This window comes from Nocardia sichangensis (genome assembly GCF_047200615.1).
GTDB classification, from domain to species: domain Bacteria; phylum Actinomycetota; class Actinomycetes; order Mycobacteriales; family Mycobacteriaceae; genus Nocardia; species Nocardia sichangensis.
The window spans coordinates 115,344-172,890 of the sequence record NZ_JBJZOK010000018.1; the positions used below are offsets into that span (position 1 = coordinate 115,344).

53 protein-coding genes (2 of these 53 only partly in view) are annotated in these 57,547 nt (G+C 69.3%); 21 read left to right on the top strand and 32 right to left on the bottom strand.

The annotated features are described in order from the left end of the window. A protein-coding gene (locus ACL03I_RS24240; protein WP_412807016.1) for a class I SAM-dependent DNA methyltransferase crosses the window boundary here: on the top strand, positions 1-118 show its 3' portion. 581 nt of this gene lie to the left of the window's left edge; the window shows 118 of its 699 coding nt (coding positions 582-699); the start codon falls outside the window, past its left edge; its stop codon occupies positions 116-118. A 6-nt stretch (positions 119-124) separates the two neighbouring features. Here the strand turns inward: ACL03I_RS24240 and ACL03I_RS24245 are convergent, their stop codons facing one another. After that, on the bottom strand, positions 125-1,711 hold the full coding sequence (locus tag ACL03I_RS24245) for a DNA polymerase Y family protein (protein WP_412807017.1): 1,587 nt from the start codon (positions 1,709-1,711) through the stop codon (positions 125-127). 25 nt (positions 1,712-1,736) lie between these two features. Further along, positions 1,737-2,423: a hypothetical protein gene (locus ACL03I_RS24250; RefSeq protein WP_355078996.1), complete on the bottom strand. Its 687-nt coding sequence runs from the start codon at positions 2,421-2,423 to the stop codon at positions 1,737-1,739. A gap of 659 nt (positions 2,424-3,082) precedes the next feature. Here ACL03I_RS24250 and ACL03I_RS24255 point away from each other — a divergent pair. Continuing rightward, a complete protein-coding gene (locus ACL03I_RS24255; protein ID WP_355078994.1) occupies positions 3,083-4,204 on the top strand; it encodes a serine/threonine-protein kinase in 1,122 nt (373 codons plus the stop codon). Between the two features lie 28 nt (positions 4,205-4,232). Here ACL03I_RS24255 and ACL03I_RS24260 read toward each other — a convergent pair whose 3' ends face one another. Next, complete coding sequence (locus ACL03I_RS24260; RefSeq protein ID WP_157111826.1) at positions 4,233-4,868, bottom strand: response regulator; 636 nt, start codon at positions 4,866-4,868, stop codon at positions 4,233-4,235. 96 nt (positions 4,869-4,964) lie between these two features. Further along, positions 4,965-6,284: a PspC domain-containing protein gene (locus ACL03I_RS24265; RefSeq protein WP_355078992.1), complete on the bottom strand. Its 1,320-nt coding sequence runs from the start codon at positions 6,282-6,284 to the stop codon at positions 4,965-4,967. Between the two features lie 222 nt (positions 6,285-6,506). Here ACL03I_RS24265 and ACL03I_RS24270 point away from each other — a divergent pair, with 222 nt between their 5' ends. The 3 genes from ACL03I_RS24270 to ACL03I_RS24280 all read left to right on the top strand — a co-directional run bounded on the left by ACL03I_RS24270 (position 6,507) and on the right by ACL03I_RS24280 (position 8,653). Continuing rightward, positions 6,507-8,213, top strand: coding sequence for a PspC domain-containing protein (locus tag ACL03I_RS24270; protein ID WP_452492306.1), 1,707 nt, complete (start codon positions 6,507-6,509; stop codon positions 8,211-8,213). Further along, positions 8,206-8,424 carry a hypothetical protein gene (locus tag ACL03I_RS24275; protein ID WP_355078988.1) on the top strand — a complete coding sequence of 73 codons (219 nt, stop codon included), beginning with the start codon at positions 8,206-8,208 and terminating at the stop codon, positions 8,422-8,424. Before ACL03I_RS24270 ends, ACL03I_RS24275 begins: the two co-directional genes overlap by 8 nt. A 94-nt stretch (positions 8,425-8,518) precedes the next feature. Continuing rightward, the gene (locus ACL03I_RS24280; protein ID WP_355078986.1) at positions 8,519-8,653 is read left to right on the top strand and encodes a hypothetical protein; all 135 of its coding nucleotides are present in this window, start codon (positions 8,519-8,521) and stop codon (positions 8,651-8,653) included. Between the two features lie 54 nt (positions 8,654-8,707). On the opposite strand, the gene guaA is transcribed toward ACL03I_RS24280, so the two are convergent. Further along, entirely contained in the window at positions 8,708-10,282 is a 1,575-nt protein-coding gene (gene guaA / locus ACL03I_RS24285; RefSeq protein ID WP_355078984.1) for a glutamine-hydrolyzing GMP synthase, read from the bottom strand. Between the two features lie 119 nt (positions 10,283-10,401). Here guaA and ACL03I_RS24290 point away from each other — a divergent pair, with 119 nt between their 5' ends. Next, a complete protein-coding gene (locus tag ACL03I_RS24290) occupies positions 10,402-11,202 on the top strand; it encodes an alpha/beta fold hydrolase (RefSeq protein ID WP_355078982.1) in 801 nt (266 codons plus the stop codon). Between the two features lie 147 nt (positions 11,203-11,349). On the opposite strand, the gene ACL03I_RS24295 is transcribed toward ACL03I_RS24290, so the two are convergent. Continuing rightward, positions 11,350-12,513, bottom strand: coding sequence for a GuaB3 family IMP dehydrogenase-related protein (locus ACL03I_RS24295; RefSeq protein WP_355081654.1), 1,164 nt, complete (start codon positions 12,511-12,513; stop codon positions 11,350-11,352). A 291-nt stretch (positions 12,514-12,804) separates the two neighbouring features. Further along, positions 12,805-14,349, bottom strand: coding sequence for an IMP dehydrogenase (gene guaB, locus ACL03I_RS24300; protein WP_355076308.1), 1,545 nt, complete (start codon positions 14,347-14,349; stop codon positions 12,805-12,807). A 224-nt stretch (positions 14,350-14,573) separates the two neighbouring features. On the opposite strand from guaB, the gene ACL03I_RS24305 reads away from it, so the two are divergent. Further along, the gene (locus tag ACL03I_RS24305; RefSeq protein WP_039795739.1) at positions 14,574-14,987 is read left to right on the top strand and encodes a DUF5319 domain-containing protein; all 414 of its coding nucleotides are present in this window, start codon (positions 14,574-14,576) and stop codon (positions 14,985-14,987) included. Positions 14,988-15,225: 238 nt separating this feature from the next. On the opposite strand, the gene ACL03I_RS24310 is transcribed toward ACL03I_RS24305, so the two are convergent. From ACL03I_RS24310 to ACL03I_RS24320, 3 genes are all read right to left on the bottom strand, one after another. After that, positions 15,226-16,404, bottom strand: a complete 1,179-nt coding sequence (locus ACL03I_RS24310) for an anti-sigma-D factor RsdA (protein ID WP_412807019.1) — start codon at positions 16,402-16,404, stop codon at positions 15,226-15,228. Further along, positions 16,397-16,975, bottom strand: coding sequence for a sigma-70 family RNA polymerase sigma factor (locus tag ACL03I_RS24315; protein ID WP_039795737.1), 579 nt, complete (start codon positions 16,973-16,975; stop codon positions 16,397-16,399). Before ACL03I_RS24315 ends, ACL03I_RS24310 begins: the two co-directional genes overlap by 8 nt. Before the next feature lie 134 nt (positions 16,976-17,109). Continuing rightward, positions 17,110-17,982, bottom strand: a complete 873-nt coding sequence (locus ACL03I_RS24320) for a hypothetical protein (RefSeq protein ID WP_412807020.1) — start codon at positions 17,980-17,982, stop codon at positions 17,110-17,112. A gap of 627 nt (positions 17,983-18,609) precedes the next feature. Here ACL03I_RS24320 and ACL03I_RS24325 point away from each other — a divergent pair. The 3 genes from ACL03I_RS24325 (at position 18,610) to ACL03I_RS24335 (ending at position 20,161) form a co-directional block, all read left to right on the top strand. Beyond that, the gene (locus ACL03I_RS24325) at positions 18,610-18,903 is read left to right on the top strand and encodes a WhiB family transcriptional regulator (RefSeq protein WP_355076302.1); all 294 of its coding nucleotides are present in this window, start codon (positions 18,610-18,612) and stop codon (positions 18,901-18,903) included. A 429-nt stretch (positions 18,904-19,332) separates the two neighbouring features. Further along, entirely contained in the window at positions 19,333-19,908 is a 576-nt protein-coding gene (locus tag ACL03I_RS24330; RefSeq protein WP_355076300.1) for a sigma-70 family RNA polymerase sigma factor, read from the top strand. 1 nt (position 19,909) lies between these two features. Continuing rightward, positions 19,910-20,161, top strand: coding sequence for an RskA family anti-sigma factor (locus ACL03I_RS24335; RefSeq protein ID WP_355076299.1), 252 nt, complete (start codon positions 19,910-19,912; stop codon positions 20,159-20,161). A 209-nt stretch (positions 20,162-20,370) separates the two neighbouring features. Here the strand turns inward: ACL03I_RS24335 and groL are convergent, their stop codons facing one another. Further along, the gene (groL, locus tag ACL03I_RS24340) at positions 20,371-21,981 is read right to left on the bottom strand and encodes a chaperonin GroEL (RefSeq protein ID WP_356964710.1); all 1,611 of its coding nucleotides are present in this window, start codon (positions 21,979-21,981) and stop codon (positions 20,371-20,373) included. Between the two features lie 174 nt (positions 21,982-22,155). Further along, complete coding sequence (gene groES / locus ACL03I_RS24345) at positions 22,156-22,458, bottom strand: co-chaperone GroES (protein WP_028479292.1); 303 nt, start codon at positions 22,456-22,458, stop codon at positions 22,156-22,158. Positions 22,459-23,044: 586 nt separating this feature from the next. On the opposite strand from groES, the gene ACL03I_RS24350 reads away from it, so the two are divergent. Further along, complete coding sequence (locus tag ACL03I_RS24350; protein WP_379252036.1) at positions 23,045-24,580, top strand: Hsp70 family protein; 1,536 nt, start codon at positions 23,045-23,047, stop codon at positions 24,578-24,580. Between the two features lie 88 nt (positions 24,581-24,668). Here the strand turns inward: ACL03I_RS24350 and tsaD are convergent, their stop codons facing one another. The 7 genes from tsaD to ACL03I_RS24385 form a co-directional block, all read right to left on the bottom strand. Next, positions 24,669-25,712: a tRNA (adenosine(37)-N6)-threonylcarbamoyltransferase complex transferase subunit TsaD gene (gene tsaD, locus ACL03I_RS24355; protein WP_412807021.1), complete on the bottom strand. Its 1,044-nt coding sequence runs from the start codon at positions 25,710-25,712 to the stop codon at positions 24,669-24,671. Further along, the gene (rimI, locus tag ACL03I_RS24360) at positions 25,709-26,212 is read right to left on the bottom strand and encodes a ribosomal protein S18-alanine N-acetyltransferase (RefSeq protein WP_355076292.1); all 504 of its coding nucleotides are present in this window, start codon (positions 26,210-26,212) and stop codon (positions 25,709-25,711) included. The genes tsaD and rimI overlap by 4 nt, the downstream gene beginning before the upstream one ends. Positions 26,213-26,217: 5 nt before the next feature. Beyond that, a complete protein-coding gene (gene tsaB / locus ACL03I_RS24365; protein ID WP_412807022.1) occupies positions 26,218-26,934 on the bottom strand; it encodes a tRNA (adenosine(37)-N6)-threonylcarbamoyltransferase complex dimerization subunit type 1 TsaB in 717 nt (238 codons plus the stop codon). Between the two features lie 55 nt (positions 26,935-26,989). Next, positions 26,990-27,442, bottom strand: a complete 453-nt coding sequence (tsaE, locus tag ACL03I_RS24370) for a tRNA (adenosine(37)-N6)-threonylcarbamoyltransferase complex ATPase subunit type 1 TsaE (RefSeq protein WP_355076288.1) — start codon at positions 27,440-27,442, stop codon at positions 26,990-26,992. Then, positions 27,435-28,523: an alpha/beta fold hydrolase gene (locus ACL03I_RS24375; protein ID WP_412807023.1), complete on the bottom strand. Its 1,089-nt coding sequence runs from the start codon at positions 28,521-28,523 to the stop codon at positions 27,435-27,437. Before ACL03I_RS24375 ends, tsaE begins: the two co-directional genes overlap by 8 nt. Beyond that, the gene (gene alr, locus ACL03I_RS24380; protein WP_412807035.1) at positions 28,520-29,647 is read right to left on the bottom strand and encodes an alanine racemase; all 1,128 of its coding nucleotides are present in this window, start codon (positions 29,645-29,647) and stop codon (positions 28,520-28,522) included. The genes ACL03I_RS24375 and alr overlap by 4 nt, the downstream gene beginning before the upstream one ends. A gap of 105 nt (positions 29,648-29,752) precedes the next feature. Beyond that, positions 29,753-31,261 (bottom strand): NAD(P)H-hydrate dehydratase, encoded by a 1,509-nt coding sequence (locus ACL03I_RS24385; protein ID WP_412807024.1) that lies wholly within the window; start codon positions 31,259-31,261, stop codon positions 29,753-29,755. 42 nt (positions 31,262-31,303) lie between these two features. Between ACL03I_RS24385 and ACL03I_RS24390 the strand changes: the two genes are divergently transcribed. Beyond that, entirely contained in the window at positions 31,304-31,729 is a 426-nt protein-coding gene (locus ACL03I_RS24390; protein WP_355076281.1) for a cupredoxin domain-containing protein, read from the top strand. 171 nt (positions 31,730-31,900) lie between these two features. On the opposite strand, the gene ACL03I_RS24395 is transcribed toward ACL03I_RS24390, so the two are convergent. Beyond that, entirely contained in the window at positions 31,901-32,383 is a 483-nt protein-coding gene (locus tag ACL03I_RS24395) for a MarR family winged helix-turn-helix transcriptional regulator (protein WP_356964719.1), read from the bottom strand. Between the two features lie 140 nt (positions 32,384-32,523). On the opposite strand from ACL03I_RS24395, the gene ACL03I_RS24400 reads away from it, so the two are divergent. Then, a complete protein-coding gene (locus ACL03I_RS24400) occupies positions 32,524-33,711 on the top strand; it encodes an MFS transporter (protein WP_355076278.1) in 1,188 nt (395 codons plus the stop codon). 57 nt (positions 33,712-33,768) lie between these two features. On the opposite strand, the gene glmS is transcribed toward ACL03I_RS24400, so the two are convergent. Beyond that, complete coding sequence (glmS, locus tag ACL03I_RS24405; RefSeq protein ID WP_355076276.1) at positions 33,769-35,652, bottom strand: glutamine--fructose-6-phosphate transaminase (isomerizing); 1,884 nt, start codon at positions 35,650-35,652, stop codon at positions 33,769-33,771. Between the two features lie 36 nt (positions 35,653-35,688). Here glmS and ACL03I_RS24410 point away from each other — a divergent pair, with 36 nt between their 5' ends. Further along, the gene (locus tag ACL03I_RS24410) at positions 35,689-36,546 is read left to right on the top strand and encodes an alpha/beta hydrolase (RefSeq protein WP_412807025.1); all 858 of its coding nucleotides are present in this window, start codon (positions 35,689-35,691) and stop codon (positions 36,544-36,546) included. A 27-nt stretch (positions 36,547-36,573) separates the two neighbouring features. Here the strand turns inward: ACL03I_RS24410 and ACL03I_RS24415 are convergent, their stop codons facing one another. The 5 genes from ACL03I_RS24415 to ACL03I_RS24435 form a co-directional block, all read right to left on the bottom strand. Continuing rightward, on the bottom strand, positions 36,574-36,924 hold the full coding sequence (locus tag ACL03I_RS24415) for a hypothetical protein (RefSeq protein ID WP_355076272.1): 351 nt from the start codon (positions 36,922-36,924) through the stop codon (positions 36,574-36,576). 47 nt (positions 36,925-36,971) lie between these two features. Continuing rightward, positions 36,972-38,771 carry a hypothetical protein gene (locus ACL03I_RS24420; RefSeq protein WP_412807026.1) on the bottom strand — a complete coding sequence of 600 codons (1,800 nt, stop codon included), beginning with the start codon at positions 38,769-38,771 and terminating at the stop codon, positions 36,972-36,974. Between the two features lie 58 nt (positions 38,772-38,829). After that, the gene (locus ACL03I_RS24425; RefSeq protein WP_412807027.1) at positions 38,830-39,141 is read right to left on the bottom strand and encodes a hypothetical protein; all 312 of its coding nucleotides are present in this window, start codon (positions 39,139-39,141) and stop codon (positions 38,830-38,832) included. 128 nt (positions 39,142-39,269) lie between these two features. Next, complete coding sequence (locus tag ACL03I_RS24430) at positions 39,270-39,578, bottom strand: DUF6802 family protein (protein WP_355076267.1); 309 nt, start codon at positions 39,576-39,578, stop codon at positions 39,270-39,272. Between the two features lie 98 nt (positions 39,579-39,676). Next, the gene (locus tag ACL03I_RS24435) at positions 39,677-39,868 is read right to left on the bottom strand and encodes a PspC domain-containing protein (RefSeq protein ID WP_355076265.1); all 192 of its coding nucleotides are present in this window, start codon (positions 39,866-39,868) and stop codon (positions 39,677-39,679) included. Between the two features lie 147 nt (positions 39,869-40,015). Here ACL03I_RS24435 and ACL03I_RS24440 point away from each other — a divergent pair, with 147 nt between their 5' ends. Then, positions 40,016-41,671 carry an ABC-F family ATP-binding cassette domain-containing protein gene (locus ACL03I_RS24440; protein ID WP_412807028.1) on the top strand — a complete coding sequence of 552 codons (1,656 nt, stop codon included), beginning with the start codon at positions 40,016-40,018 and terminating at the stop codon, positions 41,669-41,671. A gap of 28 nt (positions 41,672-41,699) precedes the next feature. Here ACL03I_RS24440 and glmM read toward each other — a convergent pair whose 3' ends face one another. From glmM to ACL03I_RS24465, 5 genes are all read right to left on the bottom strand, one after another. Next, the gene (gene glmM, locus ACL03I_RS24445) at positions 41,700-43,076 is read right to left on the bottom strand and encodes a phosphoglucosamine mutase (protein WP_364430942.1); all 1,377 of its coding nucleotides are present in this window, start codon (positions 43,074-43,076) and stop codon (positions 41,700-41,702) included. A 216-nt stretch (positions 43,077-43,292) separates the two neighbouring features. Beyond that, complete coding sequence (rpsI, locus tag ACL03I_RS24450) at positions 43,293-43,802, bottom strand: 30S ribosomal protein S9 (RefSeq protein WP_195080437.1); 510 nt, start codon at positions 43,800-43,802, stop codon at positions 43,293-43,295. Then, positions 43,799-44,242 (bottom strand): 50S ribosomal protein L13, encoded by a 444-nt coding sequence (rplM, locus tag ACL03I_RS24455; RefSeq protein WP_067803768.1) that lies wholly within the window; start codon positions 44,240-44,242, stop codon positions 43,799-43,801. Before rplM ends, rpsI begins: the two co-directional genes overlap by 4 nt. A 174-nt stretch (positions 44,243-44,416) precedes the next feature. Then, entirely contained in the window at positions 44,417-46,048 is a 1,632-nt protein-coding gene (locus ACL03I_RS24460) for a chromosomal replication initiator protein DnaA (protein ID WP_355076259.1), read from the bottom strand. A gap of 100 nt (positions 46,049-46,148) precedes the next feature. Beyond that, positions 46,149-48,641 (bottom strand): FHA domain-containing protein, encoded by a 2,493-nt coding sequence (locus ACL03I_RS24465; protein WP_412807029.1) that lies wholly within the window; start codon positions 48,639-48,641, stop codon positions 46,149-46,151. A 107-nt stretch (positions 48,642-48,748) separates the two neighbouring features. Between ACL03I_RS24465 and ACL03I_RS24470 the strand changes: the two genes are divergently transcribed. Beyond that, positions 48,749-50,194 carry a neutral zinc metallopeptidase gene (locus tag ACL03I_RS24470; protein WP_355076255.1) on the top strand — a complete coding sequence of 482 codons (1,446 nt, stop codon included), beginning with the start codon at positions 48,749-48,751 and terminating at the stop codon, positions 50,192-50,194. A 7-nt stretch (positions 50,195-50,201) separates the two neighbouring features. Here the strand turns inward: ACL03I_RS24470 and ACL03I_RS24475 are convergent, their stop codons facing one another. Next, on the bottom strand, positions 50,202-51,521 hold the full coding sequence (locus ACL03I_RS24475; protein WP_379252179.1) for an FHA domain-containing protein: 1,320 nt from the start codon (positions 51,519-51,521) through the stop codon (positions 50,202-50,204). A 145-nt stretch (positions 51,522-51,666) separates the two neighbouring features. Here ACL03I_RS24475 and ACL03I_RS24480 point away from each other — a divergent pair, with 145 nt between their 5' ends. The 5 genes from ACL03I_RS24480 to ACL03I_RS24500 form a co-directional block, all read left to right on the top strand. Beyond that, positions 51,667-52,872 carry a DUF7373 family lipoprotein gene (locus tag ACL03I_RS24480; protein ID WP_397277136.1) on the top strand — a complete coding sequence of 402 codons (1,206 nt, stop codon included), beginning with the start codon at positions 51,667-51,669 and terminating at the stop codon, positions 52,870-52,872. Positions 52,873-52,984: 112 nt separating this feature from the next. Beyond that, positions 52,985-54,184: a DUF7373 family lipoprotein gene (locus ACL03I_RS24485; protein ID WP_379252021.1), complete on the top strand. Its 1,200-nt coding sequence runs from the start codon at positions 52,985-52,987 to the stop codon at positions 54,182-54,184. Continuing rightward, positions 54,181-55,410 carry a DUF7373 family lipoprotein gene (locus ACL03I_RS24490; protein ID WP_412807030.1) on the top strand — a complete coding sequence of 410 codons (1,230 nt, stop codon included), beginning with the start codon at positions 54,181-54,183 and terminating at the stop codon, positions 55,408-55,410. The genes ACL03I_RS24485 and ACL03I_RS24490 overlap by 4 nt, the downstream gene beginning before the upstream one ends. Before the next feature lie 82 nt (positions 55,411-55,492). After that, on the top strand, positions 55,493-57,028 hold the full coding sequence (locus ACL03I_RS24495; RefSeq protein ID WP_412807031.1) for a serine/threonine-protein kinase: 1,536 nt from the start codon (positions 55,493-55,495) through the stop codon (positions 57,026-57,028). 407 nt (positions 57,029-57,435) lie between these two features. Continuing rightward, positions 57,436-57,547: the start of a WXG100 family type VII secretion target gene (locus ACL03I_RS24500; protein WP_039795679.1), read on the top strand. 206 nt of this gene lie beyond the right edge of the window; only the first 112 of its 318 coding nucleotides appear in the window; the start codon lies at positions 57,436-57,438; its stop codon lies beyond the right edge, outside the window.

Here is a 57,547-nt window from a genome sequence, read left to right on the forward strand (position 1 = left end):
CCTCACCGAGGTAGCCGAGGCACTGGTCGACGACGCATGGCTGGCCCGCAAACCGAAATGGGCCGTCCTGCGCGGACATCCGTTCACGTTGGCGACCGTGTGGTCGCGCCCGGAATGAAGCCTCTCAGCCGTAAATCCCTTCGGCGTGCCAGGTTTCGTCGTGATAGACCAGCAGCAGCACCCGGCTGGCGGCGGGGGCGTCGTCGAGTTGGACCTGTGCGCGGGCAGTGAATTCCGCGTCGTCCGCATCGGGGGCCCACCAGCGTTCGTCCACCGGCCACGGGCCGGCCCAGCCGGTGAGCCGCCACTGTTTGCTCCCCCAGCGCAACAGCGCGGGGTCGGCGTCGAACAGGGCGCGGTCGGTGACCTTGACGGGCGCGCCGTCGGCGGCTTCCAGTCGTACCAGCGGACGGTTCATCAGGATCACGGCGGGGGCGGGCTCGGGCAGCCGGCCCGGCCATGGCTGCGCGGGGTCGGCGGCGGGGACGAGTTCGTCACCCAGCGTGACCATGGTGATTCGTTCGGCGGGGCCGCGTCCGCCGCTCAGCACGCCGACACGCACCGCTTCCCCGCCGAGCAGACCCTGCACTCGGATGAGCGCGCGGCGGGCGCGTTCGTCCTCTTCCCCGTCCCCGCCCCACAAGCCGAGCTGCAGCGCGCCCGCCGTGACCACCTCGACCGGTTCCAGCCGCAGCACAGTGATCGGCGCGGTGGGCCGCGCACCGTCGCGCCGGGTGAGCCAGCCGTCCAGCTGCCAGCGCACCCGATCCGCCGTGCCCTCCGGCGTGAGCGGCTCGGCGCAGCGCCAGATTCGCGAAAGATGTTCCCCCGCCGCAGTTTCCGCGTACACCGAAAGCCTGGTGCAGGCCAGCCCGGCATCCGCGAGCGCGCTGTGCAGCCGGGTGGCGAGCAGGCGACCGGCGAAGGCGGCCGCGTCTACCCGCTCGATCGGCGGATCACAGCGGTACTCCACCACCAGATCCGGCGGTGGCTGCCGCGCGGACGGCGGACGCTCCGGCTCGGCCCTGGCACAGCGATGCGCGAGCACGGCGTCGGTGCCGAACCGGGAGGCGACCTCCGCCGCGGAGAGCGCGGCGAAATCGCCGACCCTGCGTAGCCCCAAGCGGTGCAGCAGATCGACCAGCTCGGCGCGTTCCGGGGCGGCCAGGCTCGGTTCGACCGCGAGTTCCCCCACCGGTAGCGGTGCGAGAAACCGTGCCCCCTCCCCCGCCGACACGATCGCGGCGCGGCGGGCGGCGATCACCGCCGTGGACAGCTCGTCGGCGATCCCGATCTGCGCTTCCGCCCCGGCTGCTGCCACCGCGTCGACCAGGCGCTCGGCTGCCGCCTCCTCGGATCCGAAGAACCGCGCCGCGCCGCGCGCGCCGAGCACGAGCAGGCCGGGGCGCAGCACCTCCACACCGGGCACCGTCGCTGCCACCGCGGCGACCAGCGGTTCGAACAGTCGCGCGTCCCGATCCTGATCCTGTTGCGCGAGGAACAGCTCGGGGCAGCGTGCCTGCGCCTCCCTGCGCTTCAAACCGCGGCGCACCCCTTCGGCTCGCGCGATCGCCGAACAGGCCACCACCCGGTTGGCGAACAGCACCGCCACCGGCCGTGTCGCGGGCAGGCCTGCCACCGCCGCCGCGGCGACCGCGGGCCAGTCCGGGCACCACAGGGCGAGCACCCGCTTGGCTCCCGGCCGGATCACGGCGCCGCACCGCGGGCCGCGGCACTCACGACACCGCCTCCTGTGTGTCGACGGCTTCGACCGGCGGAGCCGCCTTTTCGCGCAGCACCCATTCCACGCGCCCCGCATTCGGGCACAAATCCAGCCGCCCACGCCGTGGCGGTCCCGCCTTGCCGCGCACTTCGACCGTCAAACCGAGCGAACGCAAGCGTCCGCGCCCGCGGCCGAGACCGGCATACCCCGCGATGCGGGCATCGAGCTGGAGGGACGCGCCGGGCCAGCGACCGTCGGCGACCACCAGGGTGGCGCCCTTGTTGCGGGCGCGGGCGGCGATCACCCGGCTGCGAGCGGGCGCGACGGCGGCGCCCCCGAGTCCGAGTACGACCAGATCGAGCCCGTCGAGCAGCACCGCGGCCACTTCCACCGGGTCGGGGCCGGGATCGGCGATCACGGCCAGCCGCCGCAACTGCGCCCCCATCTCCACCGCGGCGAGCAGACCGAGCCGGGGCATGCCCACCACCGCGGCGTGCCCACCGCCCTCGGTCACCGCGGCGAGCAGACCGGCCAGCAACGAACTCGCTCCCGTGTACGCCACCACGGAGCCCTTGACCAAGCCACCATCCGGCAACAACGGTGCGAGAGCCGTGGGCACCGGCAATGCCGCTCGGCGGGCCCCGTCTCCGAGCGGAGCCCGCTGTGCTGCCGATTCACCGCGACCCGGCACCGCAGCCATGCGGCTACGCAGCTCAGTGAGGGATGGGGCACCTTCCCGCCCACCACTGCGTCGCGCCGGCGCGCCCCGATTCACCCCTCCCTGCGAGATCGCATCCGAACCCATCTCAACCACCTACTTCCCGCGATGGACCCGAGGCGAAGCATGCGGAGCGACCCTCCATTCGAGCGCCAGCACCGATTCAGCTATCGATTCGCATCGAATATACGTTCGATACCGACACAGTAGAAACCGACCCCCGGGTTTCCGTCAAGGGTTCGGCAGCCTCGTGTCGCGGTCACGCGGGTCCGATCCGGCTTCGAGTGGAATCTGTGCAGGTCCAGCACGCGGGTGTCGACACGAGATGGAGTGCGAGCGATCCGCGACAGCCCTCGTTTCGCACCCGCGGCGCCCTCCGCAGGCGAGGCCGCCTGGCCGTCGGTTCCGCCCGGCGACCGCCGCCGGGCAACCTCGCCGCAGCTTCCCCCTGCCCCGCCGCAAGACGCATCGGGACCGGATCCGGCGCGCGCCCGGCTACCACGCCCGGCACCGGTTCATCGGTATGGTGTGGGGCACACATTCGAACCGAGAGCGGGCGTGACACATACCAGTGCCTCATGTCCGCCTATGCGCGAACACGAATCAGGCCAGCTAGCCCCATTTTCCGCTACCCTGCACCCGTGACCGAACGCGCTCGTCCTACTGTCGGCCCCCAATATCTCGTCGCAGGCCGCTACCGCCTCCAGTCGAAGCTGGGTGGCGGCGGCATGGGCGCGGTATGGCTGGCGCACGACCGCCTGCTCGACCGGGACGTCGCGATCAAGCAGGTGCTCACCACGGCCGGGCTCGATGAGGCCGAAGCCGAGGCGGTCCGCAACCAGATCATGCACGAGGGCCGGGTCGCCGCGAAACTCTCGCACGACCACGCGATCGCCGTGTACGACGTGGTGCTCGAGGCCGGTGAGCCCTGGCTGGTGATGGAGCACCTGCCGTCGCGCAGTGTCGCGAAGGCGCTCGCGCTGGTCGATACGCTGCCGCCGATCGAGGTCGCGCAGATCGGCGCCCAGGTCGCCGACGCGCTGGCCGCCGCGCACGCGGTCGGCATCGTGCACCGGGATATCAAGCCGGGCAACATCCTCGTCGCCGACCGTGGCACCGGCGTGGGCATGGCGAAACTCAGCGACTTCGGCATCTCCAGCGGCGCGGGCGACCTGCTCGACGAACCGGACGGCGTGATCACCGGCACCCCCTCCTACCTGCCCCCCGAGGTCGCGCGCGGAGCGCAACCGACCAAGGCCAGCGACGTGTTCTCCCTGGGCGCCACGCTCTACACCGCGATCGAAGGACAGCCGCCGTACGGCTTCGACGAGGACAGCGACGTCATCGTGCACCGCGCCGCCATGGCGCAGATCATCCCGCCGACCCGCAGCGGCATGCTCACCCAGGCGCTGCTGCACATGATGGAGCCCGCGCCGCAGCGCCGCCCAACCATGGCCGAGGCGCGCGACGAAATCCTCACCGCCGCTTTCGGTCCCGGCACCGGACCGTACATTCTGGGCGCGCCCGTCCGCACCGAGGACGGAACCATCCCGTTCTGGGCCGCGCGCAATTCGGCATCCGGGATCCGCAGCCAGCACTCCACGCCGCTCCCCCGCCCGCACCGCAACCTCGCGGGAGCGGCCGCGGCCACGCCCCCGCAGCGCACCAGGAATTCTCAGCCCGGCAACGCCCCCCTGGCCATCGCCGTCGGCCTGCTGATCGGCCTGGTCATCATCATCGGGATCATCGTCGCAGTCCTCTGACGTCCGGGCACCCGGAGCCGAACGGCAGTCAGTCGATGCGGCGGCGGTGGGCCCATCGGGTCAGGGCGTTGCGGTTGGACTGCTGGGTCTTGCGCAGGACGTTGGAGGCGTGCGTCTCCACGGTTTTGACCGAGATGAAGAGTGATTCGGCGATCTCGCGGTACGTGTAGCCGCGCGCGAGCAGGCGCAGGACCTCGAGCTCACGCGGGGTCAGGGAGTCGAGTTCGGGATCCAAGGGCGGCTCGGGTACCGGGGACCTCCCGGTGAACGAGTCCAGGACGAAACCGGCCAAGCGCGGGCTGAAGACCGCATCGCCGCCCGCCACCCGGCGGATGCCGTCGGCCAGCTCGGCTCCCGAAATCGTCTTGGTGACATACCCTCTGGCCCCGGCCCGGATCACCGCGATCACGTCCTCGGCCGCGTCGGACACGCTCAGCGCCAGGCACACCGGCCCCGGCTCGATACCCGCCAGCACCGCCACCCCACCGCCGTCGGGCATGTGCACGTCGAGCAGGACGACGTCCGGTCGCTCGGCATTGATCCCGGCTACCGCCTCCGCGACCCCGCCGGCCTCACCGACCACCTCCATGTCCGCCTCCCGGCTCAATTCAGCACGCACACCCGACCGAAAAACGGCGTGATCATCGACGAGAAAGACCCGCACGGTCACCTACTTCTCCTAACCGACCCTTGACCCCCAACCCGTACCACACTCGTCCCCCACACGCCTGTCTCGTCCTGGCAGGTGCGGAACGCGTGCCTAGTGGGCGGCCGGAGCGGGCTCTTCGTCCAAGGGGGCGCAGCCGGAATCGGTCCGCGGCATGGTGATTCGGACCTCGGTGCCGCGACCCGGCGTCGACAGGATGTCCACCTGGCCGCCGCGGCGCTCGATCCGGCCGCGAATGGACTTCGCCAGGCCGCGACGATCCTCCGGCACGGACGCGAGGTCGAAGCCGGAGCCGCGGTCACGGACGAAGATGCTCACCTGATGCGGCTCGACCTCGGCGAACAGATCGATCTCCGGGACACCCGCGTGCTTCGCGGCGTTGACCAGCGCTTCCCTGCTCGCGCCGAGCAGGGCGGTGAAGTGTTCCTTCGGCAGACCCGATCCGGAGCCGTCGACGTCCATCGATACGTCGCCGACGGTCACCGGCGCCACCTTCACGCCGTGCTGGTCCTCCACCTCGCCCGCGATGGTCCGCAGGGCCGCGGCCAAGCTCGACTGCGCGGGCCCGGAATCCTCGAACAGCCATTTCCGCAGTTCCCGCTCCTGGCTGCGGGCCAACCGCAGCACTTCCTGCGGGTCGTCGGCCTGACGCTGGATGAGCGCGAGTGTCTGGAGCACGGAATCGTGCAGGTGCGAGGCGATCTCCTCACGTTCCTCGTTGCGGATGCGGGCGGCGCGCTCGGCGTTCAGCGCGCGCATCATGCGCAGCCACAGCGGAACCGTCAGCAGTCCCGCACCGATCAGCGTGACCGCCACCGCCAGCAGCGCCGATCCGATCGAGCTCAAATTGATCCTGGCCAGCACCACCACACCCAGACCGGCCACGATCAGCGTCGCACCGGCGACGATGCGCGACCAGGTGACCACCGATGGACGCGCGGGCAGCCCGAGCAGCGAGCGCGGCCCGTCGACGTCGTACTCCCGCCACACCAGCGCCGCGCCGACCGCCACCACGATGATCGGCGCGATCACCTTCGCCGCGGTCCCGCTGAACACCCAGGACACCGCGATCGCGAGCCCGAGCCCGAGCATCGCGAGCCCGATCGCCTGCCGCCGCTCCGTACCGGAGGGTTTCGCCTGATCCGACCCGCCGGGCGTGAAGATCCACAGCAGCCCGTACGCGACGATGCCCGCCCCGGCCAGCGCGGACAGCAGCACGAACGCCATCCGCACCTTGAACACGTCGACGCCGAGATGGTCGGCCAGACCGCCCGCCACTCCGCCGACGACCCGGCCGCCCGACCGGCGGAAGATCCGCGCCTGCGGCGGCCATGGGACCGGCGCGGGCGCGGGACCCAGCCCACGTGCGGCGTCGAACCCCCGGGTGTCGAACGCGGGAACAGACGGGTACATGTCTTCGATACTGGCACGGCGACGAAGCTGCCAGCATCGGGATTCACCCTGATCTCGCTTGCTCGACCACACCCGCGCCGACCAGGGCGTACGCGGCCGGGCCCGATCGAACCCGTGCATAGCTGAAAGTTTGCTGCATCGGTGGATCGGTCCAAAGTGTTCAGGCTGTTTTCAGGGTTCCCCCCGATGCGCCGATTCACGGATCGGCACACCATGGGAAACATGACGAAAACGAGCTTCGGCGACCAGGTCCAGCAGATATGGCAGACCCGGCCGATCCGATTGCCGCAGCAGGGGCCCGTCGCGGGCGTCGCGGCGGGGTTCGCGCGCCGCTACGAGATCGATCCGGTGCTGGTCCGGGTCGCGTTCGTCGTCTCGACGATCTTCGGCGGCGCGGGCATCGTGCTCTACCTGCTGGCCTGGCTACTGCTGAGCGCGGCGGGCGACCAGGCATCCGCGGCCGAGTCGCTGGTCGGCAAAGGCCACAGCTCGCAGTCGCAGACCAAGACCATCGTGTTGATCGTGGCGCTGGCCATCGCGGTCAGCACGATGGGACCGGTCGGTGTCGGTCTCGGCGGATCCGGCCTGATCAGCCTCGCCCTGATGCTGGCGGGCTGGTGGATGCTGCACCTGCGCACCCCCAACCCGCCACCCGGGACCACCGAAGTGTTCGGCGGATTCGCCCCGGAGAGCGGAATCAACGCCACCGGCTACCCCGGCGCGGTCTTCCCGCAAGGAGCGACCCGGACGGTCGGTGATCTGTACGTGCCGCCGACCGCCGTGTACACGCCGTACACCAAACTGCCGGATTCCTACGTCCCGGAGACGTCCGCGCCTGCGGCGGACGGCGCGACGGTCCCGCTGCACAAGCCCGCCGTCGATGACGCGACCGTGGTACCGGACAACGTCGCCGCGCCCGCTGCCGGATCAGCGACGAGTTCGGTCGCCGACGAGAGAGAAACCGACGCTCAGGTCACCGATCAGACCGATTCGCCCGCCACGGTCGGCGATCAAGACGGCCCGGCGGCGGTCGGCAGCGGCCGGATCGATTCGGTCGGCGGAGCCGGATCGGATACGACTCACACCGACCGAGCCGATTCGGCCGGATCGGACTCGACTCATGACGATCGAGCCGAAAGCGGACCAGGCACGAGACCGTCATCGTCCGACGCTGCGATCTCACTCGGCAAAGACGCTCCGGCCCCGGGCCGCGCTCCGAGCTCGCGTGGCCCCGCGGCCGCTCAGCCCGCGATCATCGGCGGCCCGACCCCGCCGTCCTGGGATCCGCTCGGCGTAGCTCCACTCGCCTGGGACCTGCCGGAGCCCACCCCGGCCCGCACCGTCGTCGCCCCGCCGCAGAAGCGTCCGCGCTCGCGCCTCACGCCGGTGGTAATCGGCCTGGCCATCCTCGCGGCGGCGGGTGCCGGTGCGGCGGCGGCCTCGGGCGCGGAATGGATGACCCCCGGCCGGATCGCCGCGGCGGCGCTGGCCGTGATCGGCCTCGGCCTGGTGGTCGGCGCGTTCCTGCGGCGCGGCTACGGCTTGCTCGTGCTCACCGCGCCGCTCGCCGGGTTCGTCCTGCTCGCCTCCGCGATCGGTCCGATCGAATCCGATCAACTGGGCGACCGCACCTGGGCGCCCGCCTCCGCCGCCGATCTGGCCCAGAACTACAAGCTGACCATGGGCACCGGCACGCTGGACCTGCGGTCGCTGAAACTGACCGAGAACCGCACCGTGGACATCGACGTCCGGATGGGCGAAGCCCACATCCTGCTGCCCGCCGACATGACCGTCCGCACCACGTGCACGGCGACGATGGCCGAGGCCCTCTGCCCCGAGGGCATCAGTGGTCCCGGTACTCCCGGCGCGCCGGTGCTCGATCTGAACGTCGACGTCCGCGTCGGCAACGTGGAGGTGCAGCGTGGCTGAGAACGAGAAGAAGGAGACGACCGACTCCCGCCGCGGCCCCGCCGCCTCGCTGCTCATCGCGGGACTGCTGTCCCTCGCGATCAGCGTGTGGGCTTTCGTCGGCCCGGCGTCCTGGCCCGCGGCCGGCATGATCTCGATCGGTTGGATCGTCGTGCTCGCCGCCATCGTCATCGGCATCGTGCTGGTGATCTCCCCCCGCAGACGACGATGAGCGTGCGGCCCGTCCACTTGGACGGGCCGTTTCGCGTTCAGCCCCGAGCCACCGCCGCCGTAGCCGGGCCGCATTCCTACGACAGGACAACCGCATGAAGCGCGACGAACCCGCCGATCAGACGCCACCCACCACCCGGACCACACCGCCCGATCCCAGACCCGGCATCACGAACGGCGTACTTCTGGGCCGCGTGATCCTGTACAGCGCTTTCCACCGCCCCCGCTGATCTCGCACGCGATGACGGCGGCGAGTAGTCACCGCCCGCTGGGCGGCCGGGAGTTCACTCCCACTCGATGGTGCCCGGCGGCTTGCTGGTCACGTCCAAGACCACGCGATTGACCTCCGCCACCTCGTTGGTGATGCGGGTGGAGATGCGTTCCAGCACCTCGTAGGGCAACCGGGTCCAGTCGGCGGTCATGGCGTCCTCGCTGGAGACCGGGCGCAGCACGATCGGGTGTCCGTAGGTGCGGCCGTCGCCCTGCACGCCGACGCTGCGGACCTCCGCGAGCAGCACGACCGGGCACTGCCAGATCTGGGCGTCCAGACCGGCCGCCGTCAGTTCCTCGCGAGCGATGGCGTCGGCCTTGCGCAGCGTCTCCAACCGGTCGGCGGTGACTTCACCGACGATGCGGATGGCGAGACCGGGACCGGGGAAGGGCTGGCGAGCGACGATTTCCTCCGGCAGCCCGAGCTCGCGTCCGACCGCGCGGACCTCGTCCTTGAACAGCAACCGCAACGGTTCTACGAGTTCGAACTCCAGATCGTCGGGCAGACCGCCGACATTGTGATGACTCTTGATGTTCGCGGTGCCGCTGCCGCCGCCGGACTCCACGACGTCCGGGTAGAGCGTGCCCTGCACCAGGAACTCGACCTTCGGCGTCTCGCCGTCGGCCGCACCGTGCTCGAGCACCGCCTCGCCCACCGCGTCCTCGAAGGAACGGATGAACTCCCGCCCGATGATCTTGCGCTTCTCCTCGGGATCGGTCACACCCTTCAACTCGCCGAGGAACTTGTCCACCGCGTCGACGGTCACCAGTTTGGCGCCGGTCGCGGCGACGAAATCCTGCTGCACCTGCTCCCGCTCGCCCGCCCGCAGCAGGCCGTGGTCGACGAACACACACGTCAACCGGTCACCGATGGCGCGCTGCACCAGGGCGGCGGCGACGGCGCTGTCCACCCCACCGGACAGTCCGCAGATCGCGTGTTTGTCACCGATTTGCTCGCGTACCGAGGCGATCAGCGAATCGGCGATGTTCGCCGGAGTCCAGGTGGAGGGGATGCCTGCGAGTTCGTGCAGGAACCGGCTCAGCACCTGCTGCCCGTGCGGCGAATGCAGCACTTCCGGGTGGTACTGCACACCGGCCAACCGGCGCGCGCGATCCTCGAAGGCGGCGACCGGCGCGCCCGCGCTGGTGCCGGTGACCTCGAAGCCCTCCGGCGCGTCGGTGACCGCGTCGCCGTGGCTCATCCACACCGGCTGGATGGTGGGCAGGCCGCCGTGCAGCAAACCACCGTCGATGTTGAGTTCGGTGCGTCCGTACTCACGGGTGCCGGTGTGCGCGACCGTTCCACCCAGCGCCTGGGCCATCGCCTGGAAGCCGTAGCAGATGCCGAAGACCGGCAGCCCCAGATCGAACAACCGCGGATCCAGCCGCGGCGCGCCCTCGGCGTACACGCTGGCCGGACCACCGGACAGGATCACCGCGAGCGGCTGCTTGTCGGCGATCTCCTCCACCGTCGCGGTGTGCGGAACCACCTCCGAGTACACGCTCGACTCGCGAACCCGCCGCGCGATCAGCTGGGCGTACTGTGCTCCGAAGTCGACGACGAGGACCGGTCTCTGGGTTTGTGCCACTCGCCCAGTTTAGTGAGCGGCGAAACGAGCGAATCATCGGCACAGCGGCACCGTGTGGGAGGCGAGCCGACCGCCCGAATCGTCACCCGCGGCCCGGCTCGCTGGTTATCCTTCTGCTCGTGCCCTTCGCCCGCGCGATCGATGCCGACATCCACTACGAGGACAGCGGCGGGGACGGCCCGGTGGTACTGCTGGCGCACGAGTTCCTCATGGACCGCACCATGTTCGCCGCCCAAACGGCCGCTCTCGCACCGGAATTCCGGATCGTCTCCTGGGATGCCCGCGGCCACGGCCGCACCAGGGACGAGGGCCTACCCTTCACCTATTGGACCGCGGCCAGGGACGCGCTGACCGTCCTGGATCATCTCGGCGCCGAGCGGGCCGTCGTCGGCGGCACCGCGCAGGGGGGTTTCACGGCGCTGCGCACCGCGTTGATCGCACCGGAACGCGTCTCCGCGCTGATCCTGATCAGCACCGAAGCACATGGTCCCACCCCGGAGCAGTCCACCGCGACGCAGAAATTCCTCGACGAGTGGTACGACGACGGCTCCCGCGAACGAGCCGTGCACCAGCTGGCTTCCTGGCTGATCGGCGACGACGAGTGGTACCGCTCGATCTGGACCCAACGCTGGCTGGTGCGCGACCGCCGCGGCATCGAGGTGGCGGCGGGCTGCCTGCTCAGCCGGGATTCGGTACTGGACCGCCTCCGCGAAATCGCTTGCCCCGCTTTGGTGATCCACCCCACCCACAGCGGCATGGACCGCGAGCGCGCCCAGGAACTGGCCCACGGGCTGTCCGGCGCCACCTTCATCGAAATCGCCGAAGCCCGACTCGCGGTGACGATGACCCACCCCGAGCCGGTGAACCACGCGATCCAGCAGTTCCTGCGCGCACGAACGAAACCGACCCGCGTGCGCTGAACGCTGTGTCTGATTTGCAGCGCCTGCGGCGCATGCGCTTCGACCGCTGGAACGCGAGCCGGGCCGCGAACGGCGCTCGTAAGACTCGCTTCTCCGGTGATCGCCGGGTGGCTGGGAGGGTGCGCCGCAGTACGCTCAGGCCTACCTTCAAGCGCGTACGCTCAGGCCCACCTTCTGGAACTCCTTGAGGTCCGAGTAACCGGCCTTGGCCATCGAACGACGCAGGCCGCCGACGAGATTCAGCGAACCGAACGGATCGTCGGACGGGCCGAAGAGCACCCGCTCCAGGCTGGGGCGCACCGTGTCGCCGACCGGCTCGCCACCGAGATCCCACGGATCGTCGACGTGCAGCATCGACCCGCGCGGCACCGACGGGTGCGCGGCCGCCGACGGCCAGTACCAGCCGCGGCCCGGCGCCTCCGCGGCCACGGCGAGCGGGACGCCGAGCATGGCCGCGTCCGCGCCACACGCGATCGCCTTGGCCAGCTGCCCGGAGGTGGAGATGTCGCCGTCCGCGATGACGTGCACATAGCGACCGCCGGTCTCGTCCAGGTAATCGCGGCGGGCGGCGGCGGCATCCGCGATCGCGGTGGCCATCGGCACGCCGATGCCGAGTACCTCGCCGGTGGTGGTCGCGCCGGGGTAGGAGCCGTAGCCGACGATCACGCCCGCCGCTCCGGTACGCATCAGGTGCAGCGCGGTGCGGTGATCGCTCACGCCGCCTGCGACCACGGGCACGTCCAGGTCGGCGATGAAGGTCTTGAGGTTCAGCGGCTCACCGTCGCCGACATGTTCGGCGGAGATGATCGTGCCGTGCACCACGAGCAGGTCGATCCCCGCCTGCAGCAGCGCCGGGGTGAGCGTGCGCGCGTTCTGCGGGCTCACCCGCACCGCCACGGTGACGCCGGCGGCGCGGACCTGCGCCACCGCGGCGGCGAGCAGATCCGGCTGCATCGGCGCGGCGTGCAACTCCTGCAGCAACGCCACGGCGCGCTCGTAACCGCCCTTGCCGACCAGCTCTAGCAACTGGTCGATCTTCGCGCCGACATCCGCGTGCCGCGCCCACAGTCCCTCGCCGTTGATCACGCCGAGCCCGCCGAGGCGGCCGAGTTCGACGGCGAACTCCGGGGACACCAGGGCGTCGGTGGGGTGCGCGAGAAACGGGATCTCGAAGCGGTAGGCGTCCAGCTGCCAGGACAGCGAGACCTGCTTCGACGAGCGGGTCCGGCGCGAGGGGACGATGTCGACGTCGTCCAGCTCGTAGGTACGCCGGGCGGTCCGGCCCATGCCGATCTCCACCATGTCGCGCACGCGAAATCTCCTTGTCTGATTTGCAGCGCCTGCGGCGCTGCGTTGTTCGCGGCCCCTTATGGCTCGCGTTCCAGCGGTCGAGACTCGCGCCTGCGGCGCATGCGCTTCGACCGCTGGAACGCGAGCCGGGCCGCGAACGGGCGCTCGTAAGACTCGCGCCTCCAGTGGTTACTTGTGGGGGCAGGTGGGCAGCACAAAACCGCCAACTCGCCGCAGGTCGCTCACCGCCACAGCCGGTGGGCAAGCTCCATCATGCACGGACCGGTTGGTCCTGTACATGAACCTAGTGGGCTAACCCCGTCCGGTGTAGTTAGGGGCCTCGACGGTCATGGTGATGTCGTGCGGGTGGCTCTCCTTGAGACCCGCCGCGGTGATCTGCACGAACTGGGCTTCCTGCAGATGCGCGATCGACTGCGAGCCGGTGTAGCCCATGGCCGCGCGCAGACCGCCGACCAACTGGTGGATCACCTGGTTGACCGGGCCGCGGAACGGCACTCTGCCCTCGATGCCCTCGGGGACCAGCTTGTCCTCGGCGAGCACGTCGTCCTGGAAATAACGGTCCTTGGAGAACGACTTCGCCTGGCCGCGGCCCTGCATGGCGCCCAGCGAGCCCATACCGCGATAGCTCTTGAACTGCTTACCGCCGACCAGGATCAGCTCGCCCGGCGACTCGGCCGTGCCCGCGAGCAGCGACCCGAGCATCACCGTGGACGCGCCCGCCGCGATGGCCTTGGCGATGTCGCCGGAGAACTGGATGCCGCCATCGGCGATCACCGGGACACCTGCCGGCTTGCACACGGCGACCGCCTCCAGGATCGCGGTGATCTGCGGCGCGCCGACACCGGCGACCACGCGGGTGGTGCAGATCGAGCCGGGGCCCACGCCCACCTTGACCGCGTCCGCGCCCGCCTCGACGAGCGCGGCCGCGCCCTGGCGGGTGGCCACGTTGCCGCCGACCACCTGGATCCGGTCGCCGACCTCGGCCTTGACCTTGGTCACCATCTGCAGCACCTGTACCTGGTGACCGTGCGCGGTGTCCACCACGAGCACGTCGACGCCCGCGTCGGCCAGTGTCATGGCCCGCGACCAGGCGTCCTCGCCGACACCGACCGCGGCGCCGACCAGCAGGCGGCCGTCACGGTCCTTGGTGGCGTTGGGGTACTGGTCGGTCTTGACGAAGTCCTTGACGGTGATCAGGCCGCGCAGGCGCCCGTTGCCGTCGACGATCGGCAGCTTCTCCACCTTGTGCCTGCGCAGCAGTCCGAGCGCGGCTTCCGCGGTGACGCCCTCCTGCGCGGTGATCAAGGGGGCTTTGGTCATGACGTCGGCGACGCGGCGGTTCTGATCCACCTCGAAACGCATGTCGCGATTGGTGATGATGCCCACAAGCGCACCGGTCTCGTCCACCACGGGAAGACCCGAGATGCGGAACCTGGCGCACATCGCGTCGACCTCGGCGAGAGTGTCGGTCGGACGACAGGTCACCGGGTCGGTGACCATACCGGCCTCGGACCGCTTGACCGTCTCCACCTGGGCGGCCTGGTCGGCCGTCGAGAGGTTGCGGTGCAACACGCCCATGCCGCCCGCGCGCGCCATCGCGATGGCCATCCGCGCCTCGGTGACCGTGTCCATGGCCGAGCTGACCAACGGCGTGCGCAGGCGGATCTCCCTGGTCAGCACGCTGGAGGTTTCCACAGAACTGGGGATGAGATCCGAGGCGGCAGGCAGCAGCAGCACATCGTCGAACGTGAGGCCGAGCATGGCGATCTTGTTCGGATCGTCGCCACCCGTAGGAGGGCGGACTGCGATTCGTTCGCCCGATACGGGATTACTCATTCGGATCGACCCCTCCTGGACGTCGATAGCGACCGGCGCCGGTGTCACCGGCGCCGTGACGGCTGATGGGATGGACGTGGTTCGGCGGCGGTGCGATCGGGACCCGCCGTAGCCTGTGCTCCATCGTATCTGTCCGGTGAACTCGCCGACGAAGTGAGCCCACCACCGAAACTGGCAGGCCGCATAGCTGGCGCAGACCACCCTGTTCTGCGTACCGTGGGGATGTGCGTGACCATCTACCACCTGGCTTGCCGCCGGATCCGTTCGCCGGAGACCCCTCCGACCCGTCCGCCGCGCTCGATGCCATCGAGCCCGGCGAACCGCTGGATCCCCACGAGCGCCTTGCGGTCGAGGAGGATCTCGCCGACCTCGCGGTGTACGAGGCACTGCTGGCCCACCGCGGCATCCGCGGACTCGTGGTCAGCTGCGAAGACTGTAGGCAGGACCACTACCACGACTGGGACATGTTGCGCGCCAACTTGCTTCAGTTGCTGGTCGACGGCACGGTCCGCCCGCACGAGCCCGCCTACGACCCGACGCCGGAAGCGTACGTCACCTGGGACTACTGCCGGGGCTACGCGGACGCGTCGATGAACGAGGCCTTCCACGGCGACGGGTTCGACGGATTCGACGGCTGATTCGGGCTCGATCGAACCGCACGCGGGCCTTTCGAGGCTCGCGTACCTCGCCTTTGCCGCTGTGATTTTCGACGCACACGATCACTTCGGCAGACGCACCGCGAGGTTCCGTCGCGGGCGGACACGCCCATGAGTTACCACCCTATGGTCAGCCGTTGACTAGACCGACTTCTCCCGGAAAGACAAAAAGCCGACCGCCTGGCTGGCGATCGGTTCTTGCCTGGACCGTTTTCTTCTGTCAGCGGCCGGGCGGCACGAACGAGCCCGGGTTGGGGATGCCGGGGACGCTGAACGTCGGCGGCGGCTGATTGTTGCTGTTGTGGGTATTGGTGTTGCCCGGCGCCGGAGCTGTCGGCGGCTGCTGCTGCGGCGCCGTCGGATTACCGGTGTCTCCCGTAGGTCCGCCCGCAGGGGGCTTGACCTCGGTGACCGGCGGCTCCTGCGGAGCCGTCGGTTCCACGGTGGCCGGCGGCTGGGTGGTCACGGGCGGCGGTGTCGTCACCGGCGGCACCGTGGTCGGCGCGCCACCGCCGTTCGTCGTTCCGCCGCTGTTCGACGTTCCACCACCATTGGGCGCGGTGGCGTCGGCCGAGGGCGAAGGCTTGTTCGTCGGCTGACCGGGCTGCTGCACGATCGTCGAGGTCCCGCTACCTGGCGTCGGGCTGGGCTTCGTGGTCGCGTTGCCCGGGGTGGCACGCGGGTCGGTGGTCTTGGGCACCGTCGCACCCAGCTGATCGGCCAACTCCGGATTGACCTCGCGCAGCTTCGCGAGCAACTGTTCCCACTCGGTCATCAGCTCGGCGCGCTTGTCCGGATCGCTGACCTGCGCGGCATTCTCCTTGGCCCGCTCCAGGCGCACCTTGGCCTGCGTCGGGTTCTGAGTGACCAGCGTGGAAGCCTCGTTCAGGTCGTCGCCCGCCCGCTGGACCACGGTCGTCTGGGCCTGTTCGCTGAACACGACCTCTTTGACCCGCCACAGCGGATCGCCCGGCTCGGCGTTGTACGAGAACGCCGTCATGCCGCCGATGACCAGGGCCAGCGCGGCCGCCGTGCCCATGATCGGACGTAGTAGCCGCAGTCGCCCGCCGCCGCCGTGCGCCCCGATGCGAACCTGCCGCGCGCCGATCTCCTGGTTGACCGCGGCCACGATCGCGTCCAGGTCCGGCTCGGCCGGCATCGGAGGCGCGACCAACTCCGCTCGCCAGTCCGCGAGCAACGTCGCGAGCTGATACTCCTCGGCGCTGTCGGTGTGCACCGGACCATCGCTGGCGATGGCATCGATCAGAGCATCGTCGCGGCGTACCGCGGCGATGTCGACCGGGCCGGTGTCACCGGACGCCTCGGCGTAGGGACCGCTGTTCCGCGATCCAAGCCGCGCCTTCCAGTCACCCCGACCGCGCTCGCCATCCCTAGCCATACATTTCACCTGCCCTCGCCACTTGTGACTTGAGTTTCGCGAGTGCCCTGTGTTGGGCGACCCGTACCGCGCCCGCCGTACTGCCCACGGCGACCGCGGTTTCTTCCGCTGACAAACCCATGACCAAGCGCAGGATCAAGATCTCTCGATGCTTCTCGGGAAGCGTCGCGAGCAGACGGTTCATCTGCCTGCTCGTCTCGGACTCGAGAGCTCGTTGTTCCGGTCCCTGGTCGGTGGATATGACATCTGGTACTTCGGCCATCGCCTCCGCCTTGTTACGGGCGGCGTTGCGATGCGCGTCGGCGACCTTGTGCGAAGCGATTCCGTAAACAAAGGCCATGAAGGGCCTGCCCTGGTCTTGATACCTGGGCAAGGCTGTCATCACAGCCAGGCAAACCTCCTGCGCAACGTCGTCCGCGGAGAGCTGCCCACGCTCCGCGGCTCCGATCCGCGCGCGGCAGTAGCGCACCACCAGCGGGCGGATCATCTCCAGTACCTGAGCTAAAGCGGATCTGTCGCCCTGCGCAGCGGCAGCGACGGCGAGGTCCAACTCTTCGCCCGTGTGCGTCATCGTCAGAGATATTCCCGGCGTTACAAAGTGGCATGGTCAGGTGACGACCAATGCTTCCACCGAAGGGGCGGAACGGATCTAACAATAGCGACCCGGTGGCCGGAACTGGTCAACACGGTGGACTCCGTGATCACCTACCACCCCGCCATGGGGCGCAACACGCCGCCGGAGCGGGCGATGGCCGCGGCACATTCGGCCGCCTCCGCCGCCGCGTCCCGCGCGCCCGATCCGGCGCGGAGCATGGCACAAGCCCAGCGCAACGGCAGCAGGCCGTGCTCGCGGCACTGCTCGGCGACATCCTCGGCCGAGACGCCCGATCTTCCCCGCGCGTCGAGCGCCACGTCGGCGGCGGCGACCAGCAAGCGTGACTTGACCCGGTGGCGCACCGACGGGGATCGCTCGGCCAGCTCCAGCGCGGCCGCCGCGTGCGCCGCCGCCACCTCGAAATCGCCTGCCGCCAGCGCCGTTTCCGCGGACACCCAGCGCAAGCGGATCGCGGGACGCCAACCGGCCCGATACTGCTGTGCCGCCGACGCGCTGCGCCGCAGCAAGCGGTCGGCCAGCGCGAGGCGCCCGGTTCCGAGCGCGTCGGCGGCGAGTCCGGTGAGCGCGTCGCAGATCGCGTCGGCGCGGCTGGGACGGTAGCCGCCGAACTCCTCGGCGCTGTCCGGCTCCGCTCCGGCGCCGACGGTGAGGATCAACGCGGCCGCCCGCCCGTCGAACGCCGCGGCGCGCTCATGCCAGCCGAGCTGCCGAAGAAAAGAACCCTCGGTACTTCCCGCCAGTGAGAGGAGTACGGGGTCGTTGCTGTGGTTGCATACCCTTCGCAATTCGGCGCGCGCCGCCGCATAACGGCCCTGGCCGCCGAGAACCACAGCGCGATACCACCGGCCGAGTGCGTCCGACGCGGACGGAAGGTCGGCGGCGGCGCGACCCGGAGCGACGCCGAAGGCGGCCTCGGCGAGGACCGCGAGGTGAGGATCTCCGAGCGGAGCGGGCGCGAACACGGGCGCACTCTATCCCGTGCGGCACCCGGGCTCCGGCGAGGAAAGGTGAGCGACGGCCGACCGGCGACACTCGGGATTTCCGTCGCCGAGCGGATGTTGCCATTAGGTAAATCTCGTCCTGGCTATCGCCGAGCGGCCACGCCGGGAATTCATGCGTGTTTCGCGTAATTAACCTGCCCGCCCCGTTACCGCCATCTTCGGATCCACACCCCACGAACCCCCTCGGCCGCGGCAGTGACCGACATCATCGGCACGAGATCGGCGTCGCGTCGGCCCTACGACCATGAAATCGCCTCTACCAGCGGAAATTGGATCAGTTGCGGCACATGCGGCAGCCACGGACCTCCGGCCAACCGAACAGTATCGCCGGAACCAGCACGAAAAGTAAACAGTTCGGAGGTTAAATTTGGCAGCGCGAGATTTGGAAAAGTGCTGCGCCGAACTATTGACGGAATTTCGCGGCTGGACCTAACGTAGCTCATCGCCACGGACGGCGCCGCGCGAAATTGCAGCGACCACGAAGGGCGAGCCCCCCGGGTACCCCCGCCGACACGGCGTCGTGGCCCACAACTGTTGCAGAACAACTGCTCGACAACGCTGACGAGCTCGCACCACGAGGAGTTCACCATGCCCATGCCGACCCACCTCCCGGGACCCAACGCCGATGTCTGGGATTGGCAGATGCGAGGATCGTGCCGCGGGCAGGATTCCGCGGTGTTCTTCCATCCCGATGGTGAGCGTGGCCGGGCCCGCACGGCCCGTGAGATGCGCGCCAAGGAGATCTGCCGCACCTGCCCGGTGCTCATGCAGTGCCGCGCGCACGCGCTGAAAGTCAGCGAGCCCTACGGCATCTGGGGCGGCATGTCGGAGACCGAGCGCGAGATGCACGCGCGGCGCAGCCGCCGCCGCATGGCCGTCTGAATCAATCCCCTCCCATCCGCACGCCGCCGGGCGTCGAATTCCTAGCAAACAACGGGCCACTGCAACATGCTTCGGCCGAGCCGCTCACATGACACGGTGACCGGTTCCGCGCCGAAGGTCGGCGCGTGGGTTCCGATCGTCACCATCGATCGGTCGGCCGCCGAGCGAGGCCGGAGGCCGTGCACCCGGCGTTCCGGCACGGTGCGACGGTTCGGCGTGTCACGGCGTGTCGCTCCCGAGATGTCCGGCGTATCGGCGCTTTCCGCAACGCGGCGCCGGTCCACGACGAGCCTTGTGGCCACCCCACCCGAAGGGAGGTCATAGCGGCGCGCTACGGTAGTGACCGATGACACAGAATGGAGCGTTGTGACAACGCGGCCGTCGGCCGCAGAGGGCGACTCGTTCCGAAGAGCAGCCTTCCCACCCACGGTGGATTCTGCGGTTACGGCACGCGCAGCCGAAAGTATCGAGCTCGCCGCGCTTTTGCATCGATGCGGTCGAGCCGACCAGGAAGCATTCGCCGAGTTGTACGACCGGACGTGTGCGCGCGTCTTCGGTTTGGTTTTGCGCGTTCTGCACGATCCGGGCTACGCGGAGGAGACCACGCAAGAGGTCTATCTGCAGGTCTGGCGTATGGCATCGAGTTTCGACCCGGCGAAAGGCTCCGCGGTCACCTGGTTGATGACGCTCGCCCACCGGCGCGCCGTGGACCGGGTCCGCGCCGAGCAAGCCCACACCCAGCGCGAGGTCGCGTACGGGATCCGGGTGCTCGGCAACGAATTCGACGAGGTCACCGAAGAGGTCGAGCGCAGGCTCGAACAACAGGCCGTCCTGGCCGGTCTGGCCACACTCACCGAAACCCAGCGGGAAGCCATCTCGCTCGCCTACTACGGCGGACGCACCTATGCGGAGGTAGCCACCTACCTCGACGTAGGGTTACCTACGGTTAAGTCCCGGATTCGGGACGGATTGACACGACTGAAGAAAAGTTTGGGGGTGACGTGAGATGAACGAACGCCGTATCGATCTCGCGCACACCGTCGCGCTCGGATCGATCGACGACGAAGACCATCAGGAAGTGCAGGAGCTGTTCGACAGCGAGGACCCCGTGCTACGCGCGGAGTTCATCCAGGAAGTCAGAGACACGAAAGAAGCGCTCGCCGTTCTCGCCACAGCCACGGCGGCCACTCCGCCGCCGTCGCTGCGTGCTCGCCTACTCGCGGCCATCGCCGCCGAGCAGCCACCGGTCGCCAGCTGAATCCGGCGTCCCGCCAGGCATTCCCGCCCCGCGCGTACCGACCCCAGCGGTCCTGAGCTTCCCGCGGCCTCCCTCCGATCCCGCGGCAGACAGCGTGTCGCGCTTCGGAACTCTCTCGGTCCAACCGGTAGTCGAGGCCGCGTACGGCAAGGCCCCCGAACCGCGTGGTCCGGGGGCCTTGTCCGTGCGTTGTCCCGAGAAAACCGGGTTCAGTGCGCGTGGCCGTGGTGGCCGTGGTCGTTCTGCTCCTCGGCGGGCTTGTCCACCACGGCGCTCTCGGTGGTGAGCACCATGCGCGCGACCGACGCCGCGTTGACGACGGCCGAACGGGTCACCTTCACGGGGTCGACGACGCCGTCGGTGAGCAGGTCGCCGTAGGTGAGCGTGGCGGCGTTGAAGCCGTCCTTGCCCTCGGCGACCTTGCTGACCACCACGGCGCCGTCCAGGCCCGCGTTGGTGGCGATCCAGTACAGCGGCGCACGCAGCGCGGTGCGGACCACCTCGACGCCGACGGCCTCGTCACCGGACAGCGAATCGCGCAGCTCGACGAGCTTGCTGCTCGCCTGCACCAGCGCGGTGCCGCCACCGGGCACGATGCCCTCTTCCACGGCGGCCTTGGCGGCGCTCACCGCGTCCTCGACGCGGTACTTGCGCTCCTTGAGCGCGGTCTCGGTGGCCGCGCCGACCTTGATCACCGCGACGCCGCCTGCCAGCTTGGCCAGCCGCTCCTCCAGCTTCTCGCGATCCCAGTCGGAATCGGTGGCCTCGATCTCGCGGCGCAGCTGCGCGACGCGCGCCTCCACGTCCGCCGCGGAACCGGCGCCATCGATGATCGTGGTGTCGTCCTTGGTGACGACGACGCGGCGCACCTTGCCGAGCACGTCGAGGCCTGCCTCGCGCAGGGTGATGCCCAGATCGGGGTTCACCACGGTGCCGCCGGTGACCACGGCCAAGTCGTCGAGGAACGCCTTGCGGCGGTCGCCGAAGAACGGCGCCTTGACCGCGACGGCCTTGATCGTCTTGCGGATGGCGTTGACCACCAGGGTCGACAACGCCTCGCCTTCGACGTCCTCGGCGATGATCAGGACGGGCTTGCCGCTTTCGGCGATCTTCTCCAGCAGCGGCAGGAAGTCCGGCAGCGAGCTGATCTTCTCGCGGTGCAGCAGGACGAACACGTCCTCCAGGATGGCCTGCTGGCTGTCGGGGTCGGTGACGAAGTAGGGCGACAGGTAGCCCTTGTCGAACTGCACGCCCTCGGTGACGACGAGTTCGGTCTGCAGCGTCGAGGACTCCTCGACGGTGACGACGCCGTCCTTGCCGACGGTGGTCAGCGCCTTGCCGACCATCTCGCCGATCTCCTCGTCCCGCGAGGACACGGTCGCGACCTGCGCGATGGCCTGCTCGCCGGAGACCGGGGTGGCCAGCGCGAGCAGCGCCTCGGAGACCGCGTCGGCGGCCTTGGCGATGCCGGAGCCGACCACGATCGGGTTCGCCCCGGCCGCAACGTTCTTCAGCCCGGCGCGGACCAGCGCCTGGGCCAGCACGGTGGCGGTGGTGGTGCCGTCGCCCGCGACGTCGTTGGTCTTGGTGGCGACGCTCTTGACCAGCTGCGCGCCGAGGTTCTCGAACGGGTCTTCCAGCTCGATGTCGCGCGCGATGGTGACGCCGTCGTTGGTGACGGTCGGGCCGCCGAAGGACTTCGCGAGTACGACGTGCCGTCCGCGCGGGCCCAGGGTGACCTTCACGGCGTCGGCGAGCTTGTCGACGCCGCGTTCCAGAGCCCGGCGAGCCTTCTCGTCGAACTCGATCTGCTTTGCCATGGGGATTCGCTCCTGTAGTGGATTGCGGCGCTCCCGGGTCCCGTCGTCACGCAGGCTGCCGCCTCAGGGCCCGTCGCTCGCACCGCGTGTTTCAGTGCCGTGGTGTCGGCGCCGAACGCACTCCGCCCCGGGTCACGAAAGACACCGGGGCGGAACGCATGCGTGCCTGATCGGCTACTTGGTGACGACGGCCAGCACGTCGCGCGCCGACAGGATGAGGTACTCCTCGCCCTGGTACTTGATCTCGGTGCCGCCGTACTTGCTGTAGATGACGGTGTCACCCTCCTGGACATCCAGCGGGATGCGCTTCTCGCCCTCGTCGTCCCACCGGCCGGGACCGACGGCGACAACGGTGCCCTCCTGCGGCTTCTCCTTCGCCGTGTCAGGGATGACCAGGCCGGAGGCCGTCGTCGTCTCGGCCTCGTTGGCCTGGACGAGGATCTTGTCCTCGAGCGGCTTGATGTTCACGCTCGCCACGTTGAGCCCTCCACTTTCAGGGGATTCGGTCGTCCGGAACTCGTCGCTCCGAACTCGTCGGTTGGTCACGATGCTGACCCTGCGCATAGCCCCGTCGTCGCGGGTGCCGGGACCCCTGCCCAGTGGTCAAGCTGCTGGCACAAGCACTACACACAGTGCCGACTAGCACTCTATACATGAGAGTGCCAGCGCTCAAGGCTGGGCGGTGCCAACTTTGCGCGGCGCGCCCGGCGACACTGCGAGCTTGGCTATAAGTTCGGGAAAACAGTAACGTTCGGATAACGGATTGTGACACTATTGACGACGGTTGCGGTCCGGCCGCCGGTTCGTCGCTCCTCCGAGCGGCGGCCAGGCGGCACAGAGGTACCACAGCGTCGCCGAACCCGCAGCGCCGCAGCACGATCGTTGCACCACCAGCTTCACCAGAGAGCAAGACACACGTGATCCATGGCCGGTCCCCGCGACCCACCCGGACGAGGGGCCGGTTCGTTTCCCGGTCCGGGTCGCGCGTCATCCATACGGCGGTCCGGCAGTCCATTCGAGATGGTCGGCGACACCATGACCATCCGCTCGAAGGGAGGTGAACATGCGAACATCCCTCGGCATCTCGGCCGGGGCAGAGGTCGTGTGCTCGGCGTTGGTCTCCACCGCGCCGAACGGCACGCAGAGCTTCGATTACCGCGTCGTGTCCGCCGACGCGGCTCATTCCGATCTCGGTGACCTGGTGTCGTCCTCGATCGAGCTGATGACGACCCAGCTGCCGACCACGCAGCCGCCACGCGAGATCATCCGCCCGGTCGGCGGCCGTTTCGCGGGCGGGCCACGCGACTTCGAGCCGGCGACGGGTCACCCGCCCACCAGCGTCGCGGTCGCCTACCGCACCAAGGAGCAGGCCCAGATCATCCGCTCGGCCACCGGAAAACAGCGCGACCTGCGGCTGATCCCCGAGGGCACCGCCGCGCTGACCTACCTGCGGCACACCGGCCTGCTGGACCGCTACGACACGGTCGCCATCGTCGATCTCGGCGCCTCCGGGCTCGGCGTCACCGTCGCCGACCGCGCCGACGGCTCCCTGCTCCGTTCCGATCGCACCGCGACCGTCAGCGGCAAGGCGATCGACGATCTCATCTACCACCATCTGGTGGACCTGCACTTCGCCCGGCGCGGTACCCGCCCGAACCGCGGCATGCTCACCAACCGGGGCCGCGCGGCCAAGGAGCACCTGTCCATCGCGCCCGCGGTCACCATCGACCACGTCGCCGGTCGTCCGCTGAAGCTGACCAGGGCCGACTTCGAAGAGTTGATCGCCGACCTGCTGCGCGACCTGGCGCGGTTCGTCACGATGTCGTTCGCCCGGGCGCCCAGGCAGCCGCAGGCGGTCACGGTCATCGGCGGCGGCGCCAACATCCCCGCGGTGCTCGATACGCTCACCGCCGCCCTGGACATCCCCGTGTTCACCGTGCCGGATCCCGAGGCGGTGACCGCCAAAGGCGCGGCGCTGGTCGCCGATTCGATGCAGCCGTCGGTGTTCCCGGTCGCCGGGCTCGGCGGCGACGCGCCCGCGGGGACGGTAACCAAGGTGTTCGGCACGCTCGCCGGTGCGATCGTGGTCGTCGGACTGATCGTCGGCTACGGGGTCAAGACGTTCGCGCCGACCTCGGATGACGAGGTCTCTCCCGCGGGGACCACGAGCAGCGCGTCGCAACTGCCCAACCCGACATCGGTGCCGCCCGCGACCACGGCTGCCGCCACGCCGCACAACCGCACGCCGGACAACACCGGCATCGCACCGACGACCACGGAACGCGGACCGCAGAGCACGACCGGCGGGCCGTCGTCCACGCAGGTGATCACACCCACGCAGCCCACGCTGCGCCCGGATCCGAACCTTCCGCCGATTCCGTTCCCCGAACTGCTCGGCCCCCTGTTCGGGAATCCGAATGCGGCACCGAACGGTTCGCCCGAATCGCCATCGAGCCGGACGTGGTACCCGGCGGCGCCGACCGCTCCGGCGCCCGGCACGAGCCCGACGCCCACCCAGGCGCCCGCGCGGTCGAGCCTGCCGCTCCTCCGGGGGAATTCGGGGTCGGCGTCGCATCCCGGACTGCTCGCACCGAACTGATCCGGCCGCACGACGGCCCTTCGCGGCGATCTCACCGGAAAGAAACCCGGTGCGGCCGCCGCCGCTTCGTGCGCTGAATCCGAGCCGGTCAGCGACCCATACTGACCGACACCGGCAGACCCGGATCGGTGGCGACCGTCAGCGGCGAAGCAGCCGCGCCACCAGCGATGACATGCGCGCCGAGCGCGGCGATCATCACCCCGTTGTCCGTGCACAGCCGAGGCTTGGGCACCCGCAAGGTCAAACCGGCCGCGGCGCAGCGTTCCTCGGCCATCGAGCGGATCCGCGAGTTGGCGGTCGCGCCGCCGCCGAGCACCAGCGTGCCGACGCCGACATCCTGGGCCGCGCGAACCGCCTTCATCGTGAGCACATCCGCGACCGACTCCTGGAAAGACGCCGCGATATCGGGGATGGGCAGATCCTCCGCGGCGACGCCGTCGCGCTGGGCCGCCTCCACGTAACGGGCGACCGCGGTCTTGAGACCCGAGAAGGAGAAGTCGTAGCGCGGGTCGCGCGGCCCGGTCATGCCGCGAGGGAAGGCGATAGCGCGCGGATCACCGGCCGTCGCGGCGGCATCCAGCGCCGGACCGCCGGGAAAGCCCAACCCGAGCAGCCGCGCCACCTTGTCGAACGCCTCGCCCGCCGCGTCGTCGACGGTGCTGCCCAGCTCGACGATCGGCTCGGCCAGATCCGTGACGTGCAGCAGATGCGTGTGCCCGCCCGACACCAGCAGCGCGACGCACGGCGGCATCGGCCCGTGCTCCAGAGTGTCCACCGCGACGTGCCCGCCGAGATGGTTGAGCGCGTAGAAGGGCACATCCCACGCCGCCGCATACGCTTTCGCCGCGGCGACACCGACCAGCAGCGCACCGGCCAAGCCCGGGCCGATGGTCACCGCCAACGCGTCCGGTTTCGCGATGCCCGCGGCCGACAGCGCGCGGCGCATCGCGGGCACGATCGCCTCGAGATGCGCGCGCGAGGCGATCTCGGGGACGACGCCGCCGAAGCGCGCGTGCTGGTCGACGCTGGAAGCGACCTCGTCGGCGAGCAGTACGCAGGTGCCGTCGGGGTGCCTGCGGACGATGCCGACTCCGGTTTCGTCGCAGGAGCTTTCGATGCCCATGACGATCACGACAACACCTCGTCCCGTGTGCGCCAGCGCTCCCCGCTGGTCAGCGCTGGGCGACGCATCGTGTACGCGTCCGCGCCACTGGGGTGGTAGTAGTTCTTGCGCAACCCGATGATGTGGAACCCGTGCTTGGCGTACAGCGCGATCGCCGGCGCGTTGTCGGTGCGGACCTCCAGGAACACCGGTCCACCGCGCCGGTCCGCCTCGGCGAGCAGCGCCTCCAGCAGGAGCGTGCCGACACCTGTGCGGTGGCAGCCGGGGTCGACGCCGATGGTGTGGACCTCGGCCTCGGGGTGTTCGGCATCACCCAGCAGGGCGATACCCGCGTAGCCGACCATTCGCCCGTCGTCGTCGCGCGCGGTGATGTAGCGGTTGTGCCGCCCGGCCAGCTCGGACTGGAACGCCACGGCGGCCCACGGGTCGTCCTCCGGAAAAAGCAATTGCTCCAGCTCGACGCAGCGCGTGATGTCGGCGGCCACCATCGGCGCGATTCGGAAAGTCACCGGCTTCACTCCCCCGTCCGGTCGAGTCGGCGGTAGGCGTTCTCGACCGCGTCCGGCCTGCGCAAGTACAGCGGAACCAGCGGCTCCGGCACGCTGCGAGACAGCACCTCGGCGGCGACGACGCGGACCAACCCGGCGGGCGAGGGCGTCTCGGCGGGGAGCACGGGCAGATCGAAGAAGTCGACGTGCGAAGCGGATCCGGCGATCGCCGTGGCCTCGCCCGCGTCCAAGTCGGAGGGCTTGCACACCTCGGGTCCGGCCACGCGCGCGCCCTCCCGGTACCGCGCCCAATACACCTCGCGCCGCCGGGCATCGGTCACCACGAGCAGTTCGGCTTCGGGCGGGAGCTCGACGGGGGGCGGCACCGCGGGGTCGACAGCGGCGTCGGCTGCGATCGCGTCGAGGCTGCACGCGCCGTACACCGGTATCCCGAGCGCGTCGCCGAACGCGGCCGCGGTGGCCATGCCGACGCGCAGGCCGGTGAACGGACCCGGACCGACCCCGACCACGATCGCGTCGATCTCGGTCCTGGAACGACCTGCCTCGGTGAGGCATTCGAGGATCTGCGGAGTGAGTACCTCGGCATGGGCGCGGGGGTCGACCCGCACCCGGGATGCGACGGTGCGTACCCGGACGGGATTCGCCGCGTCGGCGCCCTGCTCCAAGTCCACCAGTCCCGCTGTGACGGCGGGTGTCGCGGTGTCGACGGCTAGTACAAGCATGATTGGGCCAACGATACCGGGTGGTAGGTGAGGCCGACGCAGAGCTACCCGGTAGCTAATTGACCCATTCCCAGCTGGCGGTGCGCACATCCGAGTCCGGCGCCCGCGACAGCACCACACGCAGATGCCGATCCGCGAGGTGCTCCACCACGCCGCGGCCCCACTCCACCACGACGACCGCCTGATGCAGATCGGTGTCCAGGTCCAGCGCGTCCAGCTCGTCCAGGTCGCCGCCGAGCCGGTAGGCGTCCACGTGCACCATGGGCACCGACGGGCCGCCTGCGCGCTGCCCCGCGCGGTGCTGGCGGGCGATGATGAACGTCGGCGAACTGACCCGCCCCTGCACGCCAAGACCTTCGGCGATGCCGCGGGTCAGTGCGGTCTTGCCCGCGCCGAGCGGACCGTCCAGCACCACGAGATCCCCGGCACGCAGATCGGTGGCCAGTTCCCGGCCCAGCGCCTCGGTGTCGGCGACGGTGGGCAGCACTCGATGCCCCGGATCAGCCACGGGCCACCTCCGAGGCCTCCCCCGGCGCCGGGTCGACCACGCCCGCGCGCACCAGCAAGCGATCCAGCGCGGCGTTGACTATGTCCGGGTATTGCAGATGCGGCATGTGCGCCGCGCCTTCCAACCGGATGAGTTCGCTGCCCGGCAGAGCGGCGGCGAGCGCACGCGAATTCCGGAACGGGATCACCAGATCGTGCCCGCCGCCGAGTACCAGGATCGGTGTGCCCGCCAGCGCGGGCAACGCCGCCGACTCGTCGTGCAGCTCGATGGCCTGCAGGAACTTCACTACGGTCGCCACCGGCGTCTGGTCGATCATCAGCGTCGTGAAGCGCGACAGCGTCGGGCTCACCGGTCCGTGGAACGAGCTGACGTGCAGGATCGGCGTGATCACCCGCCGAGCGGTGACGCGGCCCGCCTGCACCAGCGCGGGCGCGGTGTACACGGCCACCCGGAACCCGTCGATCGCAGGATTGCGCAACAGTTGCCCGATTCCCGCCGCGGTGACCTCGGCGGCCGCGGTCGACAGCAGTGCGATCCCGATCACTCTGGCCGCGAACAATTCCGGGAATCGCGCGGCCGCGGCCAGGATCGCCATCCCGCCCAGCGAATGCCCGACCAGCACCACCGGCCCGGCCGGTGCGGTGGCGTTCAGCACGGCGGCGAGGTCGCTCCCGAGCTGTGCGACGGTACAACTCGCGGCGCTCGGCACACCGGAACGGCCGTGCCCGCGCAGATCGAACAGCACCATGCGAAGTCCTGCGCCGTAGCGCTTTTCCAGGTCACGACGCTGAAAGTGGAAGGAAGCCATGCTGTTGCAGAAGCCGTGCACGAAGATCACCGTCACCGGTGCGTCGTCGGGGCCGCAGATCCGCGTGGCCAACGGCACGCCGTCGTCGGCGAGCACCGTCCCCGCACGGTCGGCATCGATCAGCGCGAAATTCTCGTCGCGGTAGTCGTCGCCCCGCGCGGGCCACAACACCCGCGCACCGGCGCGACGCAAGGCGTGGGCACCTGCCAGCGCACCGACGAATCCAGCCGTGGCCAGCCCGCCGCGCAGCGGGGTCACCCGGAAGCGGCTCATCGAACGCCACCGACATAGCGCCGGGTAACCCGGCCGCGCGGTGAACACACCACTTCGTAGTGGATGGTGTCGAGCAGGTCCGCCCACTCCTGGGCGTGCGGTCGCGCACCGAAGAGAATCGCGGTGTCGCCTTCCTGAACGCCCGCCGCGTTGTCTCCGAGGTCGACGACGAACTGGTCCATGCACACCCGCCCCACGTTCCTGCGCGGCGCCCCGCCGAGCCAGACATCGAAACGTCCGCTCAGGGGGCGGAAAACGCCGTCGGCGTAACCGGCGGGGATCAGCGCGACGGTGGTGTCGCGCGGCGCGATCCACTGGTGCCCATAGGAAACGCCTTCGCCCGCGGCCACTCGTTTGACCAGGGCGACCTCTGCCTGGAACGTCATCGCGGGCCGCAGGCCGAAATCGTCGTCCGGTATCGGGGACAGGCCGTACATGGCGATGCCCGGCCGGACCAAGTCGAAGGCCAGGTCAGGGCGGGTCAGGGTAGCGGCGGAGTTGGCGATGTGCGCCAGCTCCGGTTCCAGGCCGTGCTCCTTGGCCGTGGCGATGGCCTCCAGGAACCGGGCGCGTTGCGCGTCGTTGTTGGGATGCTCGGGTTCGTCGGCGTGCGCGAGGTGGGAGAAGATCGCGCGAAACCGCACCACACCCTCGTCGACCAGAGCGCGCAGCGCCGTCAGGACTTCCGGGTACGCGGCCGACGACACGCCGTTGCGGTTCAGGCCGGTGTCCACCTTCAGGGTGACCGTCGCCGGACGGCCCAGCTCGCGCGCCGCGGCCTCGACCGCTCGCAGATGAGCCGCCGAAGAGATCCCGATCTCGACGTCGGCGGCCACCGCAGGCGCGAAGTCGGTGTCCGTGCTGTGCAACCAGCACAGGATGGGCGCGGTGATCCCGGCCGCACGCAACTGCACGGCCTCGCCCACCGTCGTGACACCCAGTTCCGCCGCGCCCGCCGCCAGAGCGGCCCGGCCCACCTCGACCGCGCCGTGGTTGTAGCCGTCGGCCTTCACCACCGCCATCACCGCGGCGCCACCCGCGTGCTCCCGCAAAATCCGCACGTTGTGGGCGATGGCGTCCAGGTCGATGACCGTTTCCACTTGCGCTGTGCCGCCTCTCCGCATATTCGGGGCGGACCAGTCGGGCACGCAAGACTCACGTCCGGATCCTGCGTTTGATGCCGCCTTGATTTCGGGCGTGCCCGACGAGTTACCCATGTGCTCTCGAGATCAGTCGTTGCGTCGATTCCGGTCGAGTCTATTGGCGTGCTCGGTGCTGCTTCCAATCGGTTTGTGTGGCGCGTGGGCGAGGCCACGGAGAACGCCGATGGCGGGGCGGAGGTGAGCTCCCAGCAGGCTTGCCGAGATGGGGGTTCCCGCGGGGGCGGCGTCATGTGCGGCGAGGTTCGCGGACAGCGCGTGCACGCGCGCGGCCGCCGCGGCCGACCATGCGGGTTCCCGCCCCGCCGCGAGCAGCGCCCCGATGATGCCGGAGAGCACGTCGCCCGCGCCCGCGGTCGCCGCCCAGGAACCGCCCGCCTCGTTGACCAGCACGGGACCGCCCGGGGCGGCGACGAGCGTGGCGCGACCCTTCAGCAGCACCGTGACCTGCCAGGAAGCGGCGAAGTCGCGGACCGCCGCCACCCGGTCGGGACCGACCTCGTGGCCGGTGAGGCGGGCGAACTCGCCCGCGTGCGGAGTCAGAACGGTCGGGGCCGCACGACCGCGCACCAAGTCCGGCTCCGCGGCCAGCATGGTCAGGCCGTCCGCGTCGATCACCACCGGGAGGTCGGTGGCCAGGATCTCACGCAGGCGTTGCCTGGCGGCGGAGTCGGTGCCCGCGCCGGGACCGAAGACCCAGGCCTGGACGCGACCGGTCGCGGCGACATCCTCGGCGGCGATCACTTCGGGGAAGTGGTTCAGCACCTCGGCCGCCGCGGTCCCGGCATACCGCACCATGCCCGATGTCGCCGCGACGGCGGCGCCCGCGCACAGCACCGCGGCGCCCGGATACGTGGCGCTACCCGCGCATACGCCCGTCACACCCTGCGTGTACTTGTCGTCGGCCGGGCCGGGGATCGGCCACGCGGCCCCGATCGCCGCGGGCTCCAGTGCGAGGAGACCCGGCTCCGGGAGACGTAAACCTATGGGCACCAATTCGATTCGCCCGCACTGCGGCGCGGCGAGCGCATGCACCGGCTTGTACGCGCCGAACGCGACCGTGACGTCCGCGCGAACCGCCGGGCCTTCGATCGCGCCGGTGCCCGGGTCGACGCCGCTGGGCAGGTCTGCCGCGACGACCGGAGCCTCCAGCGCCGCAACGATTTCGGCGGCACGCGGCCGCAACGCCCCGCGACCGGAGATGCCGACGATGCCGTCGATCACCAGATCCGGGCGGCCCACGTCGTCGGCGACTCGACCGCCCGATCCGCGCAGCGCCGCGAGTCCTCCGGCGTGCGCCCGCTCCGGGCTGAGCAACACCGCGGTGACCGCGACACCGCGGCGGCGCAGCCGCGCTCCCGCCCAGAGCGCGTCGCCGCCGTTGTCCCCGGAACCGACCAGCAGGGTCACCGCCCGCCCCGCGATACCGCCGGTACGCTCCCTGAGTTCACCCGCCACCACCGTGGCCAACCCATGCGCCGCCCGGCGCATGGGCACGCCGTCCGGCACCCGGGTGAACAGCTCGGCCTCCGCCGCGCGCACTTCGTCCACCGTGAAATAGCCCCGCTGCGTGGACATCGCCGCTCCCTCCGTCGGTGTGGCCTACTACGCTTGGCCATCATGCCAAGCGTCCGCCGCATCGGGATCGTCCGCGTCGTCACGGGAGTCGCCTTGGCCTGCGCGCTCCTACTGTCCGGTTGCGGCGGCGACGAATCCGGTTCGGCCGCCACCACGACGAGGAAACCGGCTCGGCCGACCACCACCGCACAGCAGACCGGTGACCGCAAGCCCGCCGCAGCCACCGTCGTGGCGCATGACATGAAATTCTCCCCCGCCGAGGTCACCGTCGCGGTCGGCGACACGGTCACCTGGAAATTCGACGACAAGGTCCCGCACACCGTGCAGGGCATCGGCGACAAGGCCATGGGCATCAACAGCCCGATCTTCGACAAAGGCGAGTGGAGCTACACCTTCACCGCGCCGGGCACCTACCGCTATCTCTGCTCGCTGCACCCGGAGATGCGCGGCTCGGTCACCGTGCAGTAAACCGCAGGGTACGGACCCTTCGGGCTTACCGGGGGCATTCCACCGGCGAAGCGCTCCGGACGTGGCCTCGGCGAGGTCCAGCCGAGAAACCGCGAAAACCTCCGACGAAGCATCCCGGAGAAAAGCCCGGACCTCGACTCCGCACTCATTGATCGCCGAGCCGTCCCGTACTCACACCGGACGGTAGTCGCGGTGCCGTGCGCCGTGGGTGTTCAGTGCTTCGACCGCGGCCACGAGCGGAGCGAGTTCGGGATCGGCGGCCGCCTGCCCGAGTGCTCCGGCCAGGGCGGCGTCGTGCGTGGGCCGCGCCTGTTCCAGCAGGTCCAAGCCCGCCGGGGTGACATCGGTGTAGATGCCGCGACGGTCGTCGGGGCAGAGGTAACGCTGGAGCAGGCCGCGATCTTCCAGCCGGGAAACCAGTCGGGTGGTCGCGCTCTGGCTCAGCACCACGGCCTCGGCCACCTGGTTCATCCGCAGGTGCCCGCCCGGCCCGTCGTGCTGGCGGCTCAGCACGACCAGCAGGGAGTACTCGCGAACGCTCAGGTCGTGCCCGGATTGCAGGGCCCGCTCGATGTGCGCCTCGATCCGGTCGTGCAGTAGCGAGAGTGCGTACCAACCATCGGCGAGGCCGGTCAAGGCGGCATCCGCGGTCATCGGCGTTCCTTCGGCGTCGGGGTTCGTGTCTCCAGGATAGCCAGGGATCACAATAGCCCGCGCTTGCAATTAAAGAGCGTATGCAATTATTGTTTACGCCTGTAATAGTTTGAAGCAAACGTCACGTGGAGGCTTCGTTCATGCCCCTCGCACTCCTCGCCCTGACCCTCGGGGCATTCGGAATCGGGACGACGGAATTCGTCGTCGTCGGACTGCTACCAGACATCGCGAGCAGCTACTCGGTGTCCATCCCCACCGCGGGCCTGCTGGTCACCGGCTACGCGCTCGGCGTCGTGGCGGGTGCGCCGCTGATGACCGGGCTGGGTACCCGGCTGTCGCGCAAACGGATGCTGCTCGGCATGCTGACGCTGCTCGTCGTCGGCAACCTCCTGTCCGCCGCGGCGCCGACCTTCGCGCTGATGCTGACCGGACGGATCGTCGCGTCGCTGGCCCATGGCGCGTTCTTCGGGATCGGCGCGGTCGTCGCCGGAACCCTGGTCAGCGCCGATCGGCGCGCCGGTGCGATCGCGATCATGTTCACCGGGCTCACCGTCGCCACGGTGGTCGGCGTACCGCTGGGGACGCTGCTCGGCCAGCACTTCGGCTGGCGGCTGACCTTCGTGTTCGTCGCACTGGTCGGGTTGATCGGCCTGCTCGGCGTCGCGGCGCTGGTCCCGGAACAGCCCGCCGCGGCGAACGCCGCGCTGCGCACCGAACTGGCGGTGTTCCGCAACCCCCAGGTGCTGCTGGCGATGGCGATGACGGTGCTCGGCTTCGGCGGGGTCTTCGCCGCGATCACCTATCTCGCGCCGATGATGACCGAGGTCACCGGCTATGCGGAGAGTTCGGTCACCTGGCTGCTGGTCCTCTTCGGCCTCGGCTTCTTCGCGGGCAATCTGATCGGCGGCAAGTTCGCCGACCGCCATCTGATGCCGATGCTGTATCTCACACTCGGCGGGCTCGCGCTCGTTCTCGCGCTGTTCACCGTCACAGCGCACGACAAGATAGCCGCCGCCGTCACGGTGGTGTTGATCGGCGCTCTGGGCTTCGCAACCGTGCCGCCGTTGCAGAAGCGCGTCCTCGACCAGGCCGCGGGCGCACCGACCCTCGCGTCGGCGGTGAACATCGGCGCGTTCAACCTCGGCAACGCGGTGTCGGCCTGGCTCGGTGGCGTGGTGATCGCCGCAGGCTACGGCTACACCGCACCCAACTGGGTCGGCGTCGGTCTGGTGCTGGTGGCGCTACTGCTCGCGATCCTGTCCGGGCAGCTCGAGCGTCGCGGGACACCCACCGTCCCGGCGGAGCCCCTGGCTACCGTGCCGGCATAGCCGCCGGTCGTCCCGGCGGAACAGCGGCCGCGCACTGCGAAGTGCGCGGCCGCCGAACTATTCCACGGTGACGGATTTGGCCAGGTTGCGCGGCTTGTCGACGTCGTAGCCGCGCGCCTGCGCCACCTCGGCGGCGAAGATCTGCAACGGGACCGTCGACAACAGCGGCTGGAACAGCGTCGGTGCGCTCGGGATCTCGATGAGGTCGTCGGCGAACGGACGCACCGTGTCGTCGCCCTCCTCCGCGATCACGATGGTGCGCGCGCCGCGAGCCTGGATCTCCCGGATGTTGCTCAGCAGCTTCGAGTGCAACACCGCGCGCCCCTTCGGCGAGGGCATCACCACGATCACCGGCAGGCCGTCCTCGATCAGGGCGATCGGACCATGCTTGAGCTCACCTGCCGCGAACCCCTCGGCGTGCATGTAGGCCAGTTCCTTGAGCTTGAGCGCGCCCTCCAAGGCCACCGGGTAACCGACGTGCCTGCCCAGGAACAACACGGTCGGCACCTGCGCCAGCTCCCGCGCGATGGCCCGCACCTGCGGCGCGGTCTCGAGCACGCGCTCCACCAGCTTCGGCATCGCCTCGAGTTCGGTGAATTCGCGGGCCACCTCGTCCGGGTACTTGGTGCCGCGCGCCTGCGCCAAGGCGAGCCCGACCAGGTAATTCGCCGTCACCTGGGCCAGGAACGCCTTGGTGGAGGCGACGCCGATCTCCGGCCCGGCCCTGGTGTAGAGCACCGCGTCGGACTCGCGAGGGATCTGCGCGCCGTTGGTGTTGCAGATCGCGAGGACGCGCGCCTTCTGTTCCTTCGCGTGCCGCACCGCCTCCAGCGTGTCGGCGGTCTCGCCGGACTGGGAGATCGCCACCACCAGCGTGGAGCGGTCCAGCACCGGATCGCGGTAGCGGAACTCGCTGGCCAGCTCCACCTCGACGGGCAGCCGCGTCCAGTGCTCGATGGCGTACTTCGCCAGCAGGCCGGAGTGATAGGCGCTGCCGCACGCCACGACGAAAACCTTGTCGAAATCGCGCAGTTCCTGGTCGGCGAGGCGCTGCTCGTCCAGCACGATCCGGCCCGCGCCGTCGTGGTCGGTGCTGAAATGCCCCATCAAGGTGTCCGCGACCGCGGCGGGCTGTTCCTCGATCTCCTTGAGCATGAAGTAGTCGTGGCCGCCCTTCTCGGCGGCGGCCAGGTCCCAGTCGATCGTGAACGGGCGGGTGCGCGAGCTCGCGTCCTCGCCGGCGAAGTCGGTGACCCGGTAGCTGTCCAGGGTGATCACCACGGCTTGGTCCTGACCGAGCTCGACCGCCTCGCGGGTGTGCTCGATGAACGCCGTGACATCCGAGGCGATGAACATCTCGCCCTTGCCCACGCCAACCACCAGCGGGGTGGAGCGGCGCGCCGCCACGATCGTGTCCGGATGGTCGGCATGCGTGAAGACCAGCGTGAACGCGCCCTCCAGACGGCGCAGGACGGACAGCGCGCTGGCCGCGAAGTCGCCTGCGGTCGGGCCATGGGCGTACGCGCGGGCCACCAGGTGCACCGCGACCTCGGTGTCGGTGTCGCTGTTCAGCTCGACCCCGGCGTCCTCCAGTTCGCGACGCAGCGGGGCGAAGTTCTCGATGATGCCGTTGTGTACGACGGCGACCTTGCCGGTGTGGTCCCGATGCGGGTGTGCGTTGCGGTCGGTCGGCGCGCCGTGCGTGGCCCAGCGGGTGTGCCCGATGCCCGTGGTGCCCACGAAGCGATCGATCCCGGTTTCGGCGAGCTCGGCCTCCAGGTTGGCCAGGCGGCCCGCCTTGCGTTCCACCGCCAGCGTGCCCGCGCCATCCAGGATCGCCACACCCGCGGAGTCGTATCCGCGATATTCCATGCGGCGCAACGCGTCAACGACGACGCCGAGCGCGTCTCGGTACCCGACGTACCCCACGATTCCGCACATGGCTCACCACACTACTTATCGGATAACGTTCACGTCGTGTCGGCGTCTGTGAAATCGCTATTGAGCACCCTGACCAGCCGGGGCCCGCACCGCGTGTTGCGTGGCAACCTGGCCATCGCCGGCCAGCCGGGGGTGGTGTTCACGCCCGAGACGGGGCGGAACCTACCTGCCGTCGCGTTCGGACATGGCTGGTTGACCGGGGCGAACCACTACCGCACGCTGCTCGAACACCTCGCTTCCTGGGGAATCGTGGCCGCCGCGCCCGACACCGAGCGCGGACCGATTCCGTCACATCTGGGGCTGGCCGCCGATTTGCTCACCACGCTCGACATCTGCACCGGTGTGCGGCTCGGGGACGGCGAGATCAGCGTGCATCCGGAGCGCCTGGCTCTGGCCGGGCACGGCATGGGAGCGGGCGCCGCGGTCATCGCCGCGGGCCGCCGCGACGTCGCCGCCGTCGCGGCGTTGTTCCCCGCGCCGACGGCGCCTGCCGCCGAAGCCGTCGCCCCGGAGCTGGACGTTCCGGCGTTGATCCTGGCCGGCGCGACCGACATCACCTCGGTCAGCTCCAACGCCATCCCACTGGCCACCGCCTGGGGCGGCCCGGCGACCCTGCGCGCCATCGACAAGGCCTCGCACAACGGCATCATCGAGGGGCGGCGCGTCCTCGCCGCCGTGGGTGCGGGCAAGCACGAATCGAAGACCTCCCGCACCACGCGCGCCCTGCTGGCCGGTTACCTGCTCGCCACGCTGGCGGACGACAAGACCTATCGCGCCTTCACTGATCCCGACCAGGTCATCCCGCACACCACCGTCGTCGACCCCGCGGCGCCGCAGGAGAAGGAGCCGCCGAAGCTGAAGGTCGGCCAGCTCGCCGCGCTGCTGCGGCGGTAGCCGACCGACCGGCCCGCGGAGCGTCGATCAGATCAGCCAGCTCTTGCGTTGGTAGAACTTGGCCTCCTCGTCCTCTTCATCGACCGGCGTCACCGTGTGATTGGCCCGGCGGGCGGCCATCGACCGTGCGATGGCCGCGCGCTGCTCTTGCGCTTCCTCTTGCAGTCGCTGCCGCTCCTCCGCCTCGGCGGCGGCCTTGTCCAGGTCGGCGGCGTGCGTCACCCAGAACTCGTCCATCTCGGCGGTCAGCCGGTCGGCGATTTCCCGGCCGGTCGCCGCGGTCTGCTCGTTGATCGCCTGGATCTCGTCGAGCAACAGCGACATGCGGCGCTGGTTCTCGGCGGCGAGTTGCCTCGCTTCCTCGGCGTAGTCGACCATGCTGCGCCTCCTCGCTCATGCGGTGTGCGACCTCGTCCCGGACGGGCTCACAGTGGACCCGCCTCGGCGAACCCCGCGTCCAGCGGCCCGGCTTCGGCCAGTTCCGCGCCACTGTCCACTGGAACGTCCGGTTCCCGCTCGCCCTGCTCCGGCATCGGCTTCGGGTAGTGCTCGCCATCCTCTTCGCGCCGGGTGCGCGGCAAGGTTCCGCTCGGCAGCCCTGGCCGATCGTCCTCGGTGTCCGGTTCCGAACCTGGAGCGGGCGTTTTCTCTTCTTCCTGAGGATCCGGTGCCGGAGACTCCTCGTTCCGAGACTCCGGCGTAAGAGGCTCAGGCGCCGGGGGCTGCGCGTTGTCGGCGTCCGGCTCGATCGTCGAGATGACCGGTATGCCGTGCTCGTTCAGCTCGACGGTGAACTCCTGCTCCGCACCGGTGGTATCGGAGAGGACGAGTTTCAACCGGCCGTCCGGCCCCATCTCGAACTGCACATGCTTACCTCCGATATCGAATTCCGCCTCAGCGCTCGGCTTTCGGTCCCGACCTTCGTCGTCCCGGTCGTCGGCTTCGGCCTTCTGCGGATCGATGCTGTGCATGAGCTTTTCGATCGCGTCGTCGACTCCGCTTTTGATGATTCCGCTCAACGCGGACACGCCCTGCTCCACCGCTTGACCGAGGCCGGTTGCCAGCGGCGCGAATTCCCGCGCCACTTGGCTGAGCGCGGCAAGTCCGTCCAGTGCGGGCATCCTGGGCGCGGGGGCGGTCAGGATACTCGGTGTGGTCGGAATACTCGGCGTGGACGGAATACTCGGCGTGGACGGGGTACTCGGCGTGGACGGGTTGTCCGGCGTGGTCGGTGTGGTCGACGCGGGGACTGTGCTCGGTGTCGTGCTCGCCGGGACCGTGGCGGCGGGCAGGCCTGGCGGGCCGGGAGCACTGGTCACCTCGGGTTTGTCCTGGTCGACCAGTGTCCCCGGTTGTGGTTCCGACGGACCTTCCGGGCGCGGGTAGCCATGCTCGGCCACCTGCGTCAGCGCATCGGCCAGGTTCTTGTACTGGTCTTTGAACAGTCGATCGACCTCGGTACAGACGTCGATATAGGACGACAGTTTGCGGTCGAAGTCCGGCTTGAACGTCTTGGTCAGCCACTCATCGGTGACGCTGCGCACTCGGTCGCCGTACGCGCCGGTGAGCATGTTCTCGCTGTCGGAGTTGATGAAGCCGAGCACGCTTGTGTTGATCTTGTCCTCCGGCACGGCGAGTGCGGGGAAGATGCGGCCCAGCTCGCGGACTTGGTCGGCGTCGATCCATTCCCGCGCGTTGTGCACGTCGACGATGACCTTCACCTCCGCCGGGGTCTTACCGTCGATCTCGACGACCTTCCTGCCGCCCACCGGTCCCGCGAGCAACTCTCGGGTGGCGAACGCCTTCGCGGCCACCGCCGACCGCAGCGAACCCGCCATATCGGCGATCACGGTGACGGCGGTCTTGACGTGCTGCCGGTCCTCGTCGGCCAGGACCGACTGTTTGCCGAGCATGTCGAGCGCGGCGGCGGCCGCCGTACCCTGCCACAGGCCGGGCAGCCGACGGGTGTAGCCCTGCTGCGCGTCCCATTGCCGATCCACTTCCGACAGTGCGGCTTTCAGCGCCTCGCCCGTCTGCTCCAGTCTGTCCAACCGGGTGCCGCGCTGCTCGTCGTACATCGCCAGCAGCTTGCCGACGCCGACGCGTCTCTCGTTGTCGCCGAACGCCGCCTCGTACAGCGGCGTGAACTCGATCCAGTACTGCAACCCCGCGCTGCCCTCGTCCAAGAGGGTGTCGATCGCCTTGCCCTGCCAGGAAACCGTCATGATTCCGACTCCTCGAATGTCTGGCGTCGCCGGTGCGAGCACGGGTCATTCGGCGGTCTCATGTCTTGTTCGTCTCGGAAGCGCGCTGCTGGTCGGTTTCGGCGTAGGCCACCACGGCGGCCCCGAGCGCGTCGGCGGTCGCGGTGGTGGCCTCACTCCAGTTCCGCAGCCATACACCGACCCGTTCGAGGCCCTGATGCACCGCGATCCCCTGCGGCGCGTAATTCCGGCCCGCCTCGTCACCGCTGCCGAACAGGTGATCGGCGACTCCCTTCGCCTGGTCGCGGACGACGTCCGCCGATCTGCGATAGTCGCTGCCGAGCGCACCGAGCTCCTCCGTCCGCACACCGACCATTTCCGACCCGCCCACGACTCCCCTCCGTCCTCGTAGTGTCGTTGCGCCGACGCGAATCTCGTTCGCGCCGAATGCCGCCCTACTTCCTTCGACGCAACACGCCGACACTCGGTTCCCTCGAATTTTCGCCCCCGCGGATTCGGTCAGCTTCCGATTCTGCCTCGGTCGGTGCGGACCCATTCGGAGGTGCCGTCGGGGTGGCGCTGGAATTCCCATGCGGCGTAGTCGCCGTCCTTCTCCACCACGGTGACGTGGTCGGCGAAGCCGTCGTGGTCGTAGTCGGTCCAGACCTGCATCGCGTCGTCACCCGTGGTAGTGACGGTGTCGAGCGAGCCGTCGCCGTCGATGCCCTGCGTCGGGTGGTGCAATTCGATCGCGCCCAGGCCGTCGAGCGACGAAGACGCGTCGATACCGGGTATATCCAGGCCTGGGAATTCGCTCGAGGTGATCATGACCCCTCCTCAGCAGGACTCGTACCGGTGGTGCGATGCCGCTCGAGCGGCATCGTTCCATCCTGTCACCCGCGCGGGCTCGACGCAGCCCCGCGAGTTCACTTCTTCGGCATCAACAGCCACAGCACCAAGTAGATGACGAACTGCGGGCCGGGCAGCAGGCACGACACCACGAACAGCAGACGGACGACGTTGGCGTTCCAGCCGAGATACTCGGCGATGCCACCGCAGACGCCTGCGATCCACTTGTCGTGGGTGGAGCGGGTGAAACGGCGGGTGGGGACGGTCATTGGTCTTCCCTCTCGTGCGGTGATCGCTACGTCCTCCACTGTGCCCGTCGTCGCGGGCCCCGCCATCGGCCCGGCGGCCGATACCGACCCTGATTTCTCCCGGGGTCGACCTCAGGGTCCGACCCCGAGCACGGCAGACTCGTGCTGGTGAGCACCACTCTGCATGCCCGCGGCCTGTCGGCCGGTCACGGCGAGCGCACGCTGTTCGCCGACTTGGATCTGACCCTCGCGCCGGGCGACGTGATCGGACTGGTCGGCGTGAACGGCGCGGGCAAGTCGACGCTGCTGCGCATGCTCGCCGACCGGCACGCACCGACGGGCAGCATCACGCTCAGTCCCCCGGACGCGACGGTCGGTTATCTGGCCCAGGAGGCACAACGGGTCGAAGGCGAGACCGTCTTCGAATTCCTCGGCCGCCGAACGGGAGTCACCGAGGCGCAGCGAGTGATGGACGCCGCGGCCGAGCGCCTCGCCGACGGCGGGCCGGACGAGTACTCCCCCGCGCTGGAACGCTGGCTCGCCCTCGGTGGGGCCGATCTGGACCAGCGCGCCCACGAGGTCGCCGCGGATCTCGGCCTCGCGGACAGTCTGCCCAGCGGCCTGGATACACCCATGACCGGTTTGTCCGGCGGTCAGGCCGCGCGGGCCGGGCTGGCCTCGGTCCTGCTGTCCCGCTTCGACATCCTGCTGCTGGACGAGCCGACCAACGACCTGGACCTGGACGGCCTGAGCCGGCTGGAACAGTTCGTCGCCGGTGTGCGGGTCCCATTGATGGTGATCAGCCACGACCGGGAGTTCCTGGCGCGCACGGTGAACCGCGTCGTCGAGCTGGATCTCGCGCAGCAACAGGTCGGGTCGTACGACGGCGGCTACGAGTCGTACCTGATGGAGCGCGAGATCGCCCGGCAGCACGCGCGCGAGGCGTACGAGGACTACGCCGACACCAAGGCGGGCTTGGAGGCCCGCGCGCAGATGCAGCGCAACTGGCTCGAACACGGTGTCCGCACCGCCCGCCGCAAGGCGCGTGATCCCAGGAAGGTGGACTCGGACAAGGCGGGCCGCAAGATGCGGGCCGAATCCACCGAGAAGCAGGCCGCCAAGGCCAGGCAGACCCAGCGCCGCATCGAACGGCTCGAGGTGGTGGAAGAACCCCGCAAAGAATGGGAACTGCGCATGAGCATCGCCGCGGCCCCGCGCAGCGGCTCGGTGGTGGCGACCCTGTCCCAGGCGGCCGTCACCCGTGGCGACTTCACGCTCGGCCCGATCACCACCCAGGTCGACTGGGCCGACCGCATCGTGCTGACCGGGGCGAACGGCTCCGGGAAGTCGACGCTGCTCGCCCTGTTGCTGGGACAGCTCCAGCCCGACACCGGGACGGCGAGGCTGGGCTCCGGCGTCGAGGTCGGCGAGGTCGACCAAGCGCGCGGGCTGTTCCGCGGGACCGCGGCCCTGGCCGCCACTTTCGGCGGCGAACTGCCGGACTGGCCGGAGGCCGAAGTGCGCACGCTACTGGCGAAATTCGGCCTGCGTGGCCCACACGTGCTGCGGCCGTGCGACACGCTGTCCCCCGGCGAACGCACCCGCGCCGCCCTCGCCCTGCTCCAAGCCCGGGGCGTGAACCTGCTCGTGCTCGACGAGCCGACCAATCACTTGGACCTCCCCGCCATCGAACAACTGGAGCAGGCCGTCGAGTCCTTCACCGGCACACTCCTGCTCGTCACTCACGACCGCCGCATGCTCGACACCGTCCGCGCGACCCGCCGCTGGCACATGAACGCGGGCGTACTCACCGAAACCCACTGACCCACGGCCGCGGCACGACCTCAACCCTCTATACCCCTGCGACCCGCTTCGCCAGATCGTCCGCCAGCTGACGCGCCTGCGCCGGGTCGGTGGCCTCCACCATCACCCGCACCAATTCCTCCGTGCCGCTGGGTCGAAGCAGCACGCGCCCGGAGTCGCCGAGTATCCGCTCCGCCTCCAGCACGGCTTCGCGGATCTCGGGTGCGCGCGCGACCACGGATTTGTCATTGACCGGCACGTTCACCAGAATCTGCGGCACGGTGCTCAGCACGCTCGCCAAGTCGGCCAGGCTGCGCCGGGACTGCGCCATCCGCGCCATCAAGCGCAGGCCGGTGAGAATGCCGTCGCCGGTGGTGCCGTGTCGCGGGAACACCACATGCCCCGACTGCTCGCCGCCCAGCGTGAAGCCGCCGCGCCGCAACTCCTCGAGCACATAACGGTCGCCGACGGCGGTGGTGCGCACGGTGATTCCGGCCGTCCGCATCGCGATATGCAGGCCGAGGTTGCTCATCACGGTGGCGACCAAAGTGTCTTCGGCCAGCTCGCCCGCCTCGTGCATGGCGAGGGCCAGGATCGCGAGGATCGCGTCCCCGTCCACCACATTGCCGTAGGCGTCCACGGCCAGGCAGCGGTCGGCGTCGCCGTCGTGCGCGAGACCGAGATCGGCGCCGTGCTCCACCACCGCGGCCCGTACCTGTTCGAGATGGGTCGAGCCGCAGCCGTCGTTGATGTTCAGCCCGTCCGGCTCGGCGTTGATGGCGATCACCGTCGCACCGGCCTCACGGTAGGCGGCGGGTCCGACTTCCGCGGCGGCGCCGTGCGCGCAGTCGACCACGACGGTCAGCCCGGATAGGTCCTGGCCCGTCGCCTCCACCAGATGTTCCACATAGCGTTCGTGGGTGCCCGCGAGGCTGTACTGATCCGGGACGGCCAGCCCGTGATCGCGCGCGCCCGCCGCGCTGCGGACCCGGCCGATGCCCGCACCGGTCGGCCGGAACTGCGTCTCCGCGGCCATGAGCGCCTCGATCCGGTCCTCGATCGCGTCGTCGAGTTTGTGCCCGCCCGCGGCGAAGATCTTGATCCCGTTGTCGGGCATCGGGTTGTGCGAGGCGGAGATCATCACGCCCAGACAGGCGTCGTACAAACCGGTGAGGTAGGCCACGGCCGGGGTCGGCAGCACCCCCACCGACAGCACGTCCACTCCCGCCGCGGTCAGCCCCGCGGTCACCGCGGCCTCGAGCATCTCCCCGCTGGCCCGCGGGTCGCGCCCGACCACCGCGAGCGCGCGCTTCTTGCCCCGGCTCAGGATCTGCGCGGCCGCGCCGGAAACGCGCAACGCCAGCTCCGGACTCAGTGACTCGTTGGCAAGCCCGCGGACTCCGTCGGTGCCGAACAACCGTCCCATACCTCGCCCCTCATTGGTGATCTGTGGCGTGGGCGCGCCGGCCCGGGAGGCACCGGCCCGTGCACCACGAAGGCCCCGCTAACGCCGCATCTTCATACAGCGCGAGAGCAGGCGACCAGCTGTTCGCTGGAGCCTGCTCTCGTACAGCTGCCGCGTCGACCGTACCGCGTCCGGCACCGAGAGGGTGCCGGATGCGGTGGGCCGACGTTGCCGAAATCAGCGCTTCGAGTACTGCGGCGCCTTGCGCGCCTTCTTCAGACCGTACTTCTTGCGCTCGGTGGCGCGCGGGTCACGGGTCAGGAAGCCGGCCCGCTTGAGGGCGGGACGATCCTCCGGGGTGACCTCGATCAGCGCACGGGCGATGGCCAGCCGCAGAGCGCCTGCCTGGCCGGACGGGCCGCCGCCGACCAGGCGGGCGTGCACGTCGAAGGACTCGGTGCGCTCGACGGTCACCAGCGGCGACTTGACCAGCTGCTGGTGCACCTTGTTCGGGAAGTAGTCCTCGATGGTGCGGCCGTTGAGCACGAAGTTGCCGGAGCCGGGCAGCAGGCGCACGCGCACGACGGCCTCCTTGCGGCGGCCGACGGTCTGCACCGGGCGGTCGATCACGATCGGAGCGTAGGACGCCGAGGCCTCGGAGTCCTCGTAGCCCGCACCGTCCTCGACAGCCTCGGCGGCGTCGAATTCCTCGACGTATTCCTCGTTGAATTCCTCGGGAGCGGTCACTGGGCCACCTGCTTGATCTCGAACGGAATGGGCTGCTGGGCGGCGTGCGGGTGCGTCGGGCCCGCGTACACCTTCAGCTTGCCCGCGATCGCGTTGCCGAGCTTGTTCTTCGGGATCATGCCCTTGACGGCCTTCTCCACGAGCCGATCGGGGCGGCTCTCCAACACCTGACCGACGGTCCGCGACTTGAGGCCGCCCGGGTGCCCGGAGTGGTGGTGGATCAGCTTGTCCTGCCGCTTGTTGCCGCTGATGGCGACCTTGTCGGCGTTGATGATGATGACGAAATCGCCACCATCGACGTTCGGGGCGTAGGTCGGCTTCGTCTTGCCACGCAGCAGATTCGCTGCCTGGACGGCGAGACGGCCGAGCACTACGTCAGTGGCGTCGATGACGTACCACTTACGGGTCACGTCACCCGCCTTGGGGCTGTACGTAGGCACAGTGCTTCCCTGTCTGTCGTCGGTGTTGCCAGCCGAGCGTGCGGTCGAGGTGTTCCCGGCGGCCGGTGGAGACCCGGGACTCGGTGGACATCCGGACGATCACCAGGAGTCGGCCGGACGTTCCACACGCCAGCGAGCAACGATACCAGTGGGGTATCGCGGGAAGAAATCGCGTCAGATCTCGATCGGCGGGCCCAGGTCGATGGCGCCCGGCGGGCCGGGGACCAGATAGCGCAGAGTATCGACATCGGGCCGTCCGCACTCGGCGGCCCGTTCCCGCGCTTCCCGCTGGTTGCCCCGTGCGGCGGTGACCCCTGGTTTGGGCTGGATGATCGCATCGGGCGCGGTCGGACAGCCGACCGGCTCGCCATCGACCCCTTCCTCCGCGACGACCGATGCCGTGTCGAGGACGACCGGCCGCGCGGTCAGCTCCACGCCATGATTCCCGGAGGGAAGCGCGACCACGGCCAGCGCCACCGCCCCGACGACGGTGTTGGCCCCGAACAAGTTGCCCTTCATCTTGTTCCACAGCTTGCCCTTGGGGTGCCGGTCCTCGTCGTCGGAGTCGGCGCCCGAGTCCTGCCATGGCCCCTGGCGCTGCTGACCGGGGTACGACTCCGGCCCGCCCGGATAGGGCGGACGCGGGTCGAGGGGCGGCACCGGCCCACCGGGCGGACGACCGCCGTCTTGCTGCTCGTCCGGCGCGCTCGGCGGCCGGGTGAAGCGGCTACCCAGCTCGGCGAGATTCGGCGGCAGGCCCCGCGGCACTTCGTCGCGACCGATCCTGGTCGTCGCCTCTTCGGGTTGGGTCGGGTATCCCGGGCCGTACTGCACACCGGGCACCGGCCGCGCCGACCGCTGACCCGCGTCCGCCTGCTGCGGGGGGTACTGTGCGTCCACCGGGCGCTGCGGAGCGGGCGCGGGTTCGGTGTGCCTGCCCGCGGGCTCCGGCTCGTCCGCCTCCGGATCGCTCACCAGCAGGTGCGCCGCGCCGAGGACGAGGGCGTGCATCGGATGATCGGCCACGTGCAGGCGGTGTCCGAGATGGTTCTGGAAGGCCAGGCGCAACGCGTCGTTGAAGCGCACGTTGCCCGACAGCAGGACCGTCGAGGTGTCCGCGCCGATCGAACGGGCCGCCGCCATGACCTCGATCACGACGTCGTCCGCCGACCTGGCGTCACGCATGGCCTCCGCGTCCACCGGAACGTCGACCGACTCGGTGGGCTGCTCGTCGTCGCCGTGCACCGCGACCACCAGCATGCCGCGGCCGTCGGAGTACACACCCGTCGCGCCGACGCCGTTCGGCCTGGACCGGTCCGGCGGGTGCACCAGTCCGAGGGCGCGGACGTAGCCGGACAGCGCGACGCTCTCCGGCAGCGGTTCCACGACGACATCGAGCTGTTCCACCATCGAGGCGTAGACATCGATCTTCTCGTCCGGCCAGCTGTCCGGGTAGGGCAAGGCCACCAGATCCGGTTTGCCGCGCAAGTGCTTGCCGATCTCGGCGAGCGGGTTGTACAGGCGCGCGCGGAACACCAACTCCGCGGGCCATGTCGCGCCAGCGACCACGATCTGCGGATGCCCGAGGATGTCGCGCACGTCGGCGATCGCCATCCCGAGATCGGGTCTGTTGCGTTCCACGCCTGCCGTGTGCAACCGGCCCGACGAATCCGCCAGCAGATAGGCCGGCGGCGTCCACATGCCCTCCACCTGCACGGGGCGGATGGGAACGCCACCGCCACCGGCCGCCACGGACACCACATCCCAGCCGAGATGCACTGCCCCTACTCGCACCGTCACAGGCATAAGTGTGCCCGGTTCGCGGCCGAGATGCTCGTCGTTGCCGTCCCACGCCGCTGGGCGCCGCCTCCGCGCACCGGGGCGTAGCCGGACCGTCCGGACCGCGTCACGCGGCCGACTTCTTCAGTCGCAACCGGCGCCAGGTCATGACCGCGAGCACCACGGTGATCAGCAACAGCACGCCGACGTCCAACGCCCAGATCTCCGCCTTGTGCTGCCAGAGCGTGTCGGCCTGCGCGTTCAGGAACAGGTCGCGGATGTTCACCGTCGACGCGCCCGTCGCGTATCCCCAGCGAGCGGGGAACAGCCAGGACACCTGCTCGAGCACCACCCGGCCGGTGACCGGGATCAGGCCGCCCGCCATCACCAGCTGGCACATGATGGCCACCACCAGCAGCGGCATCACCTGCTCGTTCGACTTGGCCAGCGACGAGAGCAGCAATCCGACGACCACACAGCAGATCGCGGTCAGTGCGATATCGATGTACAGCTCCGCGCTGCCGGACGCCAGCACCGCGCCCTGACCAGGACGCTTCTTGCCCGCGAGGACGATGCCGACCAGCACCGCCGATTGCAGCAGCGCGGTGAAGCTGAACACCGCGATCTTCGCCATCAGATACGCAGAGGGCAGCAACCCCACGGCGCGCTCGCGATGGAAGATCGTCCGTTCGCCGACCAGGTCGCGCACCGTGAGCGTTGAGCCCATGAAGCAGGCGCCCAGGATCAGCACCACGAGCAACTGCTGTGTCTCACTTCCGCCTTCGGGCACGAATGTGCCGTCCGGCAGCGCTCTCAGCGCACCGCGCTGGAAACCGTTCTTCCCCGGCACCACCAGCGACAGGCCGCCGAGGATGAACGGCAGCAACACCAGGAACGTCAGATATCCGCGGTCGGCCAGGATCAGGCGGACCTGCCTGCGCGCCAGGGTCGAGAACTGTTTGCCGCGGCTGGATTGCGGCGGACTGCCCGCGGGCCCGTACGGTTGCGCAGGCGGCGGGGGTGGTGCCGCGAACGCCTGCCGGGAGCGATACGCGGCGAACGCCTGATCCGGGTTGGCCGCGACGTCGGCGAAGATCTCCGCCCAGTCGCTGGTGCCCAGCGTCGCGCCGACACCGGCCGGATTGCCGCAGTAGGCGGTCTTCCCACCGGGGGCGAGCAGCAGCACCTGATCGCACATGTCCAAGTGCGCCACCGAGTGGGTCACCACGATCACCACGCGGCCCGCGTCGGCCAGTTCGCGCAGCATCACCATGACCTGGCGGTCCAATGCCGGGTCCAGGCCCGAGGTCGGTTCGTCCAGGATGAGCAGCGACGGGCCGGTCAGCAGTTCCAGCGCCACCGAGGCGCGCTTGCGCTGACCGCCGGAAAGGCGGTCGACCCTGGTGTCGGCGTGCTCGGTGAGCGAGAGCTCTTGCAGCACACCGTCGATGACCTGCTGCCGGTCCTGCTTGCTGTTGTCCCTCGGCAGCCGCAGCTCGGCCGCGAAACCGAGCGCCTGGCGCACTGTGAGCTGGCGGTGCAGCACGTCGTCCTGCGGCACCATGCCGATCCGGGAACGCAGCGCCTCGTACTCGGCGTGCAGGTTGCGGCCTTCGAAGGTGACCACGCCGCCCGAAGGGCGGGTGGTGCCCGCGATCAGGCGCGACAGCGTGGATTTGCCCGCTCCGGACGGGCCGATCAGCGCGGTCAGGGTGCCGCGGCTGGCCGACATGTTCACGTCGACGAGCAGTTGCTTGTTGCCCTCGACGGTGAAGCCGACCCCGTGCACCGCGAGGCCCTGCTCGGCGACCGGCTTCTGCCGGTGCACCAATGTGCCCTGCTGGACGACGAAGTCGACGTTGCCGATGGTGATGATGTCCCGCTCGCGCAGCACCACCCGTTGCTGGCGGTGCCCGTTGACGAACGTGCCGTTCGCCGAGCCGAGGTCCTCGATGGCCAGCCCCTCGGCGGAGGCAACCAGGCGGGCGTGCTTGCGCGAGGCCAGCGGATCGTTGACGACGATCTGGTTGTCGGTGGTGCGGCCGATGCTCAGGCCGGTCTGCGGGATCCGGTCGGCGCGGGCGATGGGCGCGGTGCTCGCCCTGGCCCGGACCGGCGGCATGTTCGAGGTGTCCGCCCTGGTCGTCATGTTGATGTTCACCGCGGGCGCCGGTGCGTCCTGGGGCGGCGGATAGTGCGGATGCTGGAACTGCTGCACGGGCCGCCGGACCCCGTGCGGCGGCGGTCCCGGCTGCGGCATCGGAGCCGGTTGCGGCGGGCGCATGGAAGGACGTTGCGGGGGTTGCGGGTTCGCGGGCAGCAGGTGCAACAGCGGGCCGCTGATCGCGTCACCCAGCCGGACCTGCGTGGGGCGGTCGATCGACACCGGCTGGGTCAGCCTGCGCGCGTCCACGAAAACCCCGTTGGTGCTCTTGTTGTCGGTCAACACCCATGCACTGCCCTGCCAGGCCAGCGTCGCGTGCACTCGCGAGACGAGCGGGCTGTCGACGAAAAGCGTCACCTCCGGCGCGCGGCCCATCGTGACCTGCTGGCTCGAATCGAATACTCGTTCGTTTCCATCATGGCGCACGGTGATGGTCTGCGCCCCCGGTGAAGACATGCAGCGGATACTATTCCATCACCCGGACATCGGCGGTGCCCCCGATGCGCCAAATGCCCCGATCCGGCGACCGATGTGAACGATCTAGCGGCCGACTAGGGGGAGCCTTGCCGAGAGTCCGAGCGACCGCGCTGGTTGCGACGCTGCTCAGCATTCTGGTGCTGGTCGGCGGCTGTATTCGAGTGGTCGACGGCCGGGCCGTCTCCGTCTACGACGATCCGTTCAAGGTTGCCGGGCTGCCCACCACGAGCGGCCCCAGCGGCCCCCGCACCGGCGTCCCGGACAGCACGCTGACCGCGACCAACGGCGACGGCGGCGCCGTGGACACCCTGGCGCTCAACGCCGTCGACGACATCCAGACCTACTGGCGCGGCGAATTCGGCAAGGAGTTCCAAGGCGAGTTCAAGCCGGTCGAGAAGCTGCTGTCCTGGAGCGCGAAGGCCGGGCGTCCCGAGTCGGTCGAGTTCTGTAAGGAGAGCACCTATCGCTTGGTGAACGCCGCCTTCTGCCGCCTGGACAATTCCATCGGCTGGGATCGGTCGGTGCTGCTTCCCACCATGGAGGAGACCTTCGGGAAGATGTCGGTGGTGATGGTGCTCGCGCACGAGTACGGGCACGCGGTGCAGACCATGGCCAAGATCGTCGGCGCGAAGGACCCGGTGATCGTCAAGGAGCAGCAGGCGGATTGCTTCGCGGGCGCGTTCATGCGGCACGTGGCAGAGGGCAAGGCAAAGCACTTCACGATCAACACCTCCGACGGCCTCAACACCGTGCTCGCCGCCACTGTCGCCATCCGCGACTCCGACCCGGACGATCCGGAAAGCGTGCACGGCTCCGCCTTCGAACGGGTCACCGCCGTGCAGATCGGTTTCACCGACGGTCCCAAGGCATGCAAGGGCATCGACCAGGACGAGATCGACCAGCGCCGCGCCAATCTGCCGCAGAGCTTCAGCGACGACAACGGGCGCGGCGAGTACCCCATCACGAAACAGACCCTGGTCGAACTCACCAAAGCACTCGAAGCCATTCTGCCGATCGACCACGAGCCGACATACGACTACTCACGGGCGAAGATCAATTGCCCCGACGGCGTCGTGACCGAACCGGTGTCGTACTGCCCCGCCGCGAACACGATCGCCACCGATATTCCCGGACTCGCCGAGCGCGGTACCTCGACGTCCGGCGCGGACGACCCGCTGCCGCTCAAGGTAACCGGCGACTACAACGGCTACATCGTGTTCATCTCCCGATACACCTTGGCGGTCCAGCAGAGCCGTGGTCAGAGTCTGGTCGGGGCCAAGACCGGCCTGCGGGCGGCCTGTCTGTCCGGAGTGGTCACCGGCAAACTCGCCGAGTCCGGGCGGCCGGTGGATCAGGGCGATATCAAGCTCGCCGCAGGCGATCTGGACGAGGCGGTCTCGGGGCTGCTCACCGATGGCCTGGCCGCGAGCGACGCCCAGGGCAAGACCGTCCCGAGTGGTTTCTCACGAGTCGAGGCCTTCCGCGCCGGTGTCCTGAACGGCGAAAGCGTGTGCGCCGCGCGCTATTCGTAGCGCGGGCTCAGCGGCCGAACGGCGGCGGCGCGGCCAGTTCGAAGCGCAGCACGCGGTTGCCGAGCATGATCTCGGTGCCCGGCATGAGCGCCATGGACTGGCGCGGCGCCAGGCGCACCCAGTCGCGGTAGCCCGGCAGGCGAGTGCGGGTTCCGTTGGTCGAGCCGCAGTCCACCACCGTCACATCCCAGTTCACCAACCGGATTTCGGCGTGCGCCCTGGACATGCCACCGGAGGCGTCGTCGACCCGCAGCGGGACGAGTCCGCTCTCCGCGGCGGGCGAGTGCTCCGGATCGCGACCGATCACCGCGTCCGCGGCGAGCATGTAGGTCATGCCGTCGTCGAGGATCAGCATGCCCAGCGGCGGACGGACCACCTCGATCAGCGCCTGGGTCTGGTCGACCGGCATACCGCAGACGGTGCAGAACGCCGCCCGAGGATCGCTGGGATGCGCTCGCGCGCATTTGAATCCCATCACCTTGACCGTCAGCGCGGTGGCCTTCGCGGTCGCCTCGAGCCGACGCTGCAGCTCCGGGTCGGGCCGCGGCGCGGGATTGGTGCCGCCCAGCTGCGTCGGGGCGTGGTGCGGGTCGATCGGCGTCTGCTCGGTCTGGGCATCGAGCATCGCGGTCGACGGCGCCGTCGGGTATCGCGGCGGTCGCGGCTCCTGCCGTTGCGATTCGGCGGACGGCTCGTATTCGACGCGCGCCGTCGGCACCGGATGCGTCTCCGGGCGGTGGTGCGCGCCGGCGGAGCCGGACTCTCCGCCGTTCGTCGGCAAGCCCGTGCGGGAGCCATCCGTCCAGACGATCGCGCCACCTGCCTGCGCGATGCCCTCGACCAGCCTGCCGATGCCGGGCTCGGGTGGCAGATCCGGGATGCGGCCCTTCGCGTCGTCGACGAACAGCGCCGCCGCCCGCGCCGGAACCGCCGCGACCCGATCCACCGTGAAGGCGGCGTCGCTGCCGCGGTATCGCTCGAGCACGCCGTCACCGGCCAGCACTGCGGTGATCGCCCCGTGCAAGAAGATCGCCACGCCCCCGTGCTCGGCGGTGGACAGAATGCCGAAGTCGATCGGCTCGCCCGGGCTGATCTGCTCGGCCTGTTTCATCAGCCAGCGCGTCGCGTGCCGGGCCACCAGAGCGCCGGGGCCACCCGGCTCCCGATCGGTCGCGTCGCGCACCAGTTCGGCCAGTGATTCCAAAGCGACGACGGCGGTCGAGTCCGGGGTGGGCCTGCCCGGCCTGCGGTGCGCGACGACGACGACCGCGCCCGCGACCCTGGCCACGGCGTGGCTGCCGACGACGACCTCGACCTGCCGATCCATCACCGGTATCGGCCTCCACCGGGATTGCAGTGCAAGGTCGTCGCCACACCGACAAGGGTATTGCAATACGACGACCATCGGTCCCCCTACCCGGCGTCCGTCGGGTAACTTCAGTGTCAGCAACGGGAGGAACGAGGGGCCTGAGATGGTTCGGACGCAACGGATCGCGCTCACCGCGTCTTGCCTGGCACTGGCGGGGATGCTGGCCGGTTGCGCGGGTGTGCACGGCACGCCGACCGCGGGTGAGATCGATGTGCGCAAGCTGGAAGTCGGCACCTATCCCGTCGACAAGCACGAGTACAACCAGGATTCGGCGGGCAAAGGCGCGCTGCTGGAAGGCATGCGGATGTCCGACGCCGTGGCTCCGACCGTGCGCATCGACTCCACGCTGAAGTTCGGCCGCGGCAGCACCGTCGTCAAGGACGCCGAGCAGGCGCTCGACTTCGTGGCCAAGGTGTCCAGGCCGGTCTTCGACAATCGCAAGCTGGTCGTGGGATACGCCGCCAGCGGCGCCGACCGTCCCGATCCGGCCGGCCAGTCCAATCCGGCGCCGCAGGCCACCGCGGTCACGAACGCGTTGTTCCGCTTCCCCGACGAGGCCACCGCGAAGCTCGCCGCCCGTGAACTCGAGGACGTCGACATCGCCGTTTCGCCGGACAATCGCAAACTGTCGTCCACGAAGTATCCCGACTCCTACATCCACTGGCGGCCCGGCGTTCCCAACGTCGGCACTTTCATGGCGTACAAGGAGTTCGTCATCTCCTTGTTCATCCAGCGTCCGACGGCGGATGGCGACGACCTGGTGAAGTGGGTCGACAAGACCTTGGCCGCCCAGGTCGCGCAGCTGGACAAATTCACCCCGACCCCGGTGAACAAGCTCGACACCCTGAAGGCCGATCCCGACGGCCTGCTCGCCCGCGTCGCGGTCGCCGACCGCAAGAACCGCGTGCCGGATCCGGCGACCTTCGCCGTCTACGGCGGCTTTCACACGGTGCACCGCGCCGATGACGAGTCGGTCCACCTGCGCCTGGTCGAGGAAGCCGGCGTCGATCACATCGGCCTGCTCGACGACAGTTACGTCGCTCGAACCCGAGACGCGGCCGCCGCCCAGAAACTGGTCACCGGCCTGTTGGACAGCGAAGGCGCGCACTACGATCCGCTGGGCGCTCCCAAGGATGTTCCCGGCGCCAAGTGCCTGCAACTCAACAGCAAGGGCGACCCGGACCGCGAGTACAAATACCGGTGTTACGTCGCGTACAAACGGTACGTCGGAGTCGTCACCAGTGATAAGGAACCGGACGTGCGACAGAAGGTCGCCGCGGAGTACGCGCTGCTGGCGAACAGTTTCTGAGATCGACGGCGGTAAGCGTCCAGCGCTTTCGCGATCCTCGGCCGCGGGTGGGCCGAAGTAGGATCCGGCGCAACTACCGCAGTCAGGGGAGGGAAGAGTGCAGCACGGCGCGATGTCGAGACCGATCCGAACCGCCGGTGCCCTGGTGCTGGCCTGCGCCGTAGCCCTCGGGGGCGGCGCGTGCGGCGGCCCGGCGGCCGGAACGGACAAGTCCGCGCAGCCCGTCGATCTGGCGCAGCTCGACGTGGGCAATTACGCGACGACGCCGCGCGCGTACGGAACAGCGAAGAATCCCGAGCAGGCGCGCATGATCGAGGCGGAGCGGCTCGCGAATTTCCTCCCGCCGCCCTCGGACATCGACCCCGGGTTCGTCTTCCAGAATCCGTCCTTGTCCAAGGTGTTCATCGAGCCGAAGAACTCGCTCGGACGGATCATGGACGTCTCCCGGTTCGCCGAGGCGGCGCCGGATTTCGTCGCGGGATTCTTCAGCAACGCGGGCAATGCGCCGGACAACCGGGGCACCGACCTGGTCAACGCCGTCATGATCTTTCCCGACGAGCAGAAGGCGGCGGCCGCGGCGGCGGCCCTGGAACGCGTCGACTTCGAGGCCAACAACCGCAACACGCCCGTCCAGATCGCGAAGTACCCAGCCGCGCACGCGCATTGGCAACCCACGGATCAGTCGATCGGATCATGGTTCGCCACGGGTAAATTCGTCGTCTACACCTGGGTCTACGACTATGCGAAGGTCTACCTGGAGAAAGTCGACCTCGCCGAACTGCTCGCCCTGGTCGAGAAGAGCCTGGACACCGTGGTCCCGGCGATCGGCCGGTTCACGCCCACGCCCGTCGACCAGCTGATGACATTGCCGGTCGATATCGACGGCATGCTGAACCGGGCGCTGCCGCGTCCCAGGGAAGACTCCTGGATCGATCCGCCCGGCGCGTACACCGAGCGTGGCGCGCTGCACTTCACCATCGATTCGGCCGACGACCGCCGGATCATCGAAGCGGCGGGAGTGGATCGGTACGCCGCCGACGGAACCCATCTGTTCCGCGCGCGCGACGCCGACTCGGCCGCACGACTACGCGAGGAACTCGGCGGACTCACGAAGAAATTCCGCGGAGCCGAGTCGCCGAAGGGCCTTCCCGCTGCCCAGTGCAAGGAGTACATCGGCAACGAGACGGTCGTCGTCCGGTTCTATTGTTCGGTGTCCTACGACCGCTACGCCGCGTTCGCCTGGTCGCATCAACTGCTCGACGCACAGCAACGCATCTCCGCCCAGTACGCATTGTTGGTGAATGCCGCATGACAGGATTCCGCACCGCCGCTGTCGCTCTCGCGTGCACGCTGGCCGCCACGATCGTCACCGGCTGTGGTTCGACGCTCGCGGGAACCGCGCGGCCGGGTGAGATCGATATTCGCGGTCTCGACACCGGCAACTACCCCACCGAGCCGCCGAACGCGCACGACGACGACTACCAACCGCTGTTCATCGACATGGGAAAGGTCGCCGCCATGCGGCTGGCCGATCACGTCGCCTCGGCCTACGACATCGATCCCAGGATGAAGTACAGCTGGACGCCGTCGAGTATCAGCAAGGGAACGCTGCCCGGTGAACTCGGTCGCCAGGAGGACATGCGACCGATCGCGGAACGCAACCGCATGATGTACGGGTTCCACACCAACGGATCGGATCAGAATGTCAGCCTGATCGCCTCCGAGTGGCCGACCAAGCCCCGGCCCAATTCCACCACGATCGGCACGATCGTCATGCAGTTTCCCGACCCGGACCGCGCCCGTCAGGCCGCGAACGAGTTCTACGACGCCGATCTCGGCGCCTACCGCGACCAGAACGAGCCGGTCACGCTGCCGCGGCAGCCGCAGGCGCGAGCGCACTGGCGCCCCGGCTCGCCCTTCCTGCGCGCGATGCTCGCGCACGGCTCCTACGTGGTGGCGTTCCTCGTCTCGGCCAGCGCTCCCGACCGCGACGCCCTAGTCACTCTCGCGGAAAAGGCGTACGACGTTCAGCTTCCGCTGCTCGATCAGCTGGCTCCGCTGACCGAGGAGGAGATGCTGCGATTGCCCTGGGATCCCGATCATCTGCTGAGCCGAACCCTGAATCCGGCCGGGGTCCAATCGCCCAGCTACGACGATTCGCACGCCTTGTTCGGCCTGCGCGGCATCATGCAATACGCCGAAGACCTCGATTACGCGAAACAACGTTTCACGGCGATGGGGGCCGAGAAATTCGCCGTCTCCGGAGACACATTGGTGATCCGCACGCCGAACCAGGAAACGGCCCGGCGGATCGCCGCGGAACGTATCACCCCCACAGTGGTTGCGGGTCCGGCCGATCCCCCGCAGCACCTGCCCGATTCGGCGTGCGTGGAGAACCGGAGCGGACTTTTCGACGACAGGCGATTCACCTGCGTCGTCGCGTATAAGGAATACGTCGGATTCGTCGCGGCGAATCAACTGCTGGACGCGCAACAGCGCGCCGCCGCACAGTATTCCGTTTTCGCGAACAGCCGATAATGCGGCACTTTCGTCGCGAATTCGGTCGAGTATGCTGCGTGGCGAACGCCAGCGGCCCGCGTGGAGTCAGGAGATCGTGCACATGGCGATTAGCCCCGGGACCATTGTCGGCGGGTACCGCATCATGCGGGTGCTCGGCGCGGGCGGCATGGGCACGGTGTATCTGGCCAAGCATCCCAGCCTGCCCAGGACCGACGCGTTGAAGGTGCTCGGCGGCGAACTCAGCCGCGACTACGAGTTCCGTACCCGCTTCGAGCGTGAAGCCAATCTCGCCGCCGGACTGGATCATCCGAACATCGTCTCGGTATACAACCGCGGTGAAGAACACGGCCAGTTGTGGATCGCCATGCAATACGTGGACGGTACCGATGCCGCCGCCGAACTGGCTCGCGACCCGCATGCGATGAATCCGCTTCGCGCACTGCGTATCACGACCGAAGTCGGCAAAGGACTCGACTACGCGCACCGCAAGGGCTTGCTGCATCGCGATGTGAAACCGGCGAATTTCCTGCTGTCCGCACCTGCCGACGGCGAGGAAGAGCGCGTGCTGCTCACCGATTTCGGCGTGGCGAAAGCCAATGACGACACCACCGAACTCACGCAGACCGGTAGTTTCGTCGCGACCATCGCCTACGCCCCGCCCGAGCAGCTCACCGGCAGCCCGCTCGACCACCGCGCCGACGTCTACAGCCTCGCGTGCTCGTTCTTCAAATTGCTCACCGCGCGCAACCCTTACCCGGGAACCCAACCCGCGCTGGTGATGATGGGGCATCTTCACGAGCCCCCGCCGCTGGCCACCGCCGTCAACCCCGGCCTGCCGCCCGCCATCGACCACGTTTTCGCCCGCGCCATGGCGAAGAACCCGGCCGAAAGATTCAACAGCTGCCGCGAATTCACCGATGCGGCGGCGAGCGCCCTCATTCCCGGCTACAACCCCGTCGCCACCAACACCTCCCCGACCTATCCCATCCAGGTATTCGATCCGCGGCCGGGGACCGACCCCCGAGTGGCCGTCTCCGGTCAAGGGAGCGCCGCCGCACGACCCGCGCGCAAGAACTGGCTGCTCGCGGCGGCCGCGGGCGTGGTGGCCGTCGCACTCGCCGCGGGGATCGGCATTTGGGCCTCTAATCGCGAGGGGCAAGCACCCGATCCCGCCGTCGCCACGCCGAGCAGCACGGCAGCGCTGTCGCCGCTGGACCGGGCGCGAGCGGACAACCCGGTATTCCGGGGCAAGACGATCACGATGGTCGACGTGCCGCGCGGCTCGCAGGTCTCGATCTTCCTCGGCGGCACCCCGCAAACCGAGTTCCTGCAAAATCTCGGATTCGTCTACAACCTCAACTACCGGCGCGCGGGCGACGAGGCATCGCCTCGCGAACTGACCGGAACCAACCGGCTGGAAGTAGCGGCGGACGGCTACGTGCTGGCGGTGCGCAGCGACGAAAAGGCCGGCGGCGGTGGCCTGCTCGGTCTTCCGTACCAAGTGGCGGGCACCCGTGCCACGGTGATTCCGCTGGACGATCCCGCGGCCGTCGCCGCGGTCCGCGACTGGAGCGAGTCGTCCCAGCAGACGTTGCTCGACCGTCTGGTGCCGGTGCTGCGCAATCGCGTGAAGTGATTCGGTCGCGTCCGCTGAATCCAAGCCTTCGTTAGGTTTTCGGTTCGCGACCACCGGATTTCGTCATTCTGCTGGTAGCGGCGGACTTAGGCGTTCGGTAAGGTGTACCGCAGCCAGCCCACTCGCCGATCATTACAGCAGCGAGCAGGGGGAAGGAGGGGAGCCGAGCGCTGGCGTTACAAGTCATGCAGACCCGGATCGCATCGTGGTCTTCCGAGCAGGCCCGTGCGCGGCCGCCGAAATCTACGGACGAGCCGGGCTGAGGGGCGCAGGGCCTGATCCCGTGGGGCGATGCCGAACTTTCTCGAGTCGGATGGAACCGATCAGACCCGCACCGCGTCCAATCAGATGTACAGGCCAACTGAGGCTTCCGCCGTTGGCCGAGACGGGAACCGAAAGGAGCCGAAATGGCAGGACAGCTCGAAGCGAGCGAAGAGGCGATCTCGAAGTTTGTGGACAACTGCCGGCAGCGGCACCAGGATCTGCAAACCGCGATCACCGCACTGAACAGCAAGTCGG

Excerpts from the sequence above, each read along its gene's own strand:
- ACL03I_RS24250 (WP_355078996.1), bottom strand. The coding sequence starts at position 2,423 with ATGGCTGCGGTGCCGGGTCGCGGTGAATCGGCAGCACAGCGGGCTCCG.
- ACL03I_RS24265 (WP_355078992.1), bottom strand. The coding sequence starts at position 6,284 with ATGTACCCGTCTGTTCCCGCGTTCGACACCCGGGGGTTCGACGCCGCA.
- ACL03I_RS24270 (WP_452492306.1), top strand. The coding sequence starts at position 6,507 with ATGACGAAAACGAGCTTCGGCGACCAGGTCCAGCAGATATGGCAGACC.
- ACL03I_RS24280 (WP_355078986.1), top strand. The coding sequence starts at position 8,519 with ATGAAGCGCGACGAACCCGCCGATCAGACGCCACCCACCACCCGGACC.
- guaB (WP_355076308.1), bottom strand. The coding sequence starts at position 14,349 with ATGAGTAATCCCGTATCGGGCGAACGAATCGCAGTCCGCCCTCCTACG.
- ACL03I_RS24310 (WP_412807019.1), bottom strand. The coding sequence starts at position 16,404 with ATGGCTAGGGATGGCGAGCGCGGTCGGGGTGACTGGAAGGCGCGGCTT.
- ACL03I_RS24315 (WP_039795737.1), bottom strand. The coding sequence starts at position 16,975 with ATGACGCACACGGGCGAAGAGTTGGACCTCGCCGTCGCTGCCGCTGCG.
- ACL03I_RS24325 (WP_355076302.1), top strand. The coding sequence starts at position 18,610 with ATGCCCATGCCGACCCACCTCCCGGGACCCAACGCCGATGTCTGGGAT.
- ACL03I_RS24335 (WP_355076299.1), top strand. The coding sequence starts at position 19,910 with ATGAACGAACGCCGTATCGATCTCGCGCACACCGTCGCGCTCGGATCG.
- groL (WP_356964710.1), bottom strand. The coding sequence starts at position 21,981 with ATGGCAAAGCAGATCGAGTTCGACGAGAAGGCTCGCCGGGCTCTGGAA.
- ACL03I_RS24350 (WP_379252036.1), top strand. The coding sequence starts at position 23,045 with ATGCGAACATCCCTCGGCATCTCGGCCGGGGCAGAGGTCGTGTGCTCG.
- tsaB (WP_412807022.1), bottom strand. The coding sequence starts at position 26,934 with ATGCTTGTACTAGCCGTCGACACCGCGACACCCGCCGTCACAGCGGGA.
- ACL03I_RS24375 (WP_412807023.1), bottom strand. The coding sequence starts at position 28,523 with ATGAGCCGCTTCCGGGTGACCCCGCTGCGCGGCGGGCTGGCCACGGCT.
- alr (WP_412807035.1), bottom strand. The coding sequence starts at position 29,647 with ATGCGGAGAGGCGGCACAGCGCAAGTGGAAACGGTCATCGACCTGGAC.
- ACL03I_RS24385 (WP_412807024.1), bottom strand. The coding sequence starts at position 31,261 with ATGTCCACGCAGCGGGGCTATTTCACGGTGGACGAAGTGCGCGCGGCG.
- ACL03I_RS24390 (WP_355076281.1), top strand. The coding sequence starts at position 31,304 with ATGCCAAGCGTCCGCCGCATCGGGATCGTCCGCGTCGTCACGGGAGTC.
- ACL03I_RS24395 (WP_356964719.1), bottom strand. The coding sequence starts at position 32,383 with ATGACCGCGGATGCCGCCTTGACCGGCCTCGCCGATGGTTGGTACGCA.
- ACL03I_RS24400 (WP_355076278.1), top strand. The coding sequence starts at position 32,524 with ATGCCCCTCGCACTCCTCGCCCTGACCCTCGGGGCATTCGGAATCGGG.
- glmS (WP_355076276.1), bottom strand. The coding sequence starts at position 35,652 with ATGTGCGGAATCGTGGGGTACGTCGGGTACCGAGACGCGCTCGGCGTC.
- ACL03I_RS24415 (WP_355076272.1), bottom strand. The coding sequence starts at position 36,924 with ATGGTCGACTACGCCGAGGAAGCGAGGCAACTCGCCGCCGAGAACCAG.
- ACL03I_RS24420 (WP_412807026.1), bottom strand. The coding sequence starts at position 38,771 with ATGACGGTTTCCTGGCAGGGCAAGGCGATCGACACCCTCTTGGACGAG.
- ACL03I_RS24430 (WP_355076267.1), bottom strand. The coding sequence starts at position 39,578 with ATGATCACCTCGAGCGAATTCCCAGGCCTGGATATACCCGGTATCGAC.
- ACL03I_RS24435 (WP_355076265.1), bottom strand. The coding sequence starts at position 39,868 with ATGACCGTCCCCACCCGCCGTTTCACCCGCTCCACCCACGACAAGTGG.
- glmM (WP_364430942.1), bottom strand. The coding sequence starts at position 43,076 with ATGGGACGGTTGTTCGGCACCGACGGAGTCCGCGGGCTTGCCAACGAG.
- ACL03I_RS24460 (WP_355076259.1), bottom strand. The coding sequence starts at position 46,048 with ATGCCTGTGACGGTGCGAGTAGGGGCAGTGCATCTCGGCTGGGATGTG.
- ACL03I_RS24465 (WP_412807029.1), bottom strand. The coding sequence starts at position 48,641 with ATGTCTTCACCGGGGGCGCAGACCATCACCGTGCGCCATGATGGAAAC.
- ACL03I_RS24475 (WP_379252179.1), bottom strand. The coding sequence starts at position 51,521 with ATGGATCGGCAGGTCGAGGTCGTCGTCGGCAGCCACGCCGTGGCCAGG.
- ACL03I_RS24480 (WP_397277136.1), top strand. The coding sequence starts at position 51,667 with ATGGTTCGGACGCAACGGATCGCGCTCACCGCGTCTTGCCTGGCACTG.
- ACL03I_RS24485 (WP_379252021.1), top strand. The coding sequence starts at position 52,985 with ATGTCGAGACCGATCCGAACCGCCGGTGCCCTGGTGCTGGCCTGCGCC.
- ACL03I_RS24490 (WP_412807030.1), top strand. The coding sequence starts at position 54,181 with ATGACAGGATTCCGCACCGCCGCTGTCGCTCTCGCGTGCACGCTGGCC.
- ACL03I_RS24495 (WP_412807031.1), top strand. The coding sequence starts at position 55,493 with ATGGCGATTAGCCCCGGGACCATTGTCGGCGGGTACCGCATCATGCGG.